Annotated in this window: 55 protein-coding genes and 2 pseudogenes (1 of these 57 only partly in view); 24 read left to right on the top strand and 33 right to left on the bottom strand. The window is 60.1% G+C overall.

Annotated elements, in window-relative coordinates:
* The 4 genes from ACZRKZ_RS14320 to exbB all read right to left on the bottom strand — a co-directional run.
* Positions 1-493: the 5' portion of a hydrogen peroxide-inducible genes activator gene (locus tag ACZRKZ_RS14320; RefSeq protein ID WP_149412560.1), read on the bottom strand. 428 nt of this gene lie to the left of the window's left edge; 493 of the gene's 921 nt are visible here — the first part of the coding sequence; its start codon is at positions 491-493; its stop codon lies off the left edge, out of view.
* 127 nt (positions 494-620) lie between these two features.
* On the bottom strand, positions 621-1,367 hold the full coding sequence (locus ACZRKZ_RS14325; RefSeq protein WP_133100756.1) for an energy transducer TonB family protein: 747 nt from the start codon (positions 1,365-1,367) through the stop codon (positions 621-623).
* Positions 1,364-1,789, bottom strand: coding sequence for a TonB system transport protein ExbD (gene exbD / locus ACZRKZ_RS14330; protein ID WP_133100757.1), 426 nt, complete (start codon positions 1,787-1,789; stop codon positions 1,364-1,366). Before exbD ends, ACZRKZ_RS14325 begins: the two co-directional genes overlap by 4 nt.
* A gap of 6 nt (positions 1,790-1,795) precedes the next feature.
* Complete coding sequence (gene exbB, locus ACZRKZ_RS14335; protein ID WP_463981897.1) at positions 1,796-2,803, bottom strand: tonB-system energizer ExbB; 1,008 nt, start codon at positions 2,801-2,803, stop codon at positions 1,796-1,798.
* A gap of 188 nt (positions 2,804-2,991) precedes the next feature.
* On the opposite strand from exbB, the gene ACZRKZ_RS14340 reads away from it, so the two are divergent.
* Positions 2,992-3,849, top strand: coding sequence for an SDR family oxidoreductase (locus ACZRKZ_RS14340; RefSeq protein ID WP_463981898.1), 858 nt, complete (start codon positions 2,992-2,994; stop codon positions 3,847-3,849).
* Positions 3,850-3,889: 40 nt separating this feature from the next.
* On the opposite strand, the gene ACZRKZ_RS14345 is transcribed toward ACZRKZ_RS14340, so the two are convergent.
* The 6 genes from ACZRKZ_RS14345 to ACZRKZ_RS14370 all read right to left on the bottom strand — a co-directional run bounded on the left by ACZRKZ_RS14345 (position 3,890) and on the right by ACZRKZ_RS14370 (position 9,198).
* The gene (locus ACZRKZ_RS14345; protein WP_463981899.1) at positions 3,890-4,633 is read right to left on the bottom strand and encodes a hypothetical protein; all 744 of its coding nucleotides are present in this window, start codon (positions 4,631-4,633) and stop codon (positions 3,890-3,892) included.
* Between the two features lie 70 nt (positions 4,634-4,703).
* Complete coding sequence (locus tag ACZRKZ_RS14350) at positions 4,704-5,084, bottom strand: RidA family protein (RefSeq protein ID WP_003176922.1); 381 nt, start codon at positions 5,082-5,084, stop codon at positions 4,704-4,706.
* Between the two features lie 24 nt (positions 5,085-5,108).
* Positions 5,109-7,214 carry a bifunctional GTP diphosphokinase/guanosine-3',5'-bis pyrophosphate 3'-pyrophosphohydrolase gene (gene spoT / locus ACZRKZ_RS14355; protein WP_149412564.1) on the bottom strand — a complete coding sequence of 702 codons (2,106 nt, stop codon included), beginning with the start codon at positions 7,212-7,214 and terminating at the stop codon, positions 5,109-5,111.
* A 60-nt stretch (positions 7,215-7,274) separates the two neighbouring features.
* On the bottom strand, positions 7,275-7,535 hold the full coding sequence (gene rpoZ, locus ACZRKZ_RS14360) for a DNA-directed RNA polymerase subunit omega (RefSeq protein ID WP_133100762.1): 261 nt from the start codon (positions 7,533-7,535) through the stop codon (positions 7,275-7,277).
* 166 nt (positions 7,536-7,701) lie between these two features.
* Positions 7,702-8,322: a guanylate kinase gene (gene gmk, locus ACZRKZ_RS14365; protein WP_463967618.1), complete on the bottom strand. Its 621-nt coding sequence runs from the start codon at positions 8,320-8,322 to the stop codon at positions 7,702-7,704.
* A gap of 12 nt (positions 8,323-8,334) precedes the next feature.
* The gene (locus ACZRKZ_RS14370; RefSeq protein ID WP_463981900.1) at positions 8,335-9,198 is read right to left on the bottom strand and encodes a YicC/YloC family endoribonuclease; all 864 of its coding nucleotides are present in this window, start codon (positions 9,196-9,198) and stop codon (positions 8,335-8,337) included.
* Positions 9,199-9,450: 252 nt separating this feature from the next.
* Between ACZRKZ_RS14370 and rph the strand changes: the two genes are divergently transcribed.
* Both rph and ACZRKZ_RS14380 read left to right on the top strand, forming a co-directional pair.
* Positions 9,451-10,173: a ribonuclease PH gene (gene rph, locus ACZRKZ_RS14375; protein WP_149412566.1), complete on the top strand. Its 723-nt coding sequence runs from the start codon at positions 9,451-9,453 to the stop codon at positions 10,171-10,173.
* A gap of 22 nt (positions 10,174-10,195) precedes the next feature.
* Complete coding sequence (locus ACZRKZ_RS14380; RefSeq protein ID WP_149412567.1) at positions 10,196-10,564, top strand: DUF4870 domain-containing protein; 369 nt, start codon at positions 10,196-10,198, stop codon at positions 10,562-10,564.
* A 63-nt stretch (positions 10,565-10,627) separates the two neighbouring features.
* On the opposite strand, the gene ACZRKZ_RS14385 is transcribed toward ACZRKZ_RS14380, so the two are convergent.
* Positions 10,628-11,407 (bottom strand): exodeoxyribonuclease III, encoded by a 780-nt coding sequence (locus ACZRKZ_RS14385; protein ID WP_003176915.1) that lies wholly within the window; start codon positions 11,405-11,407, stop codon positions 10,628-10,630.
* Between the two features lie 82 nt (positions 11,408-11,489).
* Between ACZRKZ_RS14385 and pyrE the strand changes: the two genes are divergently transcribed.
* The gene (gene pyrE, locus ACZRKZ_RS14390; protein ID WP_133100767.1) at positions 11,490-12,134 is read left to right on the top strand and encodes an orotate phosphoribosyltransferase; all 645 of its coding nucleotides are present in this window, start codon (positions 11,490-11,492) and stop codon (positions 12,132-12,134) included.
* A gap of 68 nt (positions 12,135-12,202) precedes the next feature.
* Here the strand turns inward: pyrE and argB are convergent, their stop codons facing one another.
* The 5 genes and pseudogenes from argB to coaBC form a co-directional block, all read right to left on the bottom strand.
* Positions 12,203-13,108 carry an acetylglutamate kinase gene (argB, locus tag ACZRKZ_RS14395; RefSeq protein WP_463967621.1) on the bottom strand — a complete coding sequence of 302 codons (906 nt, stop codon included), beginning with the start codon at positions 13,106-13,108 and terminating at the stop codon, positions 12,203-12,205.
* 22 nt (positions 13,109-13,130) lie between these two features.
* Positions 13,131-14,534: pseudogene (locus tag ACZRKZ_RS14400) on the bottom strand (phosphomannomutase/phosphoglucomutase); the annotation flags it as partial.
* 30 nt (positions 14,535-14,564) lie between these two features.
* Positions 14,565-14,723 (bottom strand): hypothetical protein, encoded by a 159-nt coding sequence (locus ACZRKZ_RS14405; protein ID WP_463967622.1) that lies wholly within the window; start codon positions 14,721-14,723, stop codon positions 14,565-14,567.
* Between the two features lie 65 nt (positions 14,724-14,788).
* Positions 14,789-15,244 (bottom strand): dUTP diphosphatase, encoded by a 456-nt coding sequence (dut, locus tag ACZRKZ_RS14410; RefSeq protein ID WP_463967623.1) that lies wholly within the window; start codon positions 15,242-15,244, stop codon positions 14,789-14,791.
* Positions 15,245-15,249: 5 nt separating this feature from the next.
* On the bottom strand, positions 15,250-16,458 hold the full coding sequence (gene coaBC, locus ACZRKZ_RS14415) for a bifunctional phosphopantothenoylcysteine decarboxylase/phosphopantothenate--cysteine ligase CoaBC (RefSeq protein WP_133100771.1): 1,209 nt from the start codon (positions 16,456-16,458) through the stop codon (positions 15,250-15,252).
* A 130-nt stretch (positions 16,459-16,588) separates the two neighbouring features.
* Here coaBC and radC point away from each other — a divergent pair, with 130 nt between their 5' ends.
* Positions 16,589-17,263, top strand: a complete 675-nt coding sequence (gene radC / locus ACZRKZ_RS14420) for a RadC family protein (RefSeq protein ID WP_149412571.1) — start codon at positions 16,589-16,591, stop codon at positions 17,261-17,263.
* A gap of 48 nt (positions 17,264-17,311) precedes the next feature.
* On the opposite strand, the gene ACZRKZ_RS14425 is transcribed toward radC, so the two are convergent.
* A complete protein-coding gene (locus ACZRKZ_RS14425; RefSeq protein ID WP_463981901.1) occupies positions 17,312-18,904 on the bottom strand; it encodes an ABC transporter substrate-binding protein in 1,593 nt (530 codons plus the stop codon).
* Between the two features lie 458 nt (positions 18,905-19,362).
* Between ACZRKZ_RS14425 and rpmB the strand changes: the two genes are divergently transcribed.
* On the top strand, positions 19,363-19,596 hold the full coding sequence (gene rpmB / locus ACZRKZ_RS14430; RefSeq protein WP_019410280.1) for a 50S ribosomal protein L28: 234 nt from the start codon (positions 19,363-19,365) through the stop codon (positions 19,594-19,596).
* A gap of 11 nt (positions 19,597-19,607) precedes the next feature.
* Positions 19,608-19,763, top strand: coding sequence for a 50S ribosomal protein L33 (gene rpmG, locus ACZRKZ_RS14435; protein WP_003176906.1), 156 nt, complete (start codon positions 19,608-19,610; stop codon positions 19,761-19,763).
* Between the two features lie 168 nt (positions 19,764-19,931).
* On the opposite strand, the gene ACZRKZ_RS14440 is transcribed toward rpmG, so the two are convergent.
* Positions 19,932-20,294 carry a cupin domain-containing protein gene (locus tag ACZRKZ_RS14440; RefSeq protein ID WP_463967625.1) on the bottom strand — a complete coding sequence of 121 codons (363 nt, stop codon included), beginning with the start codon at positions 20,292-20,294 and terminating at the stop codon, positions 19,932-19,934.
* Between the two features lie 230 nt (positions 20,295-20,524).
* On the opposite strand from ACZRKZ_RS14440, the gene ACZRKZ_RS14445 reads away from it, so the two are divergent.
* Positions 20,525-22,018 (top strand): aldehyde dehydrogenase, encoded by a 1,494-nt coding sequence (locus ACZRKZ_RS14445; RefSeq protein WP_463967626.1) that lies wholly within the window; start codon positions 20,525-20,527, stop codon positions 22,016-22,018.
* Positions 22,019-22,180: 162 nt separating this feature from the next.
* Complete coding sequence (locus tag ACZRKZ_RS14450) at positions 22,181-23,323, top strand: MFS transporter (RefSeq protein ID WP_463967627.1); 1,143 nt, start codon at positions 22,181-22,183, stop codon at positions 23,321-23,323.
* Positions 23,324-23,413: 90 nt separating this feature from the next.
* Here ACZRKZ_RS14450 and ACZRKZ_RS14455 read toward each other — a convergent pair whose 3' ends face one another.
* A complete protein-coding gene (locus ACZRKZ_RS14455; protein WP_463981902.1) occupies positions 23,414-24,988 on the bottom strand; it encodes a phospholipase D family protein in 1,575 nt (524 codons plus the stop codon).
* Positions 24,989-25,050: 62 nt separating this feature from the next.
* The gene (locus tag ACZRKZ_RS14460; RefSeq protein ID WP_463981903.1) at positions 25,051-26,484 is read right to left on the bottom strand and encodes an aminotransferase-like domain-containing protein; all 1,434 of its coding nucleotides are present in this window, start codon (positions 26,482-26,484) and stop codon (positions 25,051-25,053) included.
* A gap of 166 nt (positions 26,485-26,650) precedes the next feature.
* Here ACZRKZ_RS14460 and ACZRKZ_RS14465 point away from each other — a divergent pair, with 166 nt between their 5' ends.
* Complete coding sequence (locus ACZRKZ_RS14465) at positions 26,651-26,896, top strand: DUF1127 domain-containing protein (protein ID WP_463981904.1); 246 nt, start codon at positions 26,651-26,653, stop codon at positions 26,894-26,896.
* A 3-nt stretch (positions 26,897-26,899) separates the two neighbouring features.
* Here the strand turns inward: ACZRKZ_RS14465 and ACZRKZ_RS14470 are convergent, their stop codons facing one another.
* Positions 26,900-28,192 (bottom strand): NAD(P)/FAD-dependent oxidoreductase, encoded by a 1,293-nt coding sequence (locus ACZRKZ_RS14470; protein ID WP_463981905.1) that lies wholly within the window; start codon positions 28,190-28,192, stop codon positions 26,900-26,902.
* Positions 28,193-28,307: 115 nt separating this feature from the next.
* On the opposite strand from ACZRKZ_RS14470, the gene ACZRKZ_RS14475 reads away from it, so the two are divergent.
* Positions 28,308-28,661 (top strand): YkgJ family cysteine cluster protein, encoded by a 354-nt coding sequence (locus ACZRKZ_RS14475; protein WP_149412596.1) that lies wholly within the window; start codon positions 28,308-28,310, stop codon positions 28,659-28,661.
* An 8-nt stretch (positions 28,662-28,669) separates the two neighbouring features.
* Here ACZRKZ_RS14475 and ACZRKZ_RS14480 read toward each other — a convergent pair whose 3' ends face one another.
* Positions 28,670-29,158: an Lrp/AsnC ligand binding domain-containing protein gene (locus ACZRKZ_RS14480; RefSeq protein WP_003177284.1), complete on the bottom strand. Its 489-nt coding sequence runs from the start codon at positions 29,156-29,158 to the stop codon at positions 28,670-28,672.
* 156 nt (positions 29,159-29,314) lie between these two features.
* Here ACZRKZ_RS14480 and dadA point away from each other — a divergent pair, with 156 nt between their 5' ends.
* The 6 genes from dadA (at position 29,315) to ACZRKZ_RS14510 (ending at position 35,413) form a co-directional block, all read left to right on the top strand.
* A complete protein-coding gene (gene dadA, locus ACZRKZ_RS14485) occupies positions 29,315-30,619 on the top strand; it encodes a D-amino acid dehydrogenase (RefSeq protein WP_463981906.1) in 1,305 nt (434 codons plus the stop codon).
* Positions 30,591-30,944, top strand: coding sequence for a RidA family protein (locus ACZRKZ_RS14490; protein WP_133100782.1), 354 nt, complete (start codon positions 30,591-30,593; stop codon positions 30,942-30,944). The genes dadA and ACZRKZ_RS14490 overlap by 29 nt, the downstream gene beginning before the upstream one ends.
* 78 nt (positions 30,945-31,022) lie before the next feature.
* A complete protein-coding gene (alr, locus tag ACZRKZ_RS14495) occupies positions 31,023-32,096 on the top strand; it encodes an alanine racemase (protein ID WP_463967634.1) in 1,074 nt (357 codons plus the stop codon).
* A 115-nt stretch (positions 32,097-32,211) separates the two neighbouring features.
* Positions 32,212-32,760 (top strand): cupin domain-containing protein, encoded by a 549-nt coding sequence (locus ACZRKZ_RS14500; protein ID WP_017135864.1) that lies wholly within the window; start codon positions 32,212-32,214, stop codon positions 32,758-32,760.
* Between the two features lie 181 nt (positions 32,761-32,941).
* Entirely contained in the window at positions 32,942-33,352 is a 411-nt protein-coding gene (locus ACZRKZ_RS14505) for a c-type cytochrome (RefSeq protein WP_463967635.1), read from the top strand.
* Between the two features lie 138 nt (positions 33,353-33,490).
* On the top strand, positions 33,491-35,413 hold the full coding sequence (locus tag ACZRKZ_RS14510; protein WP_463981907.1) for an acetyl-CoA hydrolase/transferase C-terminal domain-containing protein: 1,923 nt from the start codon (positions 33,491-33,493) through the stop codon (positions 35,411-35,413).
* A 40-nt stretch (positions 35,414-35,453) separates the two neighbouring features.
* Here the strand turns inward: ACZRKZ_RS14510 and ACZRKZ_RS14515 are convergent, their stop codons facing one another.
* Both ACZRKZ_RS14515 and rep read right to left on the bottom strand, forming a co-directional pair.
* Entirely contained in the window at positions 35,454-36,026 is a 573-nt protein-coding gene (locus ACZRKZ_RS14515; protein ID WP_149412583.1) for a xanthine phosphoribosyltransferase, read from the bottom strand.
* Between the two features lie 57 nt (positions 36,027-36,083).
* Complete coding sequence (rep, locus tag ACZRKZ_RS14520) at positions 36,084-38,093, bottom strand: DNA helicase Rep (protein WP_350615157.1); 2,010 nt, start codon at positions 38,091-38,093, stop codon at positions 36,084-36,086.
* Positions 38,094-38,361: 268 nt separating this feature from the next.
* On the opposite strand from rep, the gene ACZRKZ_RS14525 reads away from it, so the two are divergent.
* Entirely contained in the window at positions 38,362-40,035 is a 1,674-nt protein-coding gene (locus ACZRKZ_RS14525) for a putative bifunctional diguanylate cyclase/phosphodiesterase (protein WP_463981908.1), read from the top strand.
* On the opposite strand, the gene ACZRKZ_RS14530 is transcribed toward ACZRKZ_RS14525, so the two are convergent.
* Positions 40,032-41,444, bottom strand: a complete 1,413-nt coding sequence (locus ACZRKZ_RS14530; protein ID WP_463981909.1) for a NorM family multidrug efflux MATE transporter — start codon at positions 41,442-41,444, stop codon at positions 40,032-40,034. The two genes, ACZRKZ_RS14525 and ACZRKZ_RS14530, sit on opposite strands and share 4 nt — an antisense overlap.
* A 152-nt stretch (positions 41,445-41,596) precedes the next feature.
* On the opposite strand from ACZRKZ_RS14530, the gene ACZRKZ_RS14535 reads away from it, so the two are divergent.
* Positions 41,597-42,517: a LysR substrate-binding domain-containing protein gene (locus ACZRKZ_RS14535; RefSeq protein WP_463981910.1), complete on the top strand. Its 921-nt coding sequence runs from the start codon at positions 41,597-41,599 to the stop codon at positions 42,515-42,517.
* 189 nt (positions 42,518-42,706) lie between these two features.
* Positions 42,707-44,683 (top strand): methyl-accepting chemotaxis protein, encoded by a 1,977-nt coding sequence (locus ACZRKZ_RS14540; protein WP_463967641.1) that lies wholly within the window; start codon positions 42,707-42,709, stop codon positions 44,681-44,683.
* Between the two features lie 22 nt (positions 44,684-44,705).
* Here the strand turns inward: ACZRKZ_RS14540 and ACZRKZ_RS14545 are convergent, their stop codons facing one another.
* Together ACZRKZ_RS14545 and ACZRKZ_RS14550 are read right to left on the bottom strand one after the other, a co-directional pair.
* Complete coding sequence (locus tag ACZRKZ_RS14545; RefSeq protein WP_463981911.1) at positions 44,706-46,202, bottom strand: YifB family Mg chelatase-like AAA ATPase; 1,497 nt, start codon at positions 46,200-46,202, stop codon at positions 44,706-44,708.
* 209 nt (positions 46,203-46,411) lie between these two features.
* Positions 46,412-46,672: an accessory factor UbiK family protein gene (locus tag ACZRKZ_RS14550; RefSeq protein WP_133100792.1), complete on the bottom strand. Its 261-nt coding sequence runs from the start codon at positions 46,670-46,672 to the stop codon at positions 46,412-46,414.
* A gap of 421 nt (positions 46,673-47,093) precedes the next feature.
* On the opposite strand from ACZRKZ_RS14550, the gene glnK reads away from it, so the two are divergent.
* The 4 genes and pseudogenes from glnK (at position 47,094) to sutA (ending at position 49,871) form a co-directional block, all read left to right on the top strand.
* Positions 47,094-47,432, top strand: a complete 339-nt coding sequence (glnK, locus tag ACZRKZ_RS14555; protein ID WP_002555808.1) for a P-II family nitrogen regulator — start codon at positions 47,094-47,096, stop codon at positions 47,430-47,432.
* Between the two features lie 34 nt (positions 47,433-47,466).
* Positions 47,467-48,804 (top strand): ammonium transporter, encoded by a 1,338-nt coding sequence (locus ACZRKZ_RS14560; RefSeq protein ID WP_463967644.1) that lies wholly within the window; start codon positions 47,467-47,469, stop codon positions 48,802-48,804.
* A gap of 211 nt (positions 48,805-49,015) precedes the next feature.
* Positions 49,016-49,441: pseudogene (locus tag ACZRKZ_RS14565) on the top strand (secondary thiamine-phosphate synthase enzyme YjbQ).
* A 103-nt stretch (positions 49,442-49,544) separates the two neighbouring features.
* On the top strand, positions 49,545-49,871 hold the full coding sequence (gene sutA, locus ACZRKZ_RS14570; RefSeq protein WP_463967646.1) for a transcriptional regulator SutA: 327 nt from the start codon (positions 49,545-49,547) through the stop codon (positions 49,869-49,871).
* Between the two features lie 81 nt (positions 49,872-49,952).
* Here the strand turns inward: sutA and ACZRKZ_RS14575 are convergent, their stop codons facing one another.
* The 6 genes from ACZRKZ_RS14575 to lptM are packed head-to-tail and all read right to left on the bottom strand — an operon-like array spanning position 49,953 to position 54,542.
* On the bottom strand, positions 49,953-50,651 hold the full coding sequence (locus tag ACZRKZ_RS14575; RefSeq protein WP_463981912.1) for an HAD family hydrolase: 699 nt from the start codon (positions 50,649-50,651) through the stop codon (positions 49,953-49,955).
* A complete protein-coding gene (xerC, locus tag ACZRKZ_RS14580; protein ID WP_463967648.1) occupies positions 50,648-51,547 on the bottom strand; it encodes a tyrosine recombinase XerC in 900 nt (299 codons plus the stop codon). Before xerC ends, ACZRKZ_RS14575 begins: the two co-directional genes overlap by 4 nt.
* A 2-nt stretch (positions 51,548-51,549) precedes the next feature.
* Complete coding sequence (locus ACZRKZ_RS14585) at positions 51,550-52,275, bottom strand: DUF484 family protein (protein ID WP_463967649.1); 726 nt, start codon at positions 52,273-52,275, stop codon at positions 51,550-51,552.
* Between the two features lie 13 nt (positions 52,276-52,288).
* Positions 52,289-53,119, bottom strand: coding sequence for a diaminopimelate epimerase (gene dapF, locus ACZRKZ_RS14590; protein WP_463967650.1), 831 nt, complete (start codon positions 53,117-53,119; stop codon positions 52,289-52,291).
* A 4-nt stretch (positions 53,120-53,123) separates the two neighbouring features.
* On the bottom strand, positions 53,124-54,371 hold the full coding sequence (gene lysA, locus ACZRKZ_RS14595; RefSeq protein ID WP_463981913.1) for a diaminopimelate decarboxylase: 1,248 nt from the start codon (positions 54,369-54,371) through the stop codon (positions 53,124-53,126).
* Positions 54,372-54,380: 9 nt separating this feature from the next.
* Entirely contained in the window at positions 54,381-54,542 is a 162-nt protein-coding gene (gene lptM, locus ACZRKZ_RS14600; RefSeq protein ID WP_003208801.1) for an LPS translocon maturation chaperone LptM, read from the bottom strand.
* Between the last annotated feature and the right edge of the window lie 207 nt (positions 54,543-54,749).

The following is a 54,749-nucleotide window of genomic DNA, read 5'->3' on the forward strand; positions in this document are numbered from 1 at the left end:
ACGGCTCATCGTAGAGCGGCAGGGTCAGCACGTCCGACTCGTTGAACGGCAGGGCGATAATGATCGCGTCCAGTTCGCCGTTACGCAGTTTGTCGCGCAGCACGTGGGTGAAGTTTTCTTCGATGTATAAAGGCATCTGCGGCGCGACGCGGTGCAGTTGCGGAATCAGGTGCGGGAACAGGTAGGGGCCGACAGTATAGATTGCGCCGACTTTCAGCGGTGCTGTCAGCTGGTTTTTGCCGGCCTGTGCCAGTTCGCGAATGCTTTGGGCTTGCTCCAGAACCTTCTGGGCCTGGGCGACGATGCCTTCGCCGACCGGGGTCAGGCGCACGGCGCTTTTGCTGCGCTCGAAAATCAGCACACCGAGTTCGTCTTCAAGCTTTTTCACACCCACCGACAAGGTCGGCTGGCTGACATGGCAACGCTCGGCCGCGTGGCCGAAGTGCTGCTCTTGGGCGAGGGTCACGATGTAGCGTAATTCTGTAAGAGTCATAGCGGGCGTCCATAAGGTTGCAGGCCAAGCATACCGGCTGCAATCGATAGACGCACGTTATGTAGTAGCGAGCTTGCTCGCGAAGAACGTAATAACCCCGCGGGGTAGCAGATCCCCCGCGTTGTTGTTACCGGCGACGTTTCTCGATGTTGTAGACAAACGGAGCAACGATCTCGATGCTGCCGTTTTTCAACATGTCGGCCGGTGGCTTGGGCAGCGGCTGGGCACGACGGATCATGTCCAGGGTCGCGCGGTCCAGGTCGGCGTTGCCGGAGCGGCCCACCAGCTCATAGGACAACACCTTGCCTTCGGCATCGACCACGAAACGCAAGCGGTTCAAGCCTTCCTTGCCTCGTGACTGGGCGCCTGGCGGGTACTTCTTGTACTTCGCCAAGTGGCCGAGCAAGGTGCTTTCCCAGGTGGCCTTGGCAGCAGTCTGCTGCGGCGACGGACCGGGTTGAGGTTGAGCCGATTTTTCCGTAGGCGCGTTGTTCTGAGGGCTCTCGCTCGGCGGGTCTTCGGAAGGCTTTTCCTTGGGCGGCTCGGGCTTCTTCTCAGGCTTGGGCGGCTGTGGTTTTGGCTTGGGCTTGACCGGCTTGGGTACCGAAATCGTTGGTTTCGGTGCTTCGGCCAGTTTCGGCAATAGCAGCTCTTCCACCGGCGCAGGCGGTTGCGGCGGCGTCACCACCTTCGGCGGGGCCGGAGGCGGTGGCGCCGGCATCGGCGCCAGATCGATGACCATGGCGGCCGGTGGCAGCTGGACCGTATGTGGCGCCGACCACTGGAGCGCGATGATAATCGCGACGGCGTGGACGCCCAGCACGACGGCGAGGCTTGTGCCATAACGCGTCAGTTTGTGGCGCGTCGTGATCATTTCTTGGCTGCCGTCTCAAGTCCGACCAGGCCTACCTTGAGGTAGCCGGCTGCCCGCAGGGCATCCATCACGTGCATCAGGTCGCCATAGTCCACGCCTTTGTCGGCCTGGAAGAAGATGGTCGTGTCTTTCTTGCCCTGGGTCTTGGCGTCGAGCACAGCGCCCAGGGTTTCGGATTTGACTTCTTCTTCGCCCAGGAACAGGCGCTGGTCGGCCTTGACGCTGAGGAACACCGGTTTCTCTGGCCGTGGCGCAGGTTTCGCGCTGGAGGCGGGGAGGTCAACCTTGATGTCCACCGTGGCCAAGGGTGCTGCCACCATGAAGATGATCAGCAGCACCAGCATCACGTCGATAAACGGCGTGACGTTGATTTCGTGGTTCTCGACGAGTTCGTCGTCGCCTTGATTCAAATGCAGGCCCATGGCCGATTACCCCACTTTCACCATGTGCGGTTGCGAGCTGCGCTCGGTAGGCTGGTGATCGAGGTCACGGCTTACCAGCAACAGGACTTCTGCCGACGCATCCGACACCTGAGCCTTGTAGCCGGCGATCGAGCGGGCGAAGACGTTGTAGATCACCACCGCAGGAATCGCCGCCACCAGGCCCAGGGCCGTTGCCAGCAGGGCTTCGGCGATGCCGGGAGCAACTACGGCGAGGTTGGTGGTCTGGGTTTTGGCGATGCCGATAAAGCTGTTCATGATGCCCCACACGGTACCGAACAGGCCGACGAAAGGCGCGGTGGAACCGATGGTGGCGAGTACGCCAGTACCGTTGCTCATGTTGCGACCGCAAGCTGCAACCAGGCGCTCAAGACGGAAGCTCACACGCTCCTTGATGCCTTCTTTTTCGCGGCTGTTGGCCGACAGGCGCATTTCTTCCAGCGCGTCGTGGACCAGCAGGTGTGCCAGGGTGCCCTTTTTCGCCGCGCTTTCGCTGGCTTCCTTAAGGGTGTTGGCTTTCTTCAGGTTGACGATTTCAGTGCGCAGGCGGCGTTTGGCGCCCAGCAGCTCGAAGCCCTTGGCGATCCAGATGGTCCAAGTGATGATCGAGGCGATGGCCAGGCCGATCATCACGATCTTTACGATGATGTCGGCGTTCTGGTACATGCCCCAGGGCGACAGGTCGTGGGCCATGCCCAGGGTGTTGTCTTCTTCCAGCACAACGCCGGTTTCTTCATCTGGAGTAACGCCGTCGGCTGCGACCGGGTCGGTGGCCGCGGGTGCGGCAGCCGGAGCGCCAGGCGCTGCTGCGTTGTGTTCTGGCGCTGGAGCCGCCGCTGGTGCGGTGGTGGCTGGCTGTGTAGCCGGGGCCGCTACATCGGCGAACGCAGCGGTCGGTGCCAGCAGAACGCTGAACAGCACCGCAGCGATCGCACGCGAGAAGCGGGATGGACTGTGAGGCTTGGTTGGCGAAGCGGGAATTTTATTGCGCGTCATGCTGGCCGGACCTGAGAGAAAAAATGAGTGGCTGTCCTGCCAGACCGGAGTGGGTCGAGGACAAATGGGCGGTTATTATTGCAAGTAATTCTTGTTAACAAAAGTAATACAGTTACTTTATTTCTCAGTTTGCTAGCCGCTGGTCATCTGTGAAGGCTAATCTTGACCTTTAAGAATGGAGTTTTGTGATGTCTGCGCCTTCTGTTGTGATTGCCGGTTGTGGCGATGTTGGTAGCCGCCTGGCCACCCAATTGCTGGCCTCGGGGTGGGAGGTTCATGGTCTGCGGCGTGATATTTCACGCCTGCCTGAAGGGGTGATCGGCATTGCCGGTGATCTGTTCATTGAAGACTGCCCGGACACCTGGCCAGTGGGCGGGGTGGATTACCTGGTGTATTGCGCGGCTGCTACCGATCACGATGAGGCAGGCTATCGCGCCGCTTATGTTCAAGGGTTGCAACATGTGCTCGATTGGCTGAAAGATTATGGCCAGGAGCCCAAGCATCTGTTGTTCGTCTCCAGCAGCAGTGTCTACGGGCAGCAGAACGGTGAGTGGGTCGATGAAAATTCGCCGACGCAGGCAGGCGGCTACTCGGGCCAGGTCATGCTGGAGGCTGAACAGGTCGCGCTGAAGAGCGGCGTCCCTGCCAGCGTGGTGCGTTTGACCGGCATTTACGGCCCAGGTCGCGAATGGTTGTTAAGCCAGGTGCGCCAGGGTTACCGCGTGGCGATTGATCCACCCTTGTACGGCAACCGGATACACGTCGATGACGCGGCGGGCCTGTTGGCCTTTCTGTTAAGGCATGTGGAGCAGGGTGGTTCGCTGGATGACTGCTATATCGGCGTCGACGATGCGCCTGCGCCATTAGCTGAAGTGGTGGGCTGGTTGCGTGAGTACCTCGGGGTGACCGAATGGGCCGAGGATGCCAGCGTACGTCGCGCCGGCAGCAAGCAGTGCAGCAACGCACGGGCCAAGGCGTTGGGCTGGGTGCCGACTTATCCAAGTTATCGCGAAGGGTATGCGGCGATTCTTGAGGGCGGGCGCTGAGTGTCAGCCAAAGAAAAAGGAGCCTCGGGCTCCTTTTTTTTCACTGCTTTTCCAGCAACCACTGCCGCGACCCTGGAGTAAACGAAGGCACTTCGTCAGCCTGGGAGGTATTGATGGCTTGGAAGATCTCCAGTTGCGCACCTTTACGGGCAAAAATCCATGGGTTGCCCTGGCCGCCTTGTTGCAGCCAGATGCTGTCGTAGCCGCCGCTCATGGAGGCGCAATCGCCAGCCAGGCACAGCGAGTACTGGTCTGCTCCTGGCAAACCGGTCACTTGGCCGTTGGCTTGAAATTGCACGGTGGCGCCTTGGCCGTTGCCACTGGTGATTTTCCAGATGCCGCCCATATAGGCCGAGTACAAGGCTCGTTCAAAGTTGGCGCCCAAGGGTGCACCTTCGGGTACGGGGTCCTTGGAGCGATCGAAGAGTTGCTCCGGCTCGTTGTCGTTGGCGACTTGCAACAGTTGTTTGCCATCGCGCTTGAGCTCGGTGGTGGAGCTGCCATAAAAATCAACACTCCAGGCGCCGGACTTTTCGCCCAGCAGCTTGCCTTCAGGGCGTTCAAAACCATTGAAGTAGCGCGCCTGGTTGGCCTTGGTGTTGACCTCCCATTCGAGGTTCGGACCATAGGCCTGCAAGGCTTCACGCAAAGGCCCACCCTTGGACGCTGTATCAATGGCGACTTGGTTGATCCAGGTGCCGCTGACATCAAGGTCGGCAGGATTGCTGGCGCAACCGCTGAGCAGCAGGGCAAGCAATGAAGAGGCAACGAGCGCTTTGCGCATTACAAAATCCTTTCAAAACGAAGTCGGCGCAGCCGTTTTTTTATAGAGAAGAAGAGCTGCGCCGGGTGTTTTACTCGATGACCAGAATCGCGTCCATCTCAACCTGTGCGCCCTTTGGCAGAGCGGCAACGCCAATGGCGGCGCGGGCTGGGTACGGTTGTTCGAAGTACTTGCCCATGATCTCGTTGACCTTGGCGAAGTGGCTCAGGTCGGTGAGGAAGATGTTCAGCTTGACGATGTCCTTGAACGAGCCGCCAGCGGCTTCGGCGACCGACTTGAGGTTTTCGAAGACTTGTACCGTCTGGGCTTCGAAGCCTTCAACCAGTTCCATGGTTTTTGGGTCCAGGGGAATCTGGCCGGACATGTAAACGGTGTTGCCTGCCTTGATCGCCTGGGAGTAAGTGCCGATGGCTGCAGGTGCCTTGTCGCTGGTGATTACTGTCTTGGTCATGAATGACTCCTTGTAATGGGTGGGCTACGCACGCATGCGAGTGATGCGGATGACTCCGGTCAGGGCACGCAGTTTCTTGATCACGCGGGCCAGGTGTACGCGGTCGTGCACGCTGACCACCAGTTGGACCACGCTGATGCGACCATCGCGCTCGTCCATGCTGATTTTCTCGATATTGCCGTCGGCCGCGTTGACGCTGCTGGCCAGCAGGGCGATCAGGCCGCGCTGGTGTTCCAGCTCGACCCGCAGTTCGACGTTGAATTCGCCGGTGACATCCTTGGCCCAGGACAGCTGGATGCATTTTTCCGGATTGTGGCGGATTTCGCTGATATTGCGGCAGTTGTCCAAGTGCACGACCATGCCTTTACCCGCGGACAAGTGGCCGACAATCGGGTCCCCTGGAATCGGCGTGCAGCACTTGGCGTAGCTGAGCACCAGGCCTTCGGTGCCGCGAATCGCCAGTGGGCCTTCGGGGCTTGGCAGTTGTTCGCCTTCGCCCAGCAGGCGGCGGGCGACTACATAGGCCATGCGATTGCCCAGGCCGATATCTTCAAGCAGGTCTTCGATCAGTTCCTGGCGGTACTCGTGGAGCATCGCCTGTATGCGCTCTGCCGGGATTTTTTCCAGGGAGCTGCCAAAGCCGTTGAGCACCTTGTTCAGCAGGCGCTCGCCCAGGCTGATGGACTCGGAACGACGCTGCAGCTTCAGGGCATGGCGAATATGGGTGCGCGCTTTGCCGGTGACCACGAAGTTGAGCCAGGCCGGGTTCGGGCGTGCGCCCGGTGCGCTGACGATCTCCACCGTAGAGCCACTTTGCAGCGGTTCTGACAGTGGGGCCAGGCGGCGGTTGATCCGGCAGGCGATGCAGCTGTTGCCCACGTCGGTGTGCACCGCATAGGCAAAGTCGACCGCAGTGGAGCCTTTTGGCAGCTCCATGATCCGGCCTTTGGGCGTGAAGACGTAGACCTCGTCCGGGAACAGGTCGATCTTCACGCTTTCGATAAATTCCAGGGAGTTGCCGGCGCGTTGCTGCATTTCCAGTACGCCCTTGACCCACTGGCGGGCTCGGGCATGAGTGCCCTTGGGCTGCTCGTCGCCGCTGGATTTGTACAGCCAATGGGCGGCGATGCCGTTGTTGGCCATCTCTTCCATTTCCCGAGTGCGGATCTGGATCTCGATCGGAACCCCGTGCATGCCGAACAGCGTGGTATGCAGCGACTGATAGCCGTTGGCCTTGGGAATGGCGATGTAATCCTTGAAGCGTCCCGGCAGGGGTTTGTACAAATTATGTACAGCGCCCAGTACGCGGTAGCAGGTATCGACCTTGTCGACGATGATCCGAAACGCATAGACGTCCATGATCTCGTTGAAGGCTCGACGCTTGCCACGCATTTTCTTGTAGATGCCGTAGATGTGTTTCTGCCGGCCGCTGACTTCGCCTTCGATCTCGTCGATCGCCAGGCAATGGCTCAGGGACTCTTCGATCTTGTTGACGATTTCCTTGCGATTGCCCCTGGCGCGCTTGACTGCCTGGTAGATGCGCGCGGAACGCATTGGGTACATCGCCTTGAAGCCGAGGTCTTCGAATTCGATACGAATGGCATGCATGCCCAGCCGGTTGGCGATGGGCGCGTAGATTTCCAGGGTTTCCTTGGCGATGCGCCGGCGCTTTTCACCGGACAGCACTTCCAGCGTGCGCATGTTATGCAGCCGGTCGGCCAGCTTGACCAGGATTACCCGGATATCCCGAGCCATGGCCATGGCCATCTTCTGGAAATTTTCCGCCTGGGCTTCGGCCTTGGTCTCGAAATTCATCTGGGTCAGTTTGCTGACCCCGTCGACCAGTTCGGCCACGGTTTCGCCAAATTGCGCACTGAGCGCTTCCTTGGCAATACCGGTGTCTTCAATCACGTCATGCAGCATCGCGGCCATCAGGCTCTGATGGTCCATGTGCATGTCGGCAAGAATATTGGCCACCGCAAGAGGATGGGTGACATACGCCTCGCCGCTGCGCCGGCGTTGGCCGTCGTGGGCTTGTTCGGCGTAGAAATACGCTCGGCGGACCAGGTTGACCTGGTCTGGGCCGAGGTAGGTCGATAAGCGATCGGCGAGGGCGTCTATGCTCGGCAAAGGAATGACTCCTGCCGCAAGCGTTGACCCCGCGCCGTGCTGCGTCGACCTGGCATAGGCTTAGACGGCCTCGTTGGACTCGTCCTCGAACGCGAACAGTGGTTCGTCTTCAACGATTTCGGCGTTGGCGATGAACTCGTAGCTCATCAGGCCTGCCGCGATTTCGCGCAGGGCCACAACGGTAGGCTTGTCGTTTTCCCACTGCACTAGGGGCTCTTTGCCGCCAGTGGCCAGTTGACGGGCACGCTTGGTAGAGAGCATGACCAGTTCAAAGCGGTTTTCCACGTGGTCTAGGCAGTCTTCAACGGTTACGCGGGCCATGGTATTCCTCGGAGCGAATGCAATATGCGCGCTGCCCGGTTGGGCGAGCGGACTGAACAGTTTAAAAAATCACCAGCGTTTAGGGAAGCGCTGATTTTCACCGGCCATCGCAAACGCGCTGCAAGTGCCAATGTAAGGCCCTTGCAGCGGTTTTGGGAAGAGCCTGTCAGCCGAGCAATTCGGCCAATAATTTGCCAAAACGTTGTTGCTGGCGTTTTTGCTGGAGCTGATTGGCACGAAAAATCGACTTCAGGTCCTCCAGTGCGTGGGAAAAATCGTCGTTGATGATCAGGTAGTCGTAGTCGACGTAGTGGCTCATTTCGCTGACGGCTTCGCGCATGCGGCCCTCGATGATCTCGTCGCTGTCCTGGCCGCGATTGGTCAGGCGCTGGTGCAAGGCTTCAAGAGACGGCGGCAAAATGAAGATCGAGCGGGCTTTGGGCATCAGTTGACGCACTTGCTCGGCACCCTGCCAATCGATTTCCAGGATCAGGTCGTGGCCTTCGTCCAGGGTCTGCTGCAAGTGGCTTTGCGAGGTGCCATAGAGGTTGCCGAATACTTCGGCACGCTCCAGGAAGTCACCGTGTTCGATCATCTTCACGAACTCGCTGCGTTCGACGAAGTGATAGTTCACCCCGTTTGCCTCGCCAGGGCGCATGGCGCGGGTGGTGTGGGAGACCGAGACACGGATCTCCTGATCAGTGTCGGTCAGAGCCTTGACCAGGCTGCTCTTGCCCGCGCCCGAAGGGGCGGAAATGATGTACAGGGTGCCGGTGCTGTGGGTCATGTCGGGGTAGCCTTACTCAATATTCTGTACTTGTTCGCGCATTTGCTCGATCAACACTTTGAGGTTGACCGCAGCGGTGGTGCTGCGCGGATCGAAGGCCTTGGAGCCTAGTGTATTGGCTTCGCGGTTGAGTTCCTGCATCAGGAAGTCCAGGCGCCGACCAGCGGCACCAGCGGACTTGAGCACGCGGCGAACTTCCACGATGTGGGTGCTCAGGCGGTCGAGCTCTTCGGCGACGTCGCTCTTTTGCGCCAGCAGGACCATTTCCTGCTCCAGGCGCACCGGATCAAGTTCGGCCTGCATGTCGGCGAAGCGGTCGAGGACCTTCTGGCGCTGGGTGGCAAGCATCTGCGGCACTAGCTCGCGCAGAATGATTACGTCTTCTTCTATGGAGGTCAGGCGCTCGTTGATCAGCCGGGCCAGTTCGGTGCCTTCGCGCTCGCGGCCGGCCTTGAGTTCCTTAAGGCCTTGGGTGAATAGGGCCAGGGCTTCAGCGTTCAGGGCTTGTGGATCGGTGGCGTCGGGCACCAGCACGCCGGGCCAGGCCAGGACTTCCAGGGGGTTCAACGCGGCGGGTTGCTTGATCAGGCTGGCGATGGTTTCGGCGGCGGCTACCAGTTGTGCGGCCCGTTCGCGGTCGACCTGCAGCGGCTTGCCGGTAGTCTCCTCGGTAAAGTGCAGGGTGCATTCGAGCTTGCCACGGGACAGGCCCTGGCGCAGCGCTTCGCGAACCGCGCCTTCGAGATCGCGAAAGGACTCCGGCAGGCGCAGGTGCGGTTCCAGGTAGCGGCTGTTGACCGAGCGCAGCTCCCAGCTCAGGGTGCCCTGGACGCCGGCTTTTTCGACGCGGGCAAAGGCGGTCATGCTGTGCACCATGGAGGTACCTCGCGATGCAGTCCCGCAAACCGTGGGGTAGGGCGGGCTGATGGGTGAATTGAAGCCGACAGGCTGCGAAGGCGCAGGATTGTAGCGCAACGCAACGAGCGGCCCCAAACGCTGGCTGTGACAAAGAGTTGAAGGCACGCTTCAGAGCGCTTCTTGGTAACCGGATTTTTTAGAACTGCCCAGGCGCGGCTGGCGGCTCTATAATGCTCGGCAGTTTTTCGTCCTCCGTACAGGTGTTCCCCTATGAAACGTCCAAGTGGTCGCGCTGCCGATCAGCTCCGCTCGATCCGCATCACCCGCAACTACACCAAACACGCCGAGGGATCTGTACTGGTCGAGTTTGGCGATACCAAGGTTATCTGCACCGTCAGCGTTGAAAATGGCGTGCCGCGCTTCCTCAAGGGCCAGGGCCAGGGTTGGTTGACCGCCGAATACGGCATGCTGCCGCGCGCCACTGGCGAGCGTAACCAGCGTGAAGCCAGCCGCGGCAAGCAAGGCGGCCGCACCCTGGAAATCCAGCGCCTGATCGGCCGTTCCCTGCGTGCGGCGCTGGACATGACCAAGCTGGGCGACGTCACCCTGTACGTCGATTGCGACGTGATCCAGGCCGACGGCGGCACCCGTACCGCGTCCATCACCGGTGCGATGGTTGCTCTGGTCGATGCCTTGAAAGTGATCAAGAAGCGCGGCGGCCTGAAAGGCGGCGATCCACTCAAGCAGATGATCGCTGCAGTTTCTGTAGGCATGTACCAGGGCGAGCCTGTGCTGGACCTGGACTATCTTGAAGATTCGGCTGCCGAAACCGACCTCAACGTGGTGATGACCAACTCCGGTGGTTTCATCGAAGTCCAGGGCACGGCCGAAGGCGCGCCATTCCAGCCAGCCGAGTTGAACGCCATGCTGGCATTGGCCCAGAAAGGCATGACCGAACTGTTCGAACTGCAGAACGCCGCGCTGGCTGACTAAGCCACGCCCAAGGAGCAAGGCCATGAGTGACAGTCAGCTTCCACAGCCAACGCCGAGCCAGGAAGTTCGCCAGTGGGCGATGTTCTGTCACTTCGCGGCGTTTCTGGGGATGTGGTTTCCGTTCGGTAACCTGCTGGGACCGTTGATCCTGTGGCAGGTCAAGCGTGAGATGGACCCGTTCATCGACGCTCAGGGCAAGGAAGCGTTGAACTTCCAGATCACCGTGGCCATTGCTTCGGCGATTTGCTACCTGCTGATGTTCGTGCTGATTGGCTTTGCGCTGCTGGCGTTGGTATTGATCGGTGCGCTGGTACTGACCATTATTGGTGGGATCAAGGCCAACCAGGGGATTCCCTATCGGTATCCGTTTACCTGGCGGATCGTTAAATAGGCGCCCCACAAAAAACAAAAAAGCCGACAGCGATGTCGGCTTTTTTGCATCCTGGAATCGACCTTAGATGGTCAAGGTCCAGTCGTAGTCCACGATCAGCGGCGCGTGCTGCGAGAACCGTGGTTGACGCGGCAAGCGTGCACTGCGAACAAAGCGGCGCAGGCCAGGGGTCAACAACTGGTAGTCAAAACGCCAGCCCAGGTTGAGCATCTCAGCCTGTTCGTTGTCCGGCCACCAGCTGTACTGGTCGCCTTCGCGGCTGACTTCGCGCAGGGCATCAACATAGCCCATGTTGCCGACAATCTCGTCCATCCAGGCCCGTTCCGGCGCCAGGAATCCCGGGGATTGCTGGCTGTCGCGCCAGTTCTTGATATCCAGCTTTTGTTGCGCCACGTACAGCGAGCCACAGTAAATGTACTCGCGACGTTTGCGTCGCTGTTTATCCAGATAACGGGCGAAATCGTCCATTAGCTTGAACTTCTGGTTCAAGTCTTCATCGCCGTTCTGCCCTGATGGAAGCAGCAAGGTCGCGATGCTGACCTTGTCGAAATCGGCTTGCAGGTAGCGCCCGTAGCGGTCGGCTGTCTCGAAGCCGAGGCCGCTGATGACCGCCTTGGGTTGCAACCGCGAATACAAAGCCACGCCACCTTGGGCGGGAACTTCGGCATCACAGGCATAAAGGAAGTAGCCATCCAGTTGGAAGGCTGGGTCGTCCAGTTCAAAGGCGGAGGCGCGGGTGTCCTGCAGGCAGATGACGTCGGCATTCTGGGCTTGCAGCCAACTGAGCAAACCACGCTCGACTGCAGCCTGAATACCATTGACGTTCACACTGATGATCCGCATAAATGGCCCCAAAAATCGCGTGCGTGTATGATACACGCCGTCTACCTAATTAGCTAAATCCGTGGTATCTGAGGCTTTTTTCATGCAGGCGTATCAACGCGATTTCATTCGTTTTGCCATCGATCGCGGTGTTTTGCGCTTCGGTGAGTTCACCCTCAAGTCCGGGCGCACCAGCCCGTACTTCTTCAACGCTGGCCTGTTCAACTCGGGTTCTGCCCTGGCGCAGTTGGGTCGTTTCTATGCGGCGGCCATCGTGGAAAGCGGTATTTCCTTCGACGTGCTGTTCGGTCCGGCCTACAAAGGCATCCCGCTGGCCGCCGCGACCGCCGTGGCCCTGGCTGAACATCACGGCCGGGATTTGCCGTGGTGCTTCAACCGTAAGGAAGCCAAGGCCCATGGTGAAGGTGGCAGTCTCGTAGGTGCTCCGCTGACTGGCGATGTGCTGATTATCGATGACGTGATCACCGCTGGTACGGCGATTCGTGAAGTGATGCAGATCATCGCATCCCAGGATGGCGCCAAGGCCGCCGGGGTGTTGATCGCCTTGAACCGCCAGGAGCGAGGCAACGGTGAGTTGTCAGCGATCCAGGAAGTGGAGCGTGACTTCGCGATTCCAGTGGTCAGCATCGTGTCGCTGAATCAGGTGTTGCAGTTCCTGGCAGATGATCCGCAGCTCAAGCAGCATTTGCCGGCAGTGCAGGCGTATCGCGAGCAGTTCGGCGTCTGATTTTCCCCGGGCAATAAAAAAGACCCCGCCCAACAAGGTTGAGCGGGGTCTTTTTGTTTCAGCGCTGTTTAAGGGCGCTTGCGATTACTGATCAGCGTACCCACACCGGTGTCGGTGAAGATTTCCAGCAAAATCGCGTTTGGAACCCGGCCATCGAGAATCAGTGAGCTGCCGACGCCGCCTTGCACCGCTTCCAGCGCGCAACGAATCTTCGGCAGCATGCCGCCGTAGATGGTGCCGTCGGCGATCAGGTCGTCCACCTGTTGGGTGGTCAAGCCGGTCAGGACCGCTCCCGACTTGTCCATCAAGCCGGCGATGTTGGTCAGCAGCATCAGCTTCTCGGCCTTCAGCGCCTCGGCCACCTTGCCGGCCACCAGGTCGGCGTTGATGTTGTAGGACTCGCCGTTGGCACCCACGCCAATCGGCGCGATCACCGGGATGAAGTCGCTCTTGACCAGCAGGTTCAGCAGGTCGGTATTGATCCCGATCACTTCACCCACTTGGCCGATATCGATGATTTCCGGCTGGGTCATTTCCGGCGTCTGGCGGGTGACGGTGAGCTTTTTCGCCCGGATCAGCTCGGCGTCCTTGCCGGTCAGGCCGATTGCGCTGCCGCCGTGACGGTTGATCAGGTTGACGATGTCCTTGTTCACCTGGCCGCCGAGAACCATCTCCACCACGTCCATGGTCTGCGAGTCAGTCACGCGCATGCCATCGATGAAGTGACTCTCGATGGACAGGCGCTTGAGCAGGTCGCCGATTTGCGGGCCTCCACCGTGAACTACCACCGGGTTGATCCCGACGGCTTTCATCAACACGATGTCGCGGGCAAAGCCGGTTTTCAGCTCTTCGCTTTCCATGGCATTGCCGCCGTACTTGATCACCAACGTCTTGCCGACGTAGCGTCGAATGTAAGGCAACGCTTCGGAAAGGACCTTGGCGGTGTTGGCGGCGGCTTCGCGTTCGAGGGTCATTCAGGGCTCCGGGGCAAAAAAATCAGAACGGTAGTTGGAGATCAGGGGCAACACGTTTCAACTGGGCGTGGAACACATCCTTGATGCGCTGCAACTCAGCCTCGGTATCCGCCTCGAAACGCAGCACCAGCACCGGGGTGGTGTTGGACGCGCGAACCAGGCCCCAGCCTTTGGCGTAATCGACTCGCACGCCATCAATGGTGGTCAGGTTGGCGCCTTCGCCCCATTGCGCATCGTGCAGTGCGTCAATGATGCTGAATTTGCTCTCTTCGGTCACATGGATATTGATTTCCGGCGTAGAAATATCGTCCGGGAAGGTCGCAAACAGGTCTTCGGCAGTGGATTTCTCCTTACTGAGGATCTCCAGCAGGCGCGCGGCGCTGTAAATGCCGTCGTCAAAGCCGAACCAGCGCTCCTTGAAGAACACGTGCCCGCTCATTTCGCCAGCCAACAGGGCGCCGGTTTCCTTCATTTTCTTTTTGATCAACGAATGACCGGTCTTCCACATTAGCGGGCGACCACCGTATTCCTTGATCAGCGGTGTCAGGCGGCGGGTGCATTTGACGTCGAAGATGATCTCGGCGCCAGGATTGCGTGCCACCACGTCGCGGGCGAACAGCATCAGCAAGCGGTCCGGGAACACAATATTACCGGTGTTGGTCACCACGCCAACGCGGTCGCCGTCGCCATCGAACGCCAGGCCCAGGTCAGCACCGGTTTCCTTGACCTTGGCGATCAAGTCCACCAGGTTTTCAGGTTTGCCCGGGTCCGGGTGATGGTTGGGGAAATTGCCATCGACGTCGCAGAACAGCGGGATTATTTCGCAGTTCAGGGCTTCGAGCAGTTGCGGGGCGATCACGCCAGCTGCGCCGTTGCCGCAGTCCACCACCACTTTGAGGCGTCGGTCGAGCTTGATGTCGCGGGTGATTTCGTCCGAGTAGCGCTGAAGAATGTCGACCTTGGTGATACTGCCCTTGCCGCTGGTCAGGTTGTTGGTCTTGAGGCGGGTGTGCAGGGCCTGGATCTGTTCGTTGGCCAAGGTGTCGCCGGCAATCACGATCTTGAAGCCGTTGTAGTCCGACGGGTTGTGGCTGCCGGTGAGCATCACGCCCGACTTGCCAGCCAGCACATTGGCGGCGTAGTACAGCGCCGGGGTTGGCACCAGGCCGACATCGCTGACATGGCAGCCGCTGTCGGCCACGCCCTGGATCAGTCGCTCCACCAGCTCAGGGCCGGACAGGCGCCCGTCACGCCCCACGCAAACGTTGGGCTCGCCCTGGGCCAGGCTCTGGGAGCCAATGGCGCGGCCGATCCAGTAGGCGGTTTCGGCGGTCAGGGTCTTGGGCACGACGCCACGGATGTCGTAGGCGCGGAAGATGCTGTCGGGAAATGTCGGTGCGACGTGGGCTGCGTTGCTCATCACTGGGAAACTCCATCGATACGGGGCTGGACAGGCCTAAATGTTGCTGACCGGCAGGCTCAGACTGAAGGGTATGACGGCATTTTTGGCATAGAGTTCGTGGTGCAAAAGTGCCACCTGCGCCGCAGAACCACTTCCCTTACTGCTTAATACCTTGATTTCACAAGGCAAATCTTCTTGATAGGCGCTGCGCATTATTCATCCTGAAAGCCATGCGTTGGCTGCGGGCCGGGCAGGGTGCCCGGCCTGGATCAGCGTGGTCAGTGGTTGCCGGAATGCCCGAAACCACCTGCGCCGCGTTGGGTTTCGTCGAACTCTTCAACCAGTTCAAAGTGCGCCTGCACGACCGGAACCAGCACCAGTTGGGCAATGCGCTCGCCGACCGCGATGTTGAAAGCGGTCTGGCCACGATTCCAGCAAGACACCATCAGTTCGCCCTGATAGTCCGAGTCGATCAGGCCCACCAGGTTACCGAGGACGATGCCGTGTTTGTGGCCCAGGCCGGAACGCGGCAGGATCAGTGCAGCCAAGCCGGGATCGCCCACATAAATCGACAGGCCGGTAGGGATCAGTAGGGTCTGGCCAGGCTCAAGAACGGTGTCCTGCTTGAGCATGGCGCGCAGGTCGAGGCCGGCGGAGCCCGGTGTGGCGTAGGCCGGCAGCGGGAATTCGTTGCCGATGCGGGGGTCGAGGATCTTGGCTTGCAAAGCGTGCATGGAAATTAAACCTGGTTCAGCCGTTGGGCGATAAAAGAGATCAGTTGGCGGGCAATCTTGCCTTTGCTGGTCTGGGCGAAAAGGGTGGCGTGCAGTTCGCGGTCGATCACGCTGCAGGCGTTTTCCTCGCTGTTGAAGCCGATGCTCGGGTTGGCGACATCATTGGCAACGATCAAATCGAGGTTTTTGTCTTTCAATTTGCGAGCGGCATAGTCCAGCAGGTGCTCGGTTTCGGCGGCGAAGCCGACACTGAACGGGCGATCCGGGCGAGTGGCGATAGTTGCCAGAATATCCGGGTTGCGGACCATTTGCAGGAGCAGGCCGTCGCCGCTCGTAGGGTCTTTCTTGAGTTTTTGTGGAGCAATGACTTCCGGGCGGTAGTCCGCGACCGCTGCCGAGGCGATAAACAGGTCGCAAGGGATTGCTGCTTCGCAGGCCGCGAGCATGTCACGGGCGCTGACCACGTCGATGCGGGTGACACGGTCAGGCGTTGGCAAGTGCACGGGGCCGGTGATCAAGGTGACGCGGGCGCCGGCTTCTACCGCTGCTTCAGCCAGGGCAAAGCCCATTTTCCCGGAGCTGTGGTTGGTGATGTAGCGCACCGGGTCGATGTTTTCCTGGGTCGGACCTGCGGTGATCAGCACGTGCTTGCCGGTTAGGGCCAAGTGCTGGAAACACTCGGCGGCACACAGCGCCAGGTCAGTGGCTTCGAGCATGCGGCCCATGCCCACGTCGCCGCAGGCCTGGCTGCCGGATGCCGGGCCGAAGACCTTGAGGCCACGGCTTTGCAGCAGTTGGGTGTTGGCTTGGGTGGCTGGGTCGTGCCACATGGCCTGGTTCATCGCGGGAGCTATGGCGACGGTAGCGTCGGTGGCCAGCACCAGAGTGGTCAGCAAGTCATTGGCAATGCCCTGTGCCAGGCGGGCGATCAGGTCGGCGGTGGCGGGCGCGATCAGCACCAGGTCGGCCCACTTGGCCAGTTCGATATGGCCCATGGCGGCTTCCGCCGCCGGGTCCAGCAGGTCCAGGTGAACCGGGTGCCCGGACAGGGCCTGCATGGTCAACGGGGTGATGAACTCGCTACCGCCACGGGTCATGACCACGCGCACTTCGGCGCCTTGGTCCAGAAGCCGGCGAACCAGTTCTGCGCTCTTGTAGGCGGCAATGCCGCCGCCGACGCCGAGAACGATGCGTTTCCGATACAGACGCTGCATTGGCTTGCCTTTCCAGTTCAGTGATGGCGTTGCGATGCCCCCTCCCCAGGTGAAATCGCACGCAAAAAGATGGGCTAAGATAACACAGCGACCGCCACGCAACAGCGGCGCACATGCACACGGAGGTGCTATGAGTATTCGCGATTGGCCCGCGGCGGAGCGCCCGCGGGAGAAACTTTTGGAGTTGGGTGCGGCAAATCTTTCCGATGCCGAATTGTTGGCGATTTTTCTGCGCACCGGGGTGGCGGGCAAAAGTGCGGTGGATCTGGCGCGTCATCTGCTGAAGCAGTTCGGCAGTTTGCGTGCTCTGCTGGAGGCCAAACAGGCGCAATTCAGCCAGCACCTGGGGCTGGGCCCGGCGAAGTTTGCCCAGCTCCAGGCCGTGCTGGAAATGGCCCAGCGCCATCTGGCCGAGCGGCTGCGTCACGATTCGGCGTTGGAAAGCCCAATGGCAGTGCGCGATTACCTCAAGGCGCTGTTGCGCCATGAACCCCACGAGGTATTTGGCTGCCTTTTTCTCGATTCAAGGCATCGGGTGTTGGGTTTCGAGAAGTTGTTTCAAGGCACCATCGACAATGCCACGGTGTACCCAAGGCAAGTGGTCAAGCGTGCCCTGGCCTATAACGCGGCTGCGCTGATCCTGTGTCACAACCATCCTTCCGGGAGCGCCGAGCCAAGCATTGCCGACCGCAAGCTGACGAAGCTTTTGCAAAAAACCCTGGAGTTGGTCGACGTGCGAGTACTGGACCACATCATCGTTGGCGATGGGGATCCGTTGTCCATGGCCGAGTACGGGTGGATGTAGAAAGGCAGCTGCAAGGGGCAAGCTGCAAGCCTCAAGTTAGTTTGCAGCTTATGGCTTGACGCTCACCCGCGAGTAATCCTGACGCCCGAACGGGCTGACCTGATACCCCTCGACATTTTTGCGCGTCAGGGCAAAGGCCGTGGGGTGTGCCAGGGGCAGCCACAGTGCCTGTTGCTGGATCTGCGCCTGTGCCTGTTGATACAGCTTGCTGCGCACCCCTTGCTCGCTGGTGGTCTTGCCGGCGCTGATCAGCTTGTCCAGTGCAGGGTCGCAATAACGGGCGAAGTTGGTGCCGGATTTCACCGCCGCGCAGGAGAATTGCGGGGTCAGGAAGTTATCCGGGTCGCCGTTGTCGCCCGCCCAGCCCATGAACAGCAAGTCGTGTTCGCCGGCCTTCGCGCGGCGGATCAGTTCGCCCCACTCGATTACGCGTATTTCGGCCTGGATGCCAACTTTAGCCAGGTCCGCTTGCAACAACTGAGCGCCCAGGCTTGGATTGGGGTTGAGCAAGCTGCCTGAAGGTCGGGTCCAGATAGTGGTTTTGAAACCGTCCTTGAGGCCGGCTCTTTCGAGCAGCACCTTGGCCTTGGCGACGTCCTGGGGATAGCCTGGTAATTCCTTGGCATAGCTCCAGGTATTAGGTGGGAAAGGGCTATTGGCGGCTTCGGCAGTGTCTTCGAATACCGCTTTGAGGTAGCTGGCCTTGTCGAAAGCCAAGTTGATCGCCTGACGTACTTCTGGCTTGTCCAGAGGCGGATGCTGGCTGTTGATAGCGACGAAGGCGGTCATAAAGGCGGCGGTTTTTTCCACCTTGAGTGCGGCGTCCTGCTGGGCAGCACCAATATCCAGTGGCTTGGGCGACAGGGCGATCTGGCACTCGTTGCGCCGCAGCTTTTGCAGCCTGACGTTGGCGTCCGGGGTGATGGCAAAGATCAAGTTATCCACAGCAGGTTTGCCGGCGAAGTACTCCGGGTTGGCCTTGTAGCGGATAGATGCGTCTTTCTGGAAGCGCCCGAAAATGAACGGTCCGGTACCGATCGGTTGGCTGTTGAGCTTTTCCGGGGTGCCAGCCTTGAGCAATTTACCGGCGTATTCAGCCGGGTATATCGAGGCAAAACCCATACTCAGTGCGGCCAGGAACGTTGAATCGGCATGGTCCAGCGTAAAGCGCACGGTCAGTGGGTCCAGAGCGTCGATTTTCTTGATCAGCGCTGGCAGTTGCAGGGATTGCGCATGAGGGAAACCGCTCTGGGCGATCTTGTGCCACGGATTGGCTGGATCGAGCATGCGCTCGAAGCTGAAGCGCACGTCTTCAGCGGTCAAGGTTCGACTTGGGTTGAAATACGCGGTGCGGTGGAATTTAACGCTTGGGTGCAGTTTGAAGGTGTAGGTCAGGCCGTCAGGCGAGACGTCCCAGCTGTCGGCCAGGCTGGGAATCAGCGTGCCGCTGGCGGCGTCGAAGTCCACCAGGCGATTCATCAGCACGTCTGCCGAGGCGTTGGTGGTGGTCAGCGAGTTGTATTGCACCACGTCGAACCCTTCGGGGCTGGCCTCGGTACAGACGCTCAAGGTGGTGGCTGCAAAGGCCTGTGGCGCAAGAAAAAGCGGGGCTAGCAATAGCGGCAGGGCAGCGAGGCGCATGGTCGGTTTCCTTTGCAGATCGAAGGCCCATCTGCGAGTGCAGTCTGGAAAAGTCCTACCGTAGTGGGCTGATTGATAAATGACTAGCCCATTTTTGCCTGTGCTTTTGCCTCAAATGCTGTTTTGATGGCGTCTCAGGTCGTTTTGCCGGACATCTTACGGTGTGCGCAAGCGCTGTAAATCATTCTGTGCGACGAGCGGTTCACTCGTGCAGCGGCCCACCCTGGCAACGGTTCAGGCGTTTGTGGGCGAGATTTATACCGGTAAAAATACACGGACTGTTGTTGCACTTGGGTCTTTCTGGTATAAAGCAGCGCTCTTTTCTAGGGGCCCGGTTCCTTCGCTAGTAGGTGTAGCCGGTAAGACCCTAAAGAAACGCGGCGCCTGGCGCCAAATGACTGAGAGATTAAGCGGCCAACCCATGCCGGGTTGGGCATGTGGTTTTAGAGGGCTGAGGCATGTCGAGAGTCTGTCAAGTTACCGGTAAGGGTCCGGTGACTGGGAATAACATTTCCCACGCAAATAACAAAACCCGTCGTCGTTTCCTGCCTAACCTGCAGCATCACCGCTTCTGGGTTGAAGAAGAGAAACGTTTTGTTCGTCTGCGCGTATCTGCCAAAGGCATGCGCATCATCGACAAGCGTGGCATCACTGTCGTGCTGGCCGAAATCCGCCGCGCTGGCAAGATTTAAGGAGCTCTATCATGCGTGAATTGATTCGAATGATCTCTAGCGCCGGTACTGGTCACTTCTACACTACCGACAAGAACAAGCGTACTACCCCGGACAAGCTCGAAAAGAAAATGTTCGACCCGCGCGTTCGCAAGCACGTGATCTACAAAGAAGGCAAAATCAAGTAATTGGTTTTCTTTCTGAAAAAAAGCCCGCATCTCACGATGCGGGCTTTTTTTTGCGCTCGAAAAGCCCTCGCTGCGCAGCCGCAGTAAAAAGGCCCCTGCCGCTTTGTCTTGGACTCAAGGCATCGCAACAAAATCTCGTAGAAGGTGTATGTCAGGGAGGTAGATAAATCAGGCCTTTTGTTCAAACACTACATAGATCTTGCGGCACGCCTCCAGCACTTCCCAGGTGCCGATAAAACCTGCCGGAATCACGAAGCGATCACCGGCGCGCAGGGTCTTGGCGTTGCCGTCGACATCTCGCAGCACGGAAACACCCTGTACGATTTCGCAGTACTCATGTTCGCTGTAGTTGACCTTCCATTGCCCAACGTCACCTTCCCAGACCCCAGCGTTCATCTGGCCGCATGGGCTGTTGTAGTGGTTGTAGACGGTTTGCTCGGGATCTCCCTTGAGGATTTTTTCCGCGGCCGGGCGATAGCGCTCGGGCTCGGTCTTGGCCTGGCTGAAGTCGACGATATTCTGAATGTTCATGTGCGTATCCCGTCTGGCCTGCGGATGGAGGACTCAAAGTCTATGTTTATTAAAATGAACATCGCAAGGGTGTTTACCGCTGTTGTGTCAAATATATTGAAACATCCCCGGCGGCTGGTTTAGGGTGGTGGGTGCCTTGAGCCGAACAGCTGGCTGGCCGGGCAAGCATTCTTCAAAGGTACCCGAGCACCATGCCGGGCCCTTGTATTCAATAAGAGGAGGACACTCGCATGACCACCCTGACCCGTGCCGACTGGGAACAACGCGCCAAGGATCTGAAGATCGAAGGCCGCGCTTACATCAATGGCGAATACACCGATGCCGTCTCCAGCGAGACCTTCGAGTGCATCAGCCCGATCGATGGCCGCCTGCTGACCACCGTCGCCAGCTGTGACGTCGCCGACGCCCAGCGCGCCGTTGAAAACGCCCGCGCCACCTTCAATTCTGGCGTCTGGTCGCGCCTGGCGCCAAGCAAGCGTAAAACTACCATGATCCGTTTCGCAGCACTGCTCAAGGCCAATGCCGAGGAGCTGGCGCTGCTGGAAACCCTGGACATGGGCAAGCCGATCAGCGATTCCCTGGGCATCGACGTCCCTGGCGCGGCGCAAGCCCTGAGCTGGAGCGGCGAAGCCATCGACAAGATTTACGACGAAGTTGCTGCCACGCCCCATGACCAACTGGGCCTGGTGACCCGTGAGCCGATCGGGGTGGTCGGTGCCATCGTGCCGTGGAACTTCCCACTGATGATGGCCTGCTGGAAGCTGGGGCCGGCGCTGTCCACCGGTAACTCGGTGATCCTCAAACCGTCCGAAAAATCGCCGCTGACCGCCATCCGCATCGCCGCCCTGGCCGTCGAAGCCGGTATCCCCAAAGGCGTGCTCAACGTGCTGCCGGGCTACGGCCACACGGTGGGCAAGGCTTTGGCGCTGCACATGGACGTCGATACCCTGGTGTTCACCGGTTCCACCAAGATCGCCAAGCAACTGCTGATCTACTCCGGCGAATCGAACATGAAACGCGTGTGGCTGGAAGCCGGCGGCAAGAGCCCGAACATCGTGTTTGCCGATGCCCCGGACCTGCAAGCTGCTGCCGAATCCGCCGCTGGCGCCATTGCCTTCAACCAGGGCGAAGTCTGCACTGCAGGTTCCCGCTTGCTGGTAGAACGCTCGATCAAGGACACCTTCCTGCCGCTGGTGATTGAAGCGCTCAAGGGCTGGAAGCCGGGCAACCCACTGGACCCTGCGACCAACGTCGGCGCACTGGTGGATACCCAGCAGATGAACACCGTGCTGTCGTACATCGAGTCCGGGCATGCCGATGGCGCCAAGCTGGTGGCCGGTGGCAAGCGCATCCTGCAGGAAACCGGTGGCACCTACGTTGAGCCAACGATTTTCGACGGTGTGAACAACGCGATGAAAATCGCCCAGGAAGAAATCTTCGGCCCGGTGCTGTCGGTCATTACCTTCGACAGCGCTGAAGAAGCCATCGAGATCGCCAACGACACCCCGTACGGCCTGGCCGCTGCGGTGTGGACTGCCAACATATCCAAGGCGCACCTGACCGCCAAGGCACTGCGTGCCGGTAGCGTATGGGTCAACCAGTACGATGGCGGGGATATGACCGCGCCATTTGGTGGCTTCAAGCAATCGGGCAACGGCCGCGACAAGTCGCTGCACGCGTTCGACAAGTACACCGAACTGAAATCGACCTGGATCAAGTTGTAAGTAACCCCGGCGATCCCCTGTAGGAGCGAGCTTGCTCGCGATGGACTTGAACGATGACGCGGGCATGCTGAATGCACGCAGCGCTCTCAGGTTTTTCGCGGGCAAGCTCGCTCCTACAGTTCGTTTACGGTCTGAAAAATAATTATCCACAGGAGCATGGAAATGCGTTGGGCGACTTACTTCGCCGTCCTGGCCTCGGTGTTGAGCGTCGGCCTCGCCCTGGGCATGAGCATGCCGCTGGTGTCCCTGCGCCTGGAAAGCTGGGGCTACGGCAGCTTTGCTATCGGTGTCATGGCGGCGATGCCGGCCTTCGGTGTGTTGTTGGGGGCCAAGGTGTCCAGTGGTCTGGCCTCGCGGTTGGGCACGGCGAATCTGATGCGTCTGTGTCTGTGGGCCGGTGCGATTTCCATCGGCTTGCTGGCGGTATTGCCCAGCTACCCGGTGTGGCTGGTGCTGCGCCTGATGATCGGGGTGATCCTGACCATTGTGTTCATCCTCGGAGAAAGTTGGATCAACCAACTGGTGGTGGAGCAATGGCGAGGGCGGCTGGTGGCGCTGTATGGCTGCAGCTATGCCCTGAGCCAGCTGTCGGGGCCGCTGCTGCTGGGCGCGCTGGGCACGGATAACGACATTGGCTTCTGGGTCGGCGTGGGCTTGCTGACCTTCTCACCGATAGTGCTTTTGGGTCGATCAGGGGCGCCGACCGCCGAATCCCTCAGTGTGACCTTGGGCGACTTACTGCGCTTCTGCCAGGGCTTGCCGGCGATTGCCTGGGCGGTGGCCTTGTTCGCTGCCTTCGAGGCGATGATTCTTACGCTGCTACCGGTGTATTGCCTGCAACAAGGTTTCACGGCCGAGATTGCCCTGGCCATGGTCAGTACGGTGGTAGTGGGCGATGCACTGCTGCAATTGCCGATTGGTGCGCTGGCCGATTACCTGCCCCGGCGCACCCTGTTTATGGGCTGCGCACTGCTGTTGCTGGTGTCGAGCCTGGCGATTCCGCTGCTGCTGGATACGTTGCTGATCTGGCCGGTGTGGGTGCTGTTTGGTGCCAGTGCTGGTGGCCTGTTCACCTTATCGTTGATCCTGATCGGCGAGCGCTACCGCGACGATGCGCTGGTGCGCGCCAATGCCCATATCGCGCAGTTGTGGGGGATCGGCTGCTTGATCGGGCCACTGGTGGCCGGCGCAGGCAGCCAGTGGATTAGCGGGCATTCGCTGCCATTGCTGATGGCGGCGGGGGCGTTTGGGCTGGTGATTTTGCTGCTGCGCCAAGGCGCATTTGGCGCTACACAGTCCGTGTAGGAGCAAGCTTGCTCGCGATGGTCGTCAACGATAACGTTTGCTGCCTGAATGAACGCGGCGCTCTCGGGTTTTTCGCGAGCAAGCTCGCTCCTACAACATGCGCTCCAGGCCAACAGTAGTGGCGAACCAGGCATTGAACCTGCGCCACCAGCTCCCCGGCTCACGGGGCAGTGTATGCAGCTGACCGTTGTCTTCCGTCACCCACACCACCTGCCCATCCTGCAGCTTGGCTTGATAACTCAAAGCCGGCGCCATGCCTTCCAGCGCCAGGTTGCGCACGTGTTCGGCCAGCTCCGGGCTGTCCACTAACACGCCGACTTCGGTGTTCCACAGCACTGAACGCGGGTCGAAGTTGAAGGAGCCGATAAACGATTTTTTCCGGTCAAAGATGATCGCCTTGCTGTGCAGGCTGGAATCCGAGCCCTGGAATGAACTGCTGCGCAACAGATTCGGGCCACTGCCGCCTCCTCCTCCTCCTCCTCCCGGTTGGCGGCGCAGCTCGTACAGCTTCACTCCATGCTCCAGCAAGGCCTTGCGGTATGGCGCGTAGCCACCGTGCACCGCTGGCACGTCGGTGGCTTCCAGGGAGTTGGTCAGCAGGCTTACCGATACACCCGCGTCGGCCCGGCCGGTCAGGTACAGCAAACCAGGCTGGCCGGGCACGAAGTAGGCTGAAATCATCATCAGTTCGTGGCTGACGCCTTCCAGTTCCGGTGCCAGTTGCGTGGTCAGCAGCAGCCGTGGATCGGGATCGGCCTTGGCCAGGACTTTGCTCGGCGCATCCCATAAAGCCTGGTTCCATGCCCAGATCAGCTCGCGGCGCCAGATGTTCATGCGCGGTTGGGTTTTGTAGGCCATCAGGCGGCGATAGAGTGCGTGGTTTTGCTGGCGGGACTCGGCCAGGGATTCTTCCAGGCGCAAGCGGGCGGCGGCCAGGTCGCGCGAGGAAGGCGCAGTGGAGATGAATTCGTCAATCGGTTTGCTCAGGGCGCTGTTCCAATACTGATCGAAGCTGTGGCCAAGTTGCTCGGCCACCGGCCCGACGCTGAGCATGTCGATATCGGTGAAGTTCAGGTTGGGTTCGGCATCGAAATACTCATCCCCCAGGTTGCGTCCACCGACGATGGCCATGCTGTTGTCCGCCAGCCACAGCTTGTTGTGCATGCGCCGGTGTTGCAGCGACAGGTTGAACAGCCGGCCCATGGCCCGGGTCACGCCGGTGCTGCGGCCCAGGTGCAGCGGGTTGAACAGGCGAATCTGGATTTGCGGGTGGGCGGCGAGGGTGGCGATGATCTCGTCCAGGCCGTCGCTGGTGGTGTCATCCAGCAGAATGCGCACCCGCACGCCACGGTCGGCGGCCTTGAGCAGTTCCTCCACCAGCATCCGCGTGCTGATGCCGTCATGAACGATGTAGTACTGCAGGTCGATGCTGGTCTGGGCGTTGCGGATCAGTTCGGCGCGGGCCATGAACGCTTCGCTGCTGTTGGGCAGCAGGCGAAATCCAGAGCGGCCCTGGTACGGCGCGGCCTGGGCCTGGATCGAGCGGCCGAAGGAGGAGTCCATCGCTGGCATGGCTTGGCTGGGTGTACGTGGCACATTCACGGTGGCGCAACCGGCCACGCCCAGGAATCCCAGCAGGAAAAACGCTAAAAGCCGTTGGCTCATCAAGGGTGTGGGTTCCGAATCAGGGCGGTTATCGCCATATGACGGTAATTTTTCGCGAAAGATCAGTCCAGGCCTTGCGCCGTTTCGGCCAGCAACTTGATGGCCGCCGCACCGACCTTGCGCACCGCCTCTTCAATCTGCGGCGTTGGCTTGGCAGCGTAGTTCATCCGCAGGCAGTTACGGTATTTGCCTGAGGCGGAAAAGATACTTCCCACAGCAATCTGCACGCCTTGGTCGATCAGCACCCGATTGAGCTTCAGGGTGTCGAACCCCTCCGGCAACTCCACCCACAACAGGAAGCTGCCTTGGGGGCGGCTGGCGCGGGTGCCGGTCGGGAAGTAGCGGCTGACCCAGTCGAGCATCAGGTCGCGATTACGTTGGTATTGAGTGCGCATCCGCCGCAAATGAGGTTCGAAATGCCCATTTTTGAGAAATTCGGCAATGGCGATCTGCGGTTGGGTGGCGGTGGAACCGGTGCTGATGTATTTCATGTGCAGCACCCGTTCCAGATAACGGCCAGGCGCTACCCATCCGATCCGCAGACCCGGCGCCAAGGTTTTAGAGAAGGAACTGCACAGCAGGACGCGGCCATCGTCGTCGAAGGATTTGATGGTCTTCGGTCGCGGGTAGCTGTAGGCCAGTTCGCCATATACATCGTCCTCAATGATCGCCACGTCAAAGCGCTGGGCCAGTGTCAACAGCGCTCGTTTGCGTGACTCCGGCATGATGTAGCCCAGCGGGTTGTTGCAGTTGGGCGTCAACTGTATGGCCTTGATCGGCCACTGCTCCAACGCCAGCTCCAGGGCTTCGAGGCTGATGCCGGTCAACGGGTCGGTAGGGATTTCCAGGGCTTTCATGCCCGCGCCCTTGAGAGTCTGCATGGCACCGTGGAAGCTCGGCGAGTCAACTGCAACGATATCGCCCGGCTCGCAAGTGGCGCGGATGCTGGTGGACAGCGCCTCATGACAGCCAGTGGTGATCACCAGGTCCTGGGCGTTCAGTTGGCAGCCGGAGTCCAGCAGCAAGCGGGCAATCTGCTCGCGCAGCTCCAGGTAGCCGTAGATGTTGTCGTAATACAGGCCGGGCATGTCCTGTCGGCGGCTGACCTGCGCCAGGCTGCGCAGCAGAGGTTTCATGGTGGGTGACAGGACATCCGGCATGCCCCGGCCCATCTGTATGACGTCTTTGCGCGGGACGGCGCGGATCAGTTCCAGCACTTGGTCCCACTGAGATATTTCCACCGGGCGCTGGGCCGGTCGGCCCACCGCTGGCAATGCCGGCAGCTCTCGACCCACGGGCACGAAGTAACCGGATTTAGGCTTTGGCATCGCCAGGCCGTTGTCTTCCAGCAGCCGATAGGCCTGCTGCACAGTGCTCAGGCTGACCCCATGTTCGACACTCAAGGCCCGTACCGAGGGCAGCCGGTCGCCGGGGCGGTAGAAGCCCTGTTCGATGCGAGTGCCCAGCAGTTCGGCGAGGTTTACATAGAGGGTCATGACGTTTGTTCCCGGTTAACCAGTACAGATGAAGCGAAAATACACGATTCAGTCAAAGATAGGCAGTATCTGTATGGATTTAATACCGCTTATTTGGATCTGTATTGATTTCGACGCTCGACTCATCATGGGCACTCATGGCAACAGGTAGATGAGGGGCAGCAAAATGAACGGCTTGAGCGATGTACGGCTGGCGCTACGCAGTCAGGAACTGGCAGCGGGGCAGGAGCGGGCGACGGGCGTGAGCATCCGTCGTAATGCACCTTCCTTCCTCAGCCGCTGGGCCCTTTTCTGGCACCGTCGGCATACGCGCAAGGCACTGTTGGAGCTGACCGCGGAGCAATTGCGCGATATCGGCTTGAGCCCCGGGCAGGCGCGTCGGGAAGGATTGAAGCCGTTCTGGCGCGGGTAAGGGTTACACCAACTCTTTGAGCCGGTGCCAGAGCATCCCCAGCGCCAACAGCGGCGAGCGCAAATGCTTGCCGCCGGGGAAGGTCATGTGCGGCACCTTGGCAAACAGATCAAAGCCTCCACCTTGCTGGCCGCTGATGGCTTCGGCCAACAGCTTGCCCGCCAGGTGGGTGGCGTTGAGCCCATGGCCGGCGTAGGCCTGGGCGTAATACACGTTAGGGTGATCAGCCAGCCGACCGATCTGCGGCAAACGGTTGGCGCCGATGCCGATCATGCCGCCCCATTGGTAATCGATTTTTACGCCAGCCAACTGCGGGAACACTTGCAGCATCTTCGGCCGCATATAGGCACCGATGTCCTGGGGGTCGCGGCCAGAATAGTGACAGGCACCGCCGAACAGCAGGCGCCGGTCCGCCGATAGCCGGAAGTAATCCACGGTTACCCGCTGGTCACACACCGCCATGTTCTGCGGCAGCAGGTCAGCGGCTTGCGCTTCGCTCAAGGGTTCGGTGGCGATGATGTAACTGCCGGCGGGCAGCACCTTGCCGCTCAGTTGCGCATTGAGGTCGTTCAGATAGGCATTGCAGCCCAGCACCAGGGTCTTGGCCCGCACGCAGCCTTGGGCGGTGTGGACTTTGACTTCCGGGCCATAGTCGATACGCACCACTTGCGATTGTTCGAACAGCTTCACCCCCAGTTGCTGGGCGACAGTAGCTTCGCCGAGGGCCAGGTTAAGCGGATGCAGATGCCCGGAGCCCATGTCGATCATCCCGCCGACATACCGGTCGGAACCCACCACGCTGCGCACCTCCCCGGCTTGCAGCAGGCGCAGCTCATGGCGATAGCCCAGGCTGCGCAGTTCGTCGGCATCGGCGCTCAGGCCTTCCAGGTCGCGGGGTTTGTTGGCCAGGTCGCAGTAGCCCCAGGTCAGGTCGCAGTCGATCTGAAAACGCTCGACCCGCTGGCGCACGATCTCCACGGCTTCCAGGCCCATCAGCTTCATCTGCCGCACACCGTCGGTGCCGATGACATTGGAAAACTGATCCAGGCCGTGACCGACGCCGCGAATCAACTGCCCGCCATTTCGACCGCTGGCGCCCCAGCCGATCTTGTGCGCTTCCAGCAGCACCACGCTCAAGCCTCGTTCGGCCAGCTCCAGGGCGGTGTTTATCCCGGAAAAACCGCCGCCAACCACGCACACATCGGCCACCACTTCTCCTGCAAGCGCCGGATGATCGGGTTGCGGCAAGCTGCTGGCTGCATAGTAGGAAGCGGTGTGCCGGGCACTGGCTGTCATGGGAGGCATCCGTGTTTGGAAAATTTGACGCAGGATACAGCGGTCGGACGACGCTGTCTCACCGAGGGTTTTTAAGGCAGAATTCAGGCCTATTCGCTGTTTGGTACCTGTTTCGATGAGTTGCAACAGTCAGAAAATTCGCACGCTGCGTCAGCAAATTCCCTCGTTTGAGTGCGTCCCGGGTTGCCACGACTGCTGTGGGCCGGTGACCACCTCAACCGAGGAAATGTCCCGTCTGCCCCGTAAGACGGCTGCCGAACAGGATGCCGCGATGGACGAACTGAACTGCGTGCACCTGGGCCCCAATGGCTGCACCGTTTACGGCGAACGGCCGTTGATCTGCCGACTGTTCGGTACTACGCCGACCCTGCCATGCCCCAATGGCCGCGGCCCGGTGGAGATGATCCATCCACGGGTGGAGAAGCAGATTCATGAGTACATGGCGACGACGCGGCAAGTGCTGGTTTAGTCCGCTCTTCAATCCGGGATGGGTAAACTCAAGCTCTCCTTCACCTCTTCCATCACGATATAGCTCTTGGACTCCCGCACATGGGGCAGTTTGAGCAGGATGTCGCCCAGCAGTTTGCGGTACGAGGCCATCTCGGAAATCCGCGCCTTTACCAGGTAGTCGAAATCCCCCGACACCAGGTGGCACTCCAGCACATGAGGCAGTTTCAGCACGGCTCGTCGGAATTCTTCGAAGGTATCGCCTGATTTGTAGTCGAGGCTGATCTCGACAAACACCAGCAGGCTACCCTTCAAGTGCTGGGGATTAAGCCGGGCGTTGTAGCCCATGATGATCCCTTCACGCTCCAGGCGCCGAACCCGCTCGGTGCAGGGCGTGGTCGACAGTCCGACCTTTTCTCCCAGCTCGGTGAAGGAAATTCGCCCGTCAGCTTGCAGGATACGCAGGATGTTGCGATCGATCTTGTCCAGCTCCCGTTTGGTCTGGGTGTTGGTACGCATAGGGGATGCGCCTCCGTGAAAAGGGTTTTTGCCGAGAATTCTCGCCAAATATAGGCAGTTATATAGTGAAATGCACTGGCGAATGCTTTTTATACTGCGAACATCTTTGTGCTGAACAATAAATGTCAGCGGTCAAGCCGCGATGAGGATATAAAAATGCGTGTTCTGGTCTTGGGTAGCGGAGTCATTGGTGTGGCCAGTGCCTACTATTTGGCGCGGGCCGGTTTCGAGGTGGTTGTGGTCGACCGTCAGCCGGCTGTTGCCATGGAGACCAGTTTCGCCAACGCCGGGCAGGTCTCACCTGGCTACGCCTCGCCGTGGGCCGCGCCGGGTGTGCCGCTCAAGGCCATCAAGTGGCTGCTGCAACGCCACGCGCCACTGGCGATCAAGGCCACCGCCGATATTGATCAATACCTGTGGATGGCGCAGATGCTGCGTAACTGCACCGCCAACCGTTATGCGGTGAACAAGGAGCGCATGGTCCGTCTGTCTGAGTACAGCCGAGATTGCCTCGACGAATTGCGCACCGAAACCGGCATTGCCTACGAAGGTCGCCGCCTAGGTACCACGCAATTGTTCCGCACCCAGGCCCAGCTCGATGGTGCCGCCAAGGATATCGCCGTCTTGAAGGAGTCTGGCGTGCCTTTCGAGCTGCTGGACCGTGCCGGTATCGTCCGCGTCGAGCCAGCCCTGGCCGGCGTCACCGATATCCTGGCCGGTGCCCTGCGTTTGCCCAATGACCAGACCGGCGACTGCCAGATGTTCACCACCCGCCTGGCGGAAATGGCCATCCAGCTGGGCGTCGAGTTCCGCTTTGAACAAGATATTCAGCGCCTGGACCAGGCTGGTGATCGTATCAACGGCGTCTGGATCGACGGTAAGCTGGAAACCGCCGACCGCTACGTGCTGGCCCTGGGCAGTTACTCGCCGCAGTTGCTCAAGCCGCTGGGGATCAAGGCGCCGGTGTATCCGCTCAAGGGTTACTCCCTGACCGTGCCGATCACCAACCCGGCAATGGCCCCGACCTCGACCATTCTCGACGAAACCTACAAGGTGGCGATCACCCGTTTCGACAACCGCATCCGCGTCGGCGGCATGGCTGAAATTGCCGGTTTTGACCTGTCGCTGAACCCGCGCCGGCGTGAAACCCTGGAGATGATCGTCAACGACCTTTATCCTCAGGGCGGTGATTTGTCCCAAGCCAGTTTCTGGACAGGCCTGCGTCCGACCACTCCGGACGGCACGCCGATTGTTGGCGCCACGCCGTTCAAAAACCTGTTCTTGAATACCGGCCACGGCACCCTCGGCTGGACCATGGCCTGTGGCTCTGGTCGTCTGCTGGCCGATTTGATGGCGAAGAAAACGCCGCAAATCAGTGCCGAAGGCCTCGATATTTCCCGTTACGGCAACCACCACCAGGAGTCCGCAAAACATGTCAATCCAGCGCCAGCTCACCAATGAGCGCATGAGCCAGATCGTTGTCCACAGCGGTACCGTGTACCTGGCAGGGCAAGTCGGCGACAACATGAGTGCCGGGATTGAGCAGCAGACCCGTGAAACCCTCGCCAACATTGAGCGTTTGCTGGATCTGGCCGGTACCGACAAAAGCAAGTTGCTGTCGGTGACGATCTACCTGAAAGACATCGACGCCGATTTCGCCGGCATGAACGCGGTGTGGGACAAGTGGCTGCCAAAAGGTGTTGCCCCGGCCCGTGCGACGGTTGAGTCGAAGCTCTGCGAACCGGAAATCCTGGTTGAGCTGTCAGTCGTGGCCGCTCTGCCTTAAAACTTGATCCCTCTCCCGGTGCCGACGCTGTCAGTCGGTGCCGATTTTCTTCCCCTAGCTGCCTAGAAGCCTGCCGCCATGCGTCCTGCCCGTGCCCTGATCGACCTTCAAGCCCTGCGCCACAACTACCAACTGGCTCGTGAAATCAGCGGGGCCAAGGCCCTGGCCGTGATCAAGGCTGATGCCTACGGGCATGGTGCCGTGCGCTGTGCCCAGGCGCTGGAGGCCGAGGCGGATGGCTTTGCCGTCGCCTGCATCGAGGAAGCGCTGGAGCTGCGGGCCGCCGGCATTCGTGCGCCGGTGTTGCTGCTGGAAGGTTTTTTCGAAGCCGATGAACTGCCGCTGATCATCGAGCATGATTTCTGGTGCGTGGTGCATTCGTTGTGGCAGTTGGAGGCGATTGAGCAAGCGACCTTGAGCAAACCGCTCACGGTCTGGCTGAAGCTGGACTCGGGCATGCACCGGGTTGGCCTGCATCCCAAGGACTATCACGACGCTTACCAGCGTCTGTTGGCCAGCGGCAAAGTGGCGAAGATCGTGTTGATGAGCCATTTCGCCCGTGCCGACGAGCTGGACAGTACGAGTAGCGAAGAGCAGGTCGCGGTATTCACGGCGGCTAGCCAAGGCTTGTCGGCCCAGGTCAGCCTGCGCAACTCGCCATCGGTAATGGGCTGGCCGAACGTTTCCAGCGATTGGGTTCGCCCGGGCCTCATGCTGTATGGAGCCACGCCGTTTGGCGAAGACCAGGCGATCGATGCGCGTTTGCAGCCAGTCATGACCCTGGAATCGAAAGTCATTTGTGTACGCGAACTGCCGGCCGGAGAACCTGTGGGCTATGGCGCCAGGTTCGTGACTCAGAAGCCGATGCGCATCGGCGTGGTTGCCATGGGCTATGCAGACGGTTATCCACGCCACGCTCCGACCGGCACACCCGTGCTGGTCGCTGGCCAGCGCAGCCAATTGCTCGGTCGCGTGTCGATGGACATGCTGTGTGTCGACCTGACCGATGTAGCTGAAGCCGGTCTGGGTTCCATTGTCGAGTTGTGGGGCAAAAACATCCTCGCCAGTGAGGTCGCTGCTGCTGCTGACACCATCCCGTATCAGATTTTCTGCAACCTGCGTCGAGTGCCACGGCTCTATTGCGGCGTTTAGCCGTAGGCGACGAACTGAGGGCGCCAGGATTTAGGTCCAAGTGTTGTAAATACTGAACGCTGTCGCCATGATAACGCTCAATTACAATAACGCCTGAATCTAGGAGGCTCCAGCATTGGACGTCGGCGAACGACTGCAATCCATCCGTAAACTGAAAGGTCTTTCCCAGCGAGAGCTTGCCAAGCGCGCGGGCGTTACCAACAGCACTATTTCGATGATCGAGAAAAACAGTGTCAGCCCTTCCATCAGCTCCTTGCGAAAGGTGTTGGGCGGCATTCCCATGTCCATGGTCGAGTTCTTTTCCGAGGAGATCCTCCAGGAAAAACCGACCCAGATCGTCTATAAAGCCAATGAGCTGATCGATATCTCCGATGGCGCGGTGACCATGAAACTGGTGGGCCGAGCGCATCCAAGCCGGGCAATTGCGTTTCTCAACGAGATTTACCCGCCAGGCGCCGACACCGGCGAGGAAATGCTCACCCACGAGGGCGAGGAAACCGGAATCCTGGTAGAAGGACGCCTGGAACTGGTGGTCGGTCTTGAAACTTTTGTGCTCGAAGCCGGCGACAGCTACTACTTTGAAAGCACCAAGCCACACCGTTTTCGTAATCCGTTCGATGTGCCGGCGCGACTAATCAGCGCAGCCACACCCGCGAACTTTTAAGAAAAGAGGCATCCTGCCTGTATTGCAGCGATACCCGACGCAGTATTCCGTCGTGGTGAATCTCCCCTTCGACAATAGGGTTGTTTCAGTGGGGCGGGCTAACCGTTATACTTTCGCCGCCTGCGAAACCGTGGCCGCAGGCGTGAATAGCCACCATGAGGGTGAACGCGTGAACCTAATTATGAAAATGCTGGCCGCACCAGCAACCGTACTGGCCCTTTGGGCTGTCAGCGCTCAAGCTGCGACCAATGATGATATTGCCAAGCGTCTTGAACCCGTCGGGAAGGTCTGTGTTCAGGGCGAAGAATGCAAGGGGATGGAAGTTGCTGTGGCTGCGGGCGGCGGCGGAGCAAAAACGCCGGCGGATATCGTTGCCAAGCATTGTAATGCTTGCCACGGCACTGGCCTGTTGGGCGCGCCGAAAGTCGGTGATAAAGCTGCCTGGAAAGAGCGCGCCGACCATCAGGGCGGCCTTGATGGCATCCTGGCCAAAGCCATCACCGGCATCAACGCAATGCCACCTAAAGGGACATGCTCCGATTGCTCGGATGACGACCTCAAGGGTGCGATCAAGGAGATGTCCGGTTTGTAAAAAGCCGATCTTCGTCAAAAAAGCCGCTTGCGAGCGGCTTTTTTGTGAGCGCGATTTACCTTTCGAGGCTGTTCTTTACAGCAAAGACCCGGCAAGCTCGGTCCAACCCCAATTCATGGAATGTTCGGGAGAAGTCCGATGGTGCAGTTGTGTTCAATCGAGCAAGCGGTCGATGACGTACTGGCGCGGTTGCCAGCGCATATTCACATGGGTATGCCCTTGGGCCTGGGCAAACCCAATCTGTTTGCCAATGCGCTGTACCGTCGCATCGCCAAGCTGCCCGATCGCGCACTGACGATCTACACCGCCCTGAGCCTGGGCCGCCCGACCTTGGGTGACGGTTTGCAAAAGCGCTTCCTCGAACCCTTTATCGAGCGAGTCTTCGGTGACTATCCCGAGCTGGACTTTCTCGCCGACCTGCACAAGGACAGCCTGCCGGCCAACATTCATGTGCAACAGTTCTTCCTGCAGCCCGGCAGCCTGCTCCACAGCGTTTCGGCCCAGCAGGACTATGTCAGCAGCAACTACAGCCATGCCGCCCGCGACATCAACGCCGCTGGCTTGAACCTGGTGGCGCAACTGGTGGCCAGCTGCAGCGAACACCCGGATCGCTTGAGCCTGAGCTGCAACCCCGACATTACCCTCGACCTGCTGCCGATGATCGCCAAGCGGCGCGCGGCCGGGGAAACCATCCTGGTGGTTGGCCAGGTCCACAACGACTTGCCCTACATGCCCGGCGATGCAGAGCTGGGCATGGATCAGTTCGATCTCCTGATCGACGAGAAGGACAGCACCACGCTGTTTTCCACCCCGAACATGCCGGTGGGGTTCCAGGATCACTTTATCGGCCTGCACGCCAGCACCCTGGTGCGTGACGGCGGCACCTTGCAGATCGGCATCGGCTCCATGGGCGATGCGCTGACCGCTGCACTGTTGGCGCGCCAGGCGGATAACGAGGCCTATCGGCTATTGCTCACCGACCTGGACGTATACCAATGGGCGCCGCTGATCAGCCGCGAAGGTGGGGTCGAGCCGTTTGCCAGGGGCCTCTACGGTTGCAGCGAAATGTTCGTCAATGGCTTGCTGGTACTGGCCGATGCGGGCATCGTCCGGCGCAAGGTCTATCCGGACGTTGCGACTCAGGAGCAGGCCAATGCCGGCACCCTGGATGAGTCGGCGCAGCCAGATGGTATTTCGGTGCACGGCGGCTTCTTCCTGGGGCCGCGCAGTTTTTATGCGCGGTTGCGGGACTTGCCCCAGAGCAAGCGCCTGGAGTTCAACATGACCCGCATCAGCTACATCAACGAGCTGTACGGGCAGGAACAACTCAAGCGTTTGCAGCGCCTGGATGCGCGGTTTATCAACAGTGCATTTACCGTGACCCTGATGGGCGCGGGTGTGGCAGACCAGTTGGAAGATGGCCGTGTGCTCAGCGGTGTGGGCGGGCAATACAACTTTGTCGCCCAAGGCCATGCGCTGGAGGGCGCGCGCTCGATCCTGATCCTGCGTAGCTGGCGCGAATCGGCAGGCGAGGTCAGCTCCAACATCGTCTGGGACTATGGCCATTGCACTATTCCCCGGCACTTGCGCGACATTGTCATCACCGAATATGGCATCGCCGACTTGCGTGGTCAGACTGACGCCAAGGTGATTGAGGCGCTGCTGAATATCACCGACTCGCGGTTCCAGGCCGACCTGATCGAACGGGCGCAAAAAGCGGGCAAGTTGCCCAAGGATTTCCAGCTGGCCCCGCGTTTTGCCAACAATACGCCAGAGCGTTTGCAGGCAGTCCAGGCCCGACATGCGCGGTTATTTCCGGAGTATCCGTTGGGCAGTGATTTCACTGATGAGGAGCGGGATTTGCTGCGGGCGTTGAACTGGCTCAAGAGCAAATTCAAGCTGACGGAGATTCTGGAACTGGGCAAGGCGGCGCTGGATGCACCAGAGCCGAAGGCGTTCCCCCTGCATCTGGAGCGGATGGGGTTGGCCAAGCCGGAGGGGTTGAAAGAGGACTTGTATCAGCGACTACTGTTGGCAGGGCTTCAGGCGACGTCACTGTAGGAGCGAGCAAGCTCGCTCCTACAGTATGTGGGGGCGTCGATTATTCGATGAAGGTTACGACGCCACCCGCCAACGACTGCACCCGAGCCAGCGATTCAACCCGGTAACCCTGCGCATCCAGTTCCGCACGGCCACCCTGGAACGACTTCTCGATCACGATCCCCAAGCCGGCCACGGTCGCACCGGCCTGTTTGATGATTGAGATCAGCGCTTGGGACGCCTTACCATTGGCCAGGAAGTCATCGATGATCAGCACGCGGTCGCTGCTGGTCAGGTGGCGCGGCGAGATCGCCACGGTGCTTTCCACCTTCTTGGTGAAGGAGTACACCGTCGCCGACAGCAGGTTTTCGGTGAGAGTCAGGGACTGCTGCTTGCGGGCGAAGATCACCGGCACGCCCAGGTTCAGGCCTGTCATGATCGCTGGGGCAATGCCCGACGCTTCGATGGTGACGATCTTGGTGATGCCCGAATCCTTGAACCGTGCGGCGAATTCGTCGCCGATCAGCTTCATCAGGGCCGGGTCGATCTGGTGGTTCAAAAAGGCGTCGACCTTAAGTACATGATCGGAAAGCACGATGCCTTCTTCGCGAATTTTCTTGTGTAGTGCTTCCACGAAAGCTTCCTCAACTGGCGTCTTGTGCGCCGAAAGTAGATTAAAAAGTAGTCAATTCTAGCGCTTTAACATTGCGCGTATATCCGCCAGAGCGGTGTTGCCGCGAACGGCTTTGACTTCGGTCGGTGTGTCGTCGTTGCCTTCCCAGGCCAGGTCGTCCGGAGGCAGCTCATCAAGGAAGCGGCTAGGGGCGCAATCGATAATTTCGCCGTACTGCTTGCGCTTGGCGGCAAAGGTAAAGGCCAGGGTCTGACGGGCGCGGGTAATGCCCACGTAGGCCAGGCGCCGTTCTTCTTCGATGGTGTCGGCTTCGATGCTGGAGCGGTGGGGGAGGATTTCCTCTTCCATGCCCATGATGAACACGTAGGGAAATTCCAGTCCCTTGGACGCATGCAAGGTCATCATTTGCACGCCTTCGGCGCCGTCTTCCTCTTCCTGCTGACGTTCGAGCATGTCTCGCAGGACCAGCTTGCCGATGGCGTCCTCGACGGTCATTTCGCCGTCTTCGTCTTTTTCCAGGGTGTTTTTCAGTGCTTCAATCAAAAACCAGACGTTGCCCATGCGGTAGTCCGCGGCCTTGTCGCTGGAGCTGTTGGTGCGCAGCCAGTTCTCATAGTCGATGTCCATGACCATGCTGCGCAGGGCGCTGATCGGGTCTTCGCCGGAACACTGCTCACGGACCTTGTCCATAAAGCGCTTGAAGCGCGACAGGCGGTCGGTGAAGCGGGTGTCCAGATGCTCGCCCAGACCGATTTCGTCGGTGGCGGCGTACATCGATATCTTGCGTTCGGTGGCGTAGTTGCCGAGCTTTTCCAGGGTGGTCGCGCCGATTTCCCGACGAGGGACGTTGATCACCCGCAGGAAGGCGTTGTCGTCATCCGGGTTTACGATCAGCCGGAAGTAGGCCATCAAGTCTTTGACTTCCTGGCGTCCGAAAAAGCTGTTGCCGCCGGACAGACGATAAGGGATCTGGTGGTGCTGCAGCTTCAGCTCGATCAGCTTGGCCTGGTAGTTGCCGCGATACAGGATGGCAAAGTCGCTGTACGGCCGATCGGTGCGCAGGTGCAAGGTCAGCAATTCAACGGCCACGCGCTCGGCTTCGGCGTCTTCGTTGCGGCAGCGGATCACGCGGATTTCGTCGCCGTGGCCCATCTCGCTCCACAGTTGTTTTTCAAACTCGTGGGGGTTGTTGGAGATCAGCACGTTGGCGCAGCGCAGGATGCGGCTGGTGGAGCGATAGTTCTGCTCCAGCATCACCACTTTCAGGGACGGATAGTCGTCCTTGAGCAGCATCAGGTTTTCCGGGCGTGCGCCGCGCCAGGCGTAGATCGACTGGTCATCGTCGCCCACCACGGTGAATTGGTTGCGGATGCCGATCAGCAGCTTCACCAGCAGGTACTGGCTGGCGTTGGTGTCCTGATATTCATCCACCAGCAGATAGCGGACTTTGTTCTGCCATTTTTCGAGAATGTCGGCGTGTTCCTGGAACAGCTTCACCGGCATCAGGATCAGGTCGTCGAAGTCCACCGCGTTGAACGCCTTGAGCGTGCGCTGGTAATGGGTGTAGACGATGGCAGCGGTCTGCTCCTTGGGGTTGCGTGCGTTTTCCAGGGCTTCGGGCGGCAGGATCAGGTCGTTTTTCCACGAGCCGATCATGTTCTTGATCTCGTCGACGCCGTCGTCGCCCGCGTATTCCTTCTGCATGATGTCGGTCATCAGGGCTTTGACGTCGGTCTCGTCGAAGATCGAGAAGCCCGGCTTGTAGCCCAATCGCAGATGCTCCTTGCGGATGATGTTCAGCCCCAGGTTGTGGAAGGTACACACAGTGAGGCCGCGGCCTTCGCCACCCTTGAGCAGGGTGCCGACACGCTCTTTCATTTCTCGCGCCGCCTTGTTGGTAAAGGTCATGGCGACGATGTACTGGGCGCGGATGCCGCAGTTCTGGATCAGGTGCGCGATCTTGCGGGTGATCACGCTGGTCTTGCCGGAGCCTGCGCCGGCGAGCACCAATAGAGGGCCGCCGACGTAGTTCACGGCTTCTTGCTGCCGGGGATTGAGTCGGGACATACAGAGTTCAGGGAGTCATTGATCAAAAGGGCAGGTATTTTAACAGGCTGGCGAGATTCTGCTGCCTCTGAACGACAGTGTGACGTACCACTCGATCTAAATTTGCCGGTTTTGTTACTTTGCCGCAGGATGTGCGGGGTATTAGAGTCTATTGTTTGATCTAGAGCCGCACTGCGCTGTATTTGATAACCAATATCATTGGTCATTACCAGGCGGCACGTCATAATGCCCGCCGCCAACGAAATTTTGCAGAGTCTAGGGAGCTAGCTTGTCTACGCCTGTCGAACCCTTGCGTTTGCTGCTACTGGCCGATGAGCCAGCGTGGGCAGCGTTGTTGCGCGAGTGCCTGGTGCCGATGGGCGATGGGGCTGTGCTGATCAGCGCGCCAAATTGGGAGTCTGTGAGCAGCCTGTTCGATGACCACCGCACGGCGGTGTTGTTGACCACTCCCAGCCTTCAACCCGGGCCCGGCCGTTGCAGCCTGCCCTGCGTGTTGTTGTTGGAACAGGAGCCGCTGGTAGCGCCGTTGGGCGTCAGCGACTGGTTGGTCCGCACGGCATTGGATATCGATACATTGCGCCGGTGCCTGCGCCATGTCCGCGAGCGCGGCTTGCTGGAAAATACCTTGCAGCGCCTGGCCGAACAAGACCCGCTGACCGGCATCGCCAATCGCCAGGGCTTTCAGACCCTGCTGACTGCACGCCTGGCTGAAAACGAAGGACGTGGCCTGGCCCTCGGGCACCTGGACCTGGACAACTTTCGTCACGCCAACGACGCCCTCGGCCACCAGGCCGGCGACCGCCTGATTCTGCAAGTGGTCTCGCGGCTCAAGAGCCAGTTGGAGGCCGGGGATCAACTGGCGCGCCTGGGCAGTGACGAATTCGCCCTGCTGATCGACACCCGCCGGGCGCCCCAACGCGCCGAGTGGATGGCCGAGCGCATCACCGAAGCCATGGCCGAACCCTATTGGGTGGATGGCGAAAGCCTGCTGATCGGTTGCAGCCTGGGGGTAGCCCACGCTCGCGCCAAGGCTGGCGCCGACCCGCTGATGTGGCATGCCCATATCGCCATGCAACAAGCCAAAAGCACCCAAGGCTGCACCTTCCATATTTTCAACGAGCGCATCAACCGCAACGCCCGCAGCCTCGCCGACCTGGAAAGCGAACTGCGCCGGGCGCTGCGCCGTGATGAGCTGGAGTTGCATTACCAGCCACGGTTGGACCTGGACGACGGGCATATCGTCGGCCTGGAGGCCCTGGTGCGCTGGCGCCATGGCGAGCGCGGCCTGTTGCCGCCCAGTGAGTTCGTGCCTCTGGCCGAGCAGAGTGGCTTGATTGTGCCGCTGGGTTACTGGGTGATTTCCCGGGCCTTGCGTGACATGCAGGACCTGCGTGAACGCGGGATTGCGCCGCTGCACATGGCGGTCAACCTGTCGTTCCGTCAGTTCCAGGACAGCCAATTGTTGTCGACCCTTAGCCGGCTGATTGCCGAGCGGGGAGTGGACGCGCAGTGGCTGGAATTCGAACTGACGGAAACCGCCGTGATGCGTCGCAGCGATCTAGTCAAGCAGACCATGGACGCTCTCGGCCGCCTGGGGGTGCGTTTTTCCCTGGATGACTTTGGCACCGGGTTCTCATCGTTCGTGCACCTCAACAGCCTGCCGATTGCCTTGCTGAAAATCGACAAGAGCTTTGTCGGCGGCATGGAAGAGCGCGAGGAAAACCGCAAGCTGGTCCACGCCATGATCAACCTGGCCCACAACCTCAACCTGGAAGTGGTGGCCGAGGGTGTGGAAACGCCCGAGCAGTTGGCGTTGCTGAGGTTGTTCGGCTGTGATCAGGCCCAGGGGTATCTGATCAGCAAGCCGTTGCCGTTGGCGGAGTTGGTGGAATACCTGAGGTTTGGTGACAGTCAGCAGGCATTGCTGGGAGAAGTGATCTAGTCCGGCTGCGGTGCCTGAAATTCATTGTGAGTTTCAGGCACCGTTCCTTCCCGGCGAATCATCCGCTTCATCTTCGCTTCAAACGCCCACGTCAGGCTTACCGCTGCGCACGCCAGGCCGAGGGCCAAGCCCCACCAGACGCCGGTCGGCCCCCAGCCGAGCGTGAAGGCCATCAACCAGGCAGCTGGTGCGCCGATCAGCCAGTAGCAACCCAGCCCCACCAGGAACGTGGTCTTGGCGTCCTTGAACCCGCGAATACAGCCCATGGCGATGGTCTGCACGCCATCGAACAGCTCAAACCAGGCCGCAACAGCCAACAGGCTGACCGCCAGGCTGATGACATCGCGAAACGCCGGGTCATTGTGGTCGAGGAACAGGCCGATCAACTGGTTCGACAGCAGCCAGAACATCATCGCAAACCCGAGCATCGCCACCGCCCCGAAGACAATCCCGACCCTCCCGGCCAGACGTGCATCCAGCAGTTGCCCGGCGCCATAGTGCTGGCCGATGCGCATGGTGATTGCGTAGGACAACCCCGCCGGCACCATGAACGCCACCGAGACGATTTGCAGGGCGATCTGGTGCGCCGCCAATTGCGTGCTGCCCATGGTGCCCATGCACAGCGCTGCGAATGCAAACAACCCGACTTCCACCGCATAGGTGCCACCAATTGGCAGGCCCAGGCGCCACAGTTCTCGCAGGTACTGAAGGTTGGGACGCAACAGGCCCTCGCACAGCGGATAAGCGTCGTAGGCCCGGTTGATTTTGATGTACCAAATCAGCGCCAGGGCCATGCAGTTGGCGACTATGGCGGTCACCAGGCCAATGCCCACCAGGCCCAACTTAGGCAGGCCGAACATGCCTTCGATCAAGGCATGGTTGAGCAAATAGTTGATCACCGTACCGGCCAGGCTGATCACCATGACCGGCGTCGCCTTGCCGATGGCACTGGTAAATCCGCGCAGGGCCATGAAGGTCAGGTAGCCGGGCAGGGCGAACGGCAGGATCATCAGGAACTGCCCGGCCGAGTGCACGTTGGTTTCCGTCTGGCCGAACATCAGCAGCACCGGCTTGAGGTTCCACAGCAGTAAGCCGGCCACCAGCGCCATCAGCCACGCCAGCCAGAGCCCAGCCTGGGTCAGCCGGGTGGCGCCTTCAATGTCGCCCGCGCCCTGGCGGATGGCGACCAGCGTGCCGACGGCGGCGATCACGCCGATGCAGAAGATCGATACAAACGAATAGCTCGCCGCGCCCAAGCCACCGCCAGCCAGGGCTTCGGGGCTCAGGCGGGCCATCATCAGGGTGTCGGTCAGCACCATCAGCATGTGCGCCAACTGTGAGGCAATCAACGGCCCTGCCAGCCGCAGAATGGCCCAGAGTTCGGTACGTGCCGGATGCTGCATGTTCATCACACTCAAAAAAACGGAGGAAAGGGGAAGGGTTGATTCTCGGCGCTCTCAGCACTTTGCACAAAGGGATAAATGCGATGGTTCGCATGATTAAAACTCATGTCTGAGAGATTCTGGTAGGGTTTCGAGATTGCGCTGTCGGAGCTGTCCCTATGTCTCGTCGTCTTCCTCCGCTTTATGCCTTGCGGGCATTTGAAGCCGCGTCGCGATACAACTCCTTCACCCGTGCGGCAGAGGAGTTGTCCATTACCCAAAGTGCGGTCAGCAGGCACATTCGCACCCTGGAAGAGCATTTCGCCTGCCGCCTGTTCCAGCGTAGCGGCCGCACCTTGCAGCTCACCGAAGCGGCGCGATTGTTGCTGCCCGGTGTGCGCGAGGGCTTTGCCGCCCTGGAGCGTGCCTGTCATACCCTGAACGCCGAAGATGACATCCTGCGCATGAAGGCACCGTCCACCCTGACCATGCGCTGGTTGCTGGCGCGGCTCAGTCGTTTCCGGCATTTGCAGCCAGGCAATGAAGTGCAATTGACTAGCGCCTGGATGAGCATCGATGAAGTGGATTTCAATCAGGAGCCCTTCGACTGCGCGGTACTGCTGAGCAATGGCCATTTTCCACCAGCCTGGGAGGCCAGTTACCTGTTTCCCGAACTGCTGATCCCGGTGGGTGCGCCCAACCTGCTCAGCGACGGGCCCTGGGACGCTGCGCGCCTGGCCACTGCCGAACTACTGCACCCGACGCCAGATCGTCGGGATTGGCGCAATTGGTTGGAGCGCATGGGGCTGTCGTCCCAGGTATCGCTCAAGGGTGGGCAAGTGTTCGACACCTTGGAGCTGGGGATGATCGCCGCGGCCCGAGGTTATGGGGTGTCGATGGGCGATTTGCTGATGGTGGCCGAAGACGTGGCCCAAGGCCGGTTGAGCCTGCCGTGGCCGACCGCTGTGGCCAGTGGGGAAAATTACTATCTGGTTTGGCCGAAAACCCGTCCCGGTGGTGAACGCTTGCGCAGGCTCTCGGACTTCCTTCAGGGCGAGGTCCGGGCCATGGAGTTGCCTCAGGTCGAACGGCTCGACTGACTCGGTGTAGTGCCCCAAAACAATGCGTTTGAGTGGCGCCTCTGTGACTCACTCAAGTATTGATCAGCCCCGCCGAAGTAGGTGTGACGTAGCCGTTATTCTTTAGCGGCTCAGCGTGCCCCCCTATTAGAAAATTTGCCGAGCTGCGCTATGAGATCAGGATGATCCGGGCCTCGGCCAGGAGCTGTCATGTCTCAACCACGCGCCCGGATTGCCTCCCAGCTGGGTCTTGCCTTAGCGGTAATATTGGCTGTCGTCATCAGCGGCAGTACCGTCTTCGCCCTGCGTTCCCTAGACTCGGCCAACCTCGACACTCGGGAAGAACACCTGGCCAGCGAGGCGCGGTTGCTCGCCGACCAACTCAATACCTTCCACAGCACCTTGCGCGAGAGCACCCAGCGTTTGAGCGGGTTGTTCGAAAAACGCTTCGGCGCCGGCTTGAGCGTGCGTGCAGACCAGCCGGTGACAGTGGCCGGCGTGCAGACGCCGAGCCTGTACCTCGGTACTGAGATGCTCAACAATAACTTCGACGAAGTCGACGAGTTCAAGCAGATGTCCGGCGGCGTGGCCACGGTGTTTGTGCGCAGCGGCGATGACTTCATCCGGGTCAGTACTTCCCTGACCAAGCAGGATGGCAATCGCGCCATCGGTACGGTACTGGATCGCCAGGGTCCAGCCTATTCGCGCCTGCTGGCCGGGCAGAGTTACATCGGCCGAGCGGTGTTGTTCGAACGCTCCTACATGACTCAATACAGTCCAGTGCGTGATACGGCCGGCAAGGTCATCGCCGTATTGTTTATCGGTTTCGACTACACCGATGCGCAGAACACCCAGTTCGACAACCTCAAGCGTTTCCGTATTGGCCAGACCGGCTCCCTGGCGTTGCTGGACGAGCAGCAGCGTTGGCTGGTGCCGCCGGCCGGCGTGCAAGCATTGGATCAATCGGTTCCGGTAATGCTCGATCTGGCCAAGAAACCGGGTAAGGGCCGTTTCTGGAGCGACAAGAACGAAGACTTCTACAGCGTTTCGGTGTCGTTCGACGGTGGCCCGTGGTCGGTGGTGGCAAGTATGCCGAAAGCTGAAATCCGCGCGGTGACCTGGTCGGTGGGCATTCGCCTAGTGATCGGCAGTGTGCTGGCTATGTTGCTGGCGGTGGGCGCGACGGTCTGGCTGCTGCGCAGCAAATTGGCACCGCTTGGGGATCTGGTGCGCCAGGCCGAAGCCTTGGGCGCGGGGGATTTGAGTGCGCGCTTGAATGTGTCCAGTCACGACGAAATCGGTCAGTTGGCCCGCAGCTTCAATCAGATGGGCGAAGCGCTGTCGAACATGGTGTCCCATATCCGCAAGGCCGCCGAAGAGGTCAACAGCCGCGCTCAGGCGCTATCCGGTCTGTCCGGTGGTGCCTATGAAGGCATGGAGCAGCAGTCCGGCGAGATCACCAGCATGGCCGGCGCAGTGGAAGAATTCAGCGCCACGTCGCTGAACATCGCCGACAATATGGGCAGTACCGAACGCCTGGCTCAGGAAAACGCCCAGCAAACCCGGATCGGCCGTACCTCGATGCAAGAGGCGTCGTCGTCCCTGGAGCATATCGCCACCTCACTGAACAGCACGGCGACGGTGATCAACACCTTGGGGCAGCGCTCCCAGGAAATCGGCGGGATTGTTGGGGTGATCACCTCGATTGCCGAACAGACCAACCTGCTGGCCCTCAATGCCGCCATCGAAGCAGCACGGGCCGGCGAGCAGGGTCGTGGCTTTGCGGTGGTGGCCGATGAAGTGCGCAACCTGGCGTCGCGCACCCGTCAGGCCACCGACGAGATTTCCGGGATGATCCAGAGTATCCAGCAGGAAACCGGCAACGCCATCAGCACCATGGAGCAAGGCAACGTATTGATGCAGGAAGGCCTGTCACGCAATGCCAACGTGGCTTCGGCTCTGGCGCGGATCGACGAACAAAGCCGCTCGGCCGGCCAGCAATTTGCCGCGATCACTACCGCAACCCAGGAACAGAGCAGCACTGCCACATTGCTCAGCAGCAACTTGCAAAGCATTGCCCTGGCCAATAGTGAGCAGCGGGAAGTGGTGTCGAACCTGGCGATTACTGCCAAGGAACTGGAGACGTTGGCGGCGGGCTTGCGCGATGAGGTTGACCGATTCAGGTGAGCATCAAAACTGTGGCGAGGGATTAGCTGATTGCTGCTGGCCGATACTGCAACGCTTCTGCCAAATGATGGCGACCGATCGCTTCCACCTGCTCCAGATCCGCCAAGGTGCGGGCGACCTTCAACAATCGATGCGCCGCCCGCAGCGACAAAGTCAGCCGCTCGCAGGCGGTCTCCAGCCAGCCTTCATCGACTTTCGCCAGCACGCAATGCTCGCGTAGCCCCGGCAAGTCGAGAAAGGCGTTGGCACAACCCTGGCGCTGCTGCTGGCGGTCGCGGGCCTCGGCGACACGTACCGAAGCGCTGGCCGTGTCGTCTCCGGCTTGTGTGGCCGGGTTCAGTGCGGTGCTTTCCCGCGCAACGGTCACGTGCAGGTCAATTCGGTCCAGCAAGGGCCCGGAGAGTTTGTTGCGATAACGCTGAATCAGTTCCGGTGTGCAGCGGCATCTCCCGCTCGGTTCGCCCATATAACCGCAAGGGCAAGGGTTCATCGCCGCCACCAGCTGAAAGCGCGCCGGGAAACTCACTCGGTCGCGGGCGCGGGAGATGACGATATGGCCCGACTCCAGTGGCTCGCGCAGTACCTCCAACACCTTGCGATCAAACTCCGGCAACTCGTCGAGAAACAGCACGCCGTGATGGGCGAGAGTGATTTCTCCAGGCTGCGGTTTTGAGCCGCCGCCCACCAGTGCCGGCCCTGAAGCCGAATGGTGGGGTTGGCGAAATGGTCGGTGCGGCCAATGGCTCAGTGGTGCCAGGCTGACCACCGACTGAATCGCCGCTACCTCCAGCGCTTCCTGCTCGCTCAAGGGAGGCAGCAATCCTGGCAGGCGACTGGCGAGTAAGGTTTTGCCGGTGCCTGGTGGCCCGCTGAACAACAGATTGTGGGCGCCTGCTGCGGCAATCAATAACGCTCGCTTGGCCGCCAACTGACCCTGGACTTCACTCAGGTCGGGGTAGGGCTTGTTCAGGTACATCAGGCCACTGGAAACGAAGGGCTCAATCGGCACATGCCCATTCAGGTGCGCCACCACTTGCAGCAGGTGATCTACCGCAATCACCTTCAAGCCGGAGGCAAGGCACGCCTCTTCGGCATTGGCCCGAGGCACTATCAAGGTGCGCCCGGCCTTGCGTGCTGCGAGCGCCGCTGGCAACACACCCTTTACCGCGCGTACTTCGCCGGACAGCGCCAGTTCGCCGAGGCATTCCACGTCATCGAGCATCAGTGATGGCACCTGCACGCTGGCGGCGAGAATTCCCAGGGCAATCGCCAAATCAAAACGCCCGCCGTCCTTGGGCAGGTCGGCGGGCGCGAGGTTGAGGGTGATACGGCGGGCGGGATATTGCAGGGCAGAGTTGAGAATGGCGCTGCGCACCCGGTCCTTGCTTTCCTTGACCGCCGTTTCCGGCAAACCCACTAGCGTAAGCGACGGCAAACCATTGGCCATATGCACCTCGACGGTGACGGCGGGGGCTTCGACGCCAATCTGGGCGCGGCTGTGGACGATGGCGAGGGACATGCTCGTTCCTTGAGATGGAGGGCCGCTTCCTGCGGGTTTTTCAAGAGTAGACGAGGTGGGGAAGAGCGAGGCGGGGAGGTTTTACAGAACGTGACCAAACTGTAGGAGCGAGCTTGCTCGCGAAAATAGTCAACGATAACGCGGGCATTCTGAATGAACGCGGCGCTCTCGGGCTCTTCGCGAACAGCTCGCTCCTACAAGGGCAGGCGTTATTCGGTGGGTGGATTCAACCGCGCTTCCAGCTCCGCCACCTTCGCCTCCAGGCTCTCCAACCGCGCACGCGTGCGGGCCAGTACAACCATCTGGCTATCAAACTCTTCCCGGCTGACCAGGTCCAGCTTGCTGAAGCCGCTCTGCAACAAAGCCTTGAACTGGCTTTCGATTTCGTTGCGAGGCAGCGGGGTTTCGCCGCTGAACAGGCGGGAGGCGTGGCCGCTCAGGGCGTCGAGGAGGTCTTTGGGAGCGAGCATGGGAAATATTCCGGAAAACTGTTGGCAGGCAGTGTATCACGCAGCGTCTATAGTCTTTTTCACGCGGCGCTGCGCACGCTTTTCGTGCATGGGGTCGGGCAGCTGCGCACTGTTTTCGTGCGTATCCACACCGCTGTAGGCCCCCGCAAGTGGGCACGAGTGAGCAAAGGATTGATTTCAGTGATTTTTACGGAGCTGGCAAGGTTTCTGCTTAGACCATCATGACCCATGCACTGATGCAGTCGCTGTGACGAATGCAGTGCGCCGACGGAGCGGGGTACAGGTTTCGTCACCAGTGGTTAGCTCGCGTCGCAATGGCACTTGTCAGGGCGACGAAGCGTTACAAAGCCAGGCACTGCGCTTAGACTTGAGACGGGTTTGTTTTCCTGGGGCAAGTCCACCAATTCGGGAGAGAGTTTTCATGAAGCTAGTCACTGCCATCATCAAGCCGTTCAAGTTGGACGATGTACGCGAGTCGTTGTCCGAGATCGGCGTGCAGGGCATTACCGTTACTGAGGTCAAAGGCTTCGGTCGGCAGAAGGGGCACACGGAGTTGTATCGCGGCGCGGAATACGTGGTCGATTTCCTGCCGAAGGTGAAGATTGATGTCGCCATTGACGACAAGGATCTTGATCGGGTTATCGAGGCGATAACCAAGGCCGCCAACACCGGCAAGATCGGTGACGGCAAAATCTTCGTGGTCAATCTGGAACAGGCTATTCGCATCCGTACCGGCGAAACCGATACCGACGCAATCTAAGCCGCCAAACCCCAACGCCCCAGGAGAAAACAATATGACTCTGCGTAAATTCGCAGGGCTAGGAGCCCTGTTGTCCATCGTAATGCCCAGCCTGGCTATGGCGGCAGACGAAGTGGCGGCTCCAGTCCTCAACTCCGGCGACACCGCCTGGATGCTGACCGCTACCGCATTGGTGTTGTTCATGACCATCCCCGGTCTGGCGCTGTTCTACGGCGGCATGGTCCGCTCCAAAAACATTCTTTCCGTGATGATGCAGTGCTTCGCCATTACCGGCCTGATCAGCATTCTGTGGGTCGTCTACGGCTACAGCATTGCGTTCGACACTACCGGGATGGAGCAGGGCGTCGTCAACTTCAACTCGTTCTTCGGCGGCATGGGCAAGGCGTTCCTGGCGGGTGTCACTCCGGCCAGCATCACCGGGCCTGCGGCGCTGTTCCCTGAGGCGGTGTTCATCACCTTCCAGATGACCTTCGCCATCATCACTCCGGCACTGATCGTCGGTGCGTTCGCTGAGCGCATGAAGTTCTCCGCCATGCTGATCTTCATGGCCATCTGGTTCACCCTGGTCTATGCGCCGATTGCGCACATGGTCTGGAGCGGCAACGGTGGCCTGTTGTGGGATTGGGGCGTACTGGACTTCGCTGGCGGCACCGTGGTGCACATCAACGCCGGTATTGCTGGCCTGGTGGCGTGCATCGTGCTCGGCAAGCGTAAAGGCTACCCGACCACGCCGATGGCTCCGCACAACCTGGGTTACACCCTGATCGGCGCGGCGATGCTGTGGATTGGCTGGTTCGGCTTCAACGCAGGTTCCGCTGCTGCTGCCAACGGCACTGCCGGCATGGCGATGCTGGTGACCCAGATCGCTACCGCTGCTGCGGCGCTGGGCTGGATGTTCGCCGAGTGGATCACCCACGGCAAGCCAAGTGCCCTGGGTATTGCTTCGGGTGTGGTTGCCGGTTTGGTCGCCATTACGCCAGCCGCTGGCACCGTGGGGCCGATGGGCGCCCTGGTGATTGGTCTGGTTGCCGGTGTGATCTGCTTCTTCTGCGCTACCAGCCTCAAGCGCAAGCTGGGCTACGACGACTCCCTGGACGCCTTCGGTGTTCACGGTATCGGCGGTATCGTCGGTGCGATCCTCACCGGTGTGTTCGCAGCCCCGGCCCTGGGCGGCTTCGGCACTGTGACTGATGTTGCGGCACAGGTCTGGATTCAGGCCAAGGGTGTCGGTTTCACGGTGATCTACACCGGTATCGTGACCTTCGTCATCCTCAAGGTGCTGGACAAGGTCATGGGCCTGCGGGTTACTGAAGAGGAAGAGGCGGTCGGCCTCGATCTGGCGGAACACAACGAGCGTGGCTACAACTTGTAAGTACGCTTAAAAAAGATGCCCGGCTTGCCGGGCATTTTTTTGTCTGGGGTTTGTCTGCGGTGAAGGGTTGTGAGTATTTTTGTGCTGACTTTGTGATTGGATCCATAGGGTACTTTTCACTGTGCAAATGTCTTACATGCATGTAGGCGTATTCGGCACTTTGTTTTTTCCCTGAGCGCGCTAGAATGCGCGCCGATGTGCGCAGAACTGTATGTGGCAACAGACCCTGATTATCCTGCGGGCCAAGCCCCGGGGCTTTCATCTGGTGACGGACGAGTTGCTCGTTGGTTTGCCTGAATTGAAGGCTAGTCGGATGGGCTTGTTGTATTTGTAGCTGCAGCACACCTCGGCCTCGTTGACCGTCAACGAGAATGCCGACCCGGCGGTTCGCCGTGACTTCGAACGTTTTTTCAACACGCTGGTGCCACAAGGTAGAGCGGTGTATGAACATGACGACGAAGGCCCGTATGATCTGCCGGCGTACTTCAAGGGCAGACTGCTGGGCTGTCAGTTGAGTTTGCCGGTCAAGGCCGGCCACTTGGCGATGAGGACCTGGCAAGGTGTTTATCTGGGCGAGCACCGCGATCATGGTGTTGCTCGTAAAGTCCTCGCCACCTTGCACGGTGATGGGGCATAAGCCGCTGGTTATCCGGTGGATGTTGATTTTTTTCCAGCTGCCGTCGACAGACGGCGAAGCTGGGCTATAACTAATCTGCTTTTCGCAAGTCATGAGGTAGAACATGAGCGACGATGATCTGGAAAACGACGACCTCGAAGTAGGTGACGACGAAGCCGAAGAAGGTCTGGAAGCGGCTGCGTCAGACGTTGCTGACGACGACGACGGCGGGGAAGACGCACCGGCTCCGGCTGCCAAGGGCAAGGCCAAGGCTGCTGTTTCGGTTGACGAGCTGCCAAGCGTTGAAGCCAAGAACAAAGAGCGCGATGCGCTGGCCCGAGCGATGGATGAATTCCTCGCCAAAGGCGGCAAAGTGCAGGAAGTCGAGGCCAACGTGGTGGCTGATCCACCGAAGAAGCCTGATAACAAGTACGGCAGCCGGCCTATCTAAGGTCAGTTACTTGCTTGCTGAAAAAGCCCGCCGTCGCTGCGGGCTTTTTCATGGGTGACACAAAGAGCCTTCACCACCAGGTTATACGTTCCAGCGGGCGAGCAAGTCGGGCAGTTCAGTCAGGCTGCGAATCTCTGCATCTGGCAATTGCTCGGTTTCCCAGGCTTTACCCGCTGGGTTGAACCAGATGGCGCGAAGCCCCGCCTGCTGGGCGCCGGCAATGTCATCGCCGGGGTGGTCACCAATATGTACGGCGGCGCTCGCATCTACGCCACCGCGCTGTAACGCCTCCTGAAACAGTCGTGCGTCCGGCTTGGCGATGCCGATATCCTCGGCGCGCAGAGCAAACTTAAAGTAATCCGCCAGACCAACGCGCTGCACATCGGCATTGCCATTGGTGATCACTCCCAGCATGTACTGGCGGCCCAGGGCCTGCAGCATGGGCTCTGCTTCGGGGAATATAGTGAGTTGGTGCCGGGCGTGGATGAACGCTTCGAAACACGCACCCGCCAACTCCGTCGCCTCAGGCTGTGGATAACCAGCCTCTTCAAAGGCATGCAGCAGGACGCGGTGACGCAACACACTGATACGGTATTTCAGCTCGGGATAGCGCTGCAGCACCTGTTGGCGCAGGTCGGCGAACTTTTCCAGGGGCAATTCGCCCACCAATGAGGCATTAGTGGCGAGCCACTCGCGCATCGACGCCTCGGCGCTGATGATGACGGGCACGTTATCCCAGAGCGTGTCGTCCAGGTCGAAGGTGATCAGCTTGATGCTCATGAGTCGCTGCCTTTAATGCGTTTGGCCCGTGGATGGGCGCTGTCGTACACCGTCGCCAGGTGCTGGAAGTCCAGGTGGGTGTAGATCTGGGTGGTCTTGATGTCGGAGTGGCCGAGCAGTTCCTGCACCGCGCGCAAGTCTTGTGAAGACTCCAGCATGTGGCTGGCAAACGAGTGCCGGAGCATGTGCGGGTGGAGGTTTTGCCCCAGCTCGCGCTCGCCGGCGGCCTTGACCCGCAACTGGATCGCCCGTGGCCCGAGGCGCCGGCCTTGCTGGCTGACAAACACCGCGTCATCCGCCGGATTGCTCAGGGCTCGCAACCCCAGCCACAGTTGCAAGGCTTCCCGGGCTTTCTTGCCGACCGGCAGCACGCGGGTCTTGCTGCCTTTGCCGAGCACTTGTACCAGGCCATCCGCGAGGTCCAACTGATCGAGGTTGAGGCCGGTCAACTCCGACAGGCGCAGGCCCGAGGAGTAGAACAGCTCAAGGATCGCCTGGTCGCGACGGGCGAGGAAGTCATCCTCTACCGCGCCATCGAGCAGTTGCAAGGTACGGTCGGCGTCGAGGGTTTTGGGCAGGCGCCGTTCGCCCTTGGGCGGCGCGAGGCCGTTGGCCGGGTCGTGGTCGCAGAGGCCTTCGCGGTTCAGGTAGTGATAAAGGCCACGCACCGCCGACAGCAAGCGCGCCAGGCTACGAGAGGATTGGCCTTGCTGGTGGAGGCGGGCGATCAGGCTACGCAAGCTCTGGATATCCAGGGCTTTCCAACTGCCGATCTGTTGTTTCTCGCAGAATGCCAGGACCTTGTTCAGGTCCCGTCGGTAGGCTTCAAGCGTATGGGGAGACACCTGGCGCTCGCTGCGCAGATGAGCGCAGTAGGCGTCCAGTTGTCGTTCCATGGCTAGCGCACCGCGCGCAGGGCGGTGGTGAAGCGCGGCAGGACGCGGCCTAACACTTCGGCGATATAGCTCAAGAACAGCGTACCCACCGAACTCTTGTAATGCTGTGGATCACGGCTGGCGATGGCCAGTACACCGTGCAGGCCTTGATGGCTGAGGGCGACCACGGCCGTGGAACCGATCTGCTTGCGCTGTTCTTCACCAAACAGGAAGTCCAGCTCATGCTCGCGCAGAGTGCCACTGATGGTTTTGCCTTCCGACAGCAGGCCACCAATGGCGGTTTGTGCATCGCTGCCGCTGACCCAGCGGCCCACCGGTATCGGGTTGTCGCTGAACAGGATCAGGCTGACAAAAGGTACCTGGAAATCCTGGCGCAGGCTGTCTTCGACGGCAATGACCGCGTCTTCCAGGCTGGCGGCGTCCATCAGGGTCAGGACCAGTCGACGGGTCTTGTCGAACAGGCGGTCGTTGTCGCGGGCCACGTCCATCAGTTGCGAGAGCCGATGGCGCATTTCGATATTGCGCTCGCGCAGGATCTTCATCTGCCGCTCCACCAGCGACACGGTATCGCCGCGTTGGTGGGGAATGCGCAGGGCCGGCAGCAGCTCTTCATGCTCGACGAAGAAGTCCGGGTTAGCCTCCAGGTAAGCGGCGACGGCCGCCGCCTCCAGACTTTCATCAGGGGTTGGTTCGGATTCTTGAACGGGTACCTGGGGCTTATCGGTCATTGGATTGGCTCACTCATAGACGGACCTGTCCTTCGTATACACGCATGGCCGGACCGGTCATCTTCACCGGCAGGCCTGGGCCTGCCCATTCGATGGACAGGCGTCCGCCGGGCAGGTCGATCAATAGTGGCGAATCCATCCACCCCTGGCTGATCGCGGCCACGGCAGCGGCGCAAGCACCGGTGCCGCAGGCCTGGGTTTCTCCGGCACCGCGCTCCCAGACGCGTAATTGCGCGCGGGAGCGGTCGATGACCTGCAGGAAACCGACGTTTACCCGTGCCGGAAAACGCGGGTGATGTTCTATCTTCGGCCCCAGCTCATGGACAGGCGCGCTGTTGATGTCGTTGACCCGCAGTACCGCATGGGGGTTGCCCATGGACACGGCGGCCAGTTCTACGCTCTCGCCGTCGACATCGACGCAATAGCTCAGGGCCTGTTCGACAGCCTGGAACGGAATATCCGCCGGAACCAGCCGAGGCGCGCCCATGTCGACGCTGATCTGGCCGTCGCTGCGAATATCCAGCTCGATAATGCCGCTTTTAGTCTCGACGCGAATCTGCCGCTTGGCGGTCAGGCGCTTGTCCAGGACAAAACGGGCGAAACAGCGTGCGCCGTTGCCACACTGTTCTACTTCGGAACCGTCGGAGTTGAAGATCCGGTAACGGAAATCCACGTCCGGATTACTCGGCGCCTCGACGAGCAGCAACTGGTCGAAGCCGACACCGGTGTGTCGGTCGCCCCATTGCTTGGCATGCTTGGGCAGGATGTGCGCGTGCTGGCTGACCAGGTCGAGGACCATGAAGTCATTGCCCAGGCCGTGCATCTTGGTAAAACGCAGCAGCATGGTCTTACTCCGGCAGCAGGCTTTCGCCAGCAAACAACTCGGCTACCGTCTCGCGGCGACGCACTTCAAACGCTTGATCACCGTCCACCAACACTTCGGCGGTACGCCCGCGGGTGTTGTAGTTGGAGCTCATGACAAATCCGTAGGCACCGGCCGAATGCACGGCCAGCAGATCGCCTTCTTCCAGGGCCAACTGACGTTCCTTGGCCAGGAAGTCGCCGGTTTCGCAGATCGGGCCGACGATGTCATAGGTGCGGCTTGCGCCATCGCGTGGGCGAACAGCAGTGACATTCATCCAGGCCTGGTACAGCGCGGGGCGGATCAGGTCGTTCATCGCCGCATCGACGATGGCGAAGTCCTTGTGTTCGGTGTGCTTGAGGTACTCGATCTGGGTCAGCAGTACGCCGGCATTGGCGACGATATAACGGCCCGGCTCGAACATCAGTGTCAGGTCGCGGCCTTTGGTGCGCTCACGCACGGCCTTGATGTAGTCGGCCACCAGCGGCGGCTCTTCATCGCGATAACGCACGCCGACACCGCCACCGAGGTCGATGTGGTGCAGGTAAATACCGCACTCGCCGAGGCGGTCGATCAGCGCCAGCAGGCGGTCGAGGGCATCGAGGAAGGGAGGCAGGCTGGTCAGTTGCGAGCCAATGTGGCAGTCGACACCCAGTACTTCCAGGTTCGGCAGTTGGGCGGCGCGGATGTACACATCCTCCGCGTCAGCAATGGCGATGCCAAACTTGTTTTCTTTAAGACCGGTAGAAATGTATGGGTGAGTACCTGCATCAACATCCGGGTTGACCCGCAGGGAGATAGGCGCGCGAACGCCCAACTCGGCGGCGATCACTTGCAGGCGCTCCAGCTCGTCGGTGGATTCGACGTTGAAGCAATGCACGCCCACTTCCAGGGCGCGGCGCATGTCTTCACGGGACTTGCCGACGCCAGAGAACACGATCTTGTCAGCCTTGCCGCCAGCCGCGAGCACACGCTCCAGCTCGCCTCGGGACACGATGTCGAAACCGGCGCCCAGGCGCGCCAGGACATTGAGCACGGCCAGGTTGGAGTTGGCCTTGACCGCGTAGCACACCAGGTGTGGCGTACCGTCCAGCGCATCGGCGAAGGTACGGTATTGTGCTTCGATGTGGGCACGAGAATAAACGTAGGTCGGGGTGCCAAAGCGCTCGGCAATTGCAGACAGCGCCACGCCTTCCGCGAACAGCTCGCCGTCCCGGTAGTTAAAAGCGTCCATGGTGTTCCCTTAGTAGGTGTCGTGCTTGTGCGCTTTGGTTTGCGATGATTGCGCCTGTTCATTCGGGTCTTTGCTGTCATCGGGCAGATACAGCGGGCCTTTTTGACCACAGGCACTAACGAGGCAAGCGACCGCGACGAGCGCAGCAAGGGAAGAGATCAGGCGCTTCATGGCGAAATCCTTGAATATGCATTAATTGCGCCCGAGTATACCGACCACCCGCCAGCTTGCCTATGCGCCGGGACACCCGTCCGGCGGGGCTTTGCCGAGTTTCTCGGGAAGTGGCCTACCTCAAGCGAGGATATTTCATGCAGCTCTCGGCAATGAAATCGGTATCCTTTGCAATCGGCGGGGCTCGCCCGTATCGTGCGGCGCTTG

Source organism: Pseudomonas sp. c313 (assembly GCF_055407145.1).

Bases quoted from the DNA above. Each gene is read 5' to 3' on its own strand.
- ACZRKZ_RS14545 (WP_463981911.1), bottom strand. From the start codon at position 46,202: ATGTCCCTCGCCATCGTCCACAGCCGCGCCCAGATTGGCGTCGAAGCC.
- ACZRKZ_RS14440 (WP_463967625.1), bottom strand. From the start codon at position 20,294: ATGAACATTCAGAATATCGTCGACTTCAGCCAGGCCAAGACCGAGCCC.
- ACZRKZ_RS14530 (WP_463981909.1), bottom strand. From the start codon at position 41,444: ATGAACATGCAGCATCCGGCACGTACCGAACTCTGGGCCATTCTGCGG.
- ACZRKZ_RS14585 (WP_463967649.1), bottom strand. From the start codon at position 52,275: ATGACCGATAAGCCCCAGGTACCCGTTCAAGAATCCGAACCAACCCCT.
- ACZRKZ_RS14490 (WP_133100782.1), top strand. From the start codon at position 30,591: ATGTCAATCCAGCGCCAGCTCACCAATGAGCGCATGAGCCAGATCGTT.
- radC (WP_149412571.1), top strand. From the start codon at position 16,589: ATGAGTATTCGCGATTGGCCCGCGGCGGAGCGCCCGCGGGAGAAACTT.
- rep (WP_350615157.1), bottom strand. From the start codon at position 38,093: ATGTCCCGACTCAATCCCCGGCAGCAAGAAGCCGTGAACTACGTCGGC.
- ACZRKZ_RS14350 (WP_003176922.1), bottom strand. From the start codon at position 5,084: ATGACCAAGACAGTAATCACCAGCGACAAGGCACCTGCAGCCATCGGC.
- dadA (WP_463981906.1), top strand. From the start codon at position 29,315: ATGCGTGTTCTGGTCTTGGGTAGCGGAGTCATTGGTGTGGCCAGTGCC.
- rpmG (WP_003176906.1), top strand. From the start codon at position 19,608: ATGCGTGAATTGATTCGAATGATCTCTAGCGCCGGTACTGGTCACTTC.
- glnK (WP_002555808.1), top strand. From the start codon at position 47,094: ATGAAGCTAGTCACTGCCATCATCAAGCCGTTCAAGTTGGACGATGTA.
- rph (WP_149412566.1), top strand. From the start codon at position 9,451: ATGAAACGTCCAAGTGGTCGCGCTGCCGATCAGCTCCGCTCGATCCGC.
- ACZRKZ_RS14480 (WP_003177284.1), bottom strand. From the start codon at position 29,158: ATGCGTACCAACACCCAGACCAAACGGGAGCTGGACAAGATCGATCGC.
- ACZRKZ_RS14370 (WP_463981900.1), bottom strand. From the start codon at position 9,198: ATGGTGCACAGCATGACCGCCTTTGCCCGCGTCGAAAAAGCCGGCGTC.
- coaBC (WP_133100771.1), bottom strand. From the start codon at position 16,458: ATGCAGCGTCTGTATCGGAAACGCATCGTTCTCGGCGTCGGCGGCGGC.
- rpoZ (WP_133100762.1), bottom strand. From the start codon at position 7,535: ATGGCCCGCGTAACCGTTGAAGACTGCCTAGACCACGTGGAAAACCGC.
- pyrE (WP_133100767.1), top strand. From the start codon at position 11,490: ATGCAGGCGTATCAACGCGATTTCATTCGTTTTGCCATCGATCGCGGT.
- lptM (WP_003208801.1), bottom strand. From the start codon at position 54,542: ATGAAGCGCCTGATCTCTTCCCTTGCTGCGCTCGTCGCGGTCGCTTGC.
- ACZRKZ_RS14540 (WP_463967641.1), top strand. From the start codon at position 42,707: ATGTCTCAACCACGCGCCCGGATTGCCTCCCAGCTGGGTCTTGCCTTA.
- ACZRKZ_RS14550 (WP_133100792.1), bottom strand. From the start codon at position 46,672: ATGCTCGCTCCCAAAGACCTCCTCGACGCCCTGAGCGGCCACGCCTCC.
- exbB (WP_463981897.1), bottom strand. From the start codon at position 2,803: ATGACGCGCAATAAAATTCCCGCTTCGCCAACCAAGCCTCACAGTCCA.
- alr (WP_463967634.1), top strand. From the start codon at position 31,023: ATGCGTCCTGCCCGTGCCCTGATCGACCTTCAAGCCCTGCGCCACAAC.
- lysA (WP_463981913.1), bottom strand. From the start codon at position 54,371: ATGGACGCTTTTAACTACCGGGACGGCGAGCTGTTCGCGGAAGGCGTG.
- ACZRKZ_RS14560 (WP_463967644.1), top strand. From the start codon at position 47,467: ATGACTCTGCGTAAATTCGCAGGGCTAGGAGCCCTGTTGTCCATCGTA.
- ACZRKZ_RS14385 (WP_003176915.1), bottom strand. From the start codon at position 11,407: ATGCGGATCATCAGTGTGAACGTCAATGGTATTCAGGCTGCAGTCGAG.
- ACZRKZ_RS14405 (WP_463967622.1), bottom strand. From the start codon at position 14,723: ATGCGCAGCGCCTATCAAGAAGATTTGCCTTGTGAAATCAAGGTATTA.
- ACZRKZ_RS14470 (WP_463981905.1), bottom strand. From the start codon at position 28,192: ATGACAGCCAGTGCCCGGCACACCGCTTCCTACTATGCAGCCAGCAGC.
- xerC (WP_463967648.1), bottom strand. From the start codon at position 51,547: ATGGAACGACAACTGGACGCCTACTGCGCTCATCTGCGCAGCGAGCGC.
- ACZRKZ_RS14505 (WP_463967635.1), top strand. From the start codon at position 32,942: ATGAAAATGCTGGCCGCACCAGCAACCGTACTGGCCCTTTGGGCTGTC.
- ACZRKZ_RS14535 (WP_463981910.1), top strand. From the start codon at position 41,597: ATGTCTCGTCGTCTTCCTCCGCTTTATGCCTTGCGGGCATTTGAAGCC.
- ACZRKZ_RS14575 (WP_463981912.1), bottom strand. From the start codon at position 50,651: ATGAGCATCAAGCTGATCACCTTCGACCTGGACGACACGCTCTGGGAT.
- ACZRKZ_RS14465 (WP_463981904.1), top strand. From the start codon at position 26,651: ATGAACGGCTTGAGCGATGTACGGCTGGCGCTACGCAGTCAGGAACTG.
- ACZRKZ_RS14460 (WP_463981903.1), bottom strand. From the start codon at position 26,484: ATGACCCTCTATGTAAACCTCGCCGAACTGCTGGGCACTCGCATCGAA.
- ACZRKZ_RS14325 (WP_133100756.1), bottom strand. From the start codon at position 1,367: ATGATCACGACGCGCCACAAACTGACGCGTTATGGCACAAGCCTCGCC.
- dut (WP_463967623.1), bottom strand. From the start codon at position 15,244: ATGCACGCTTTGCAAGCCAAGATCCTCGACCCCCGCATCGGCAACGAA.
- ACZRKZ_RS14450 (WP_463967627.1), top strand. From the start codon at position 22,181: ATGCGTTGGGCGACTTACTTCGCCGTCCTGGCCTCGGTGTTGAGCGTC.
- ACZRKZ_RS14345 (WP_463981899.1), bottom strand. From the start codon at position 4,633: ATGCGCAAAGCGCTCGTTGCCTCTTCATTGCTTGCCCTGCTGCTCAGC.
- exbD (WP_133100757.1), bottom strand. From the start codon at position 1,789: ATGGGCCTGCATTTGAATCAAGGCGACGACGAACTCGTCGAGAACCAC.
- ACZRKZ_RS14475 (WP_149412596.1), top strand. From the start codon at position 28,308: ATGAGTTGCAACAGTCAGAAAATTCGCACGCTGCGTCAGCAAATTCCC.
- gmk (WP_463967618.1), bottom strand. From the start codon at position 8,322: ATGACCCACAGCACCGGCACCCTGTACATCATTTCCGCCCCTTCGGGC.
- rpmB (WP_019410280.1), top strand. From the start codon at position 19,363: ATGTCGAGAGTCTGTCAAGTTACCGGTAAGGGTCCGGTGACTGGGAAT.
- ACZRKZ_RS14455 (WP_463981902.1), bottom strand. From the start codon at position 24,988: ATGAGCCAACGGCTTTTAGCGTTTTTCCTGCTGGGATTCCTGGGCGTG.
- ACZRKZ_RS14445 (WP_463967626.1), top strand. From the start codon at position 20,525: ATGACCACCCTGACCCGTGCCGACTGGGAACAACGCGCCAAGGATCTG.
- sutA (WP_463967646.1), top strand. From the start codon at position 49,545: ATGAGCGACGATGATCTGGAAAACGACGACCTCGAAGTAGGTGACGAC.
- dapF (WP_463967650.1), bottom strand. From the start codon at position 53,119: ATGCTGCTGCGTTTTACCAAGATGCACGGCCTGGGCAATGACTTCATG.
- ACZRKZ_RS14425 (WP_463981901.1), bottom strand. From the start codon at position 18,904: ATGCGCCTCGCTGCCCTGCCGCTATTGCTAGCCCCGCTTTTTCTTGCG.
- ACZRKZ_RS14380 (WP_149412567.1), top strand. From the start codon at position 10,196: ATGAGTGACAGTCAGCTTCCACAGCCAACGCCGAGCCAGGAAGTTCGC.
- ACZRKZ_RS14510 (WP_463981907.1), top strand. From the start codon at position 33,491: ATGGTGCAGTTGTGTTCAATCGAGCAAGCGGTCGATGACGTACTGGCG.
- ACZRKZ_RS14340 (WP_463981898.1), top strand. From the start codon at position 2,992: ATGTCTGCGCCTTCTGTTGTGATTGCCGGTTGTGGCGATGTTGGTAGC.
- argB (WP_463967621.1), bottom strand. From the start codon at position 13,108: ATGACCCTCGAACGCGAAGCCGCCGCCAACACCGCCAAGGTCCTTTCC.